Origin of the sequence: Nonomuraea zeae (genome assembly GCF_005889725.1) — a bacterium.
Taxonomy (GTDB): domain Bacteria; phylum Actinomycetota; class Actinomycetes; order Streptosporangiales; family Streptosporangiaceae; genus Nonomuraea; species Nonomuraea zeae.
This window is the reverse complement of record NZ_VCKX01000087.1, coordinates 1-42900: the sequence shown is the minus strand read 5'-3', so window position 1 is coordinate 42900 and position 42900 is coordinate 1. Positions and strand designations below refer to the sequence as shown.

Annotated in this window: 40 protein-coding genes; 20 read left to right on the top strand and 20 right to left on the bottom strand. The window is 71.9% G+C overall.

The window, feature by feature from the left end:
* Positions 1–155: 155 nt before the first annotated feature.
* Positions 156–815, top strand: coding sequence for a FadR/GntR family transcriptional regulator (locus tag ETD85_RS26675; protein ID WP_138692526.1), 660 nt, complete (start codon positions 156–158; stop codon positions 813–815).
* A 98-nt stretch (positions 816–913) separates the two neighbouring features.
* The gene (locus ETD85_RS26670) at positions 914–1198 is read left to right on the top strand and encodes a hypothetical protein (protein WP_138692525.1); all 285 of its coding nucleotides are present in this window, start codon (positions 914–916) and stop codon (positions 1196–1198) included.
* An 87-nt stretch (positions 1199–1285) separates the two neighbouring features.
* On the opposite strand, the gene ETD85_RS26665 is transcribed toward ETD85_RS26670, so the two are convergent.
* Positions 1286–2266 (bottom strand): hypothetical protein, encoded by a 981-nt coding sequence (locus tag ETD85_RS26665; RefSeq protein ID WP_138692524.1) that lies wholly within the window; start codon positions 2264–2266, stop codon positions 1286–1288.
* Positions 2267–2470: 204 nt separating this feature from the next.
* Here ETD85_RS26665 and ETD85_RS26660 point away from each other — a divergent pair, with 204 nt between their 5' ends.
* On the top strand, positions 2471–2716 hold the full coding sequence (locus ETD85_RS26660) for a hypothetical protein (protein WP_138692523.1): 246 nt from the start codon (positions 2471–2473) through the stop codon (positions 2714–2716).
* Positions 2717–2804: 88 nt separating this feature from the next.
* Here the strand turns inward: ETD85_RS26660 and ETD85_RS26655 are convergent, their stop codons facing one another.
* The 7 genes from ETD85_RS26655 to ETD85_RS26625 all read right to left on the bottom strand — a co-directional run bounded on the left by ETD85_RS26655 (position 2805) and on the right by ETD85_RS26625 (position 11964).
* Positions 2805–3449 (bottom strand): class I SAM-dependent methyltransferase, encoded by a 645-nt coding sequence (locus ETD85_RS26655; protein ID WP_138692522.1) that lies wholly within the window; start codon positions 3447–3449, stop codon positions 2805–2807.
* Between the two features lie 40 nt (positions 3450–3489).
* Complete coding sequence (locus tag ETD85_RS26650) at positions 3490–4077, bottom strand: YybH family protein (protein WP_138692521.1); 588 nt, start codon at positions 4075–4077, stop codon at positions 3490–3492.
* Between the two features lie 413 nt (positions 4078–4490).
* Complete coding sequence (gene nirD / locus ETD85_RS26645) at positions 4491–4811, bottom strand: nitrite reductase small subunit NirD (RefSeq protein ID WP_138692520.1); 321 nt, start codon at positions 4809–4811, stop codon at positions 4491–4493.
* On the bottom strand, positions 4811–7240 hold the full coding sequence (gene nirB / locus ETD85_RS26640) for a nitrite reductase large subunit NirB (protein ID WP_138692519.1): 2430 nt from the start codon (positions 7238–7240) through the stop codon (positions 4811–4813). The genes nirD and nirB overlap by 1 nt, the downstream gene beginning before the upstream one ends.
* Positions 7237–8631, bottom strand: coding sequence for an FAD-dependent oxidoreductase (locus ETD85_RS26635; RefSeq protein WP_138692518.1), 1395 nt, complete (start codon positions 8629–8631; stop codon positions 7237–7239). The genes nirB and ETD85_RS26635 overlap by 4 nt, the downstream gene beginning before the upstream one ends.
* Positions 8628–10649: a molybdopterin oxidoreductase family protein gene (locus ETD85_RS26630; protein ID WP_138692517.1), complete on the bottom strand. Its 2022-nt coding sequence runs from the start codon at positions 10647–10649 to the stop codon at positions 8628–8630. Before ETD85_RS26630 ends, ETD85_RS26635 begins: the two co-directional genes overlap by 4 nt.
* Before the next feature lie 4 nt (positions 10650–10653).
* Positions 10654–11964, bottom strand: a complete 1311-nt coding sequence (locus ETD85_RS26625) for an MFS transporter (protein WP_138692516.1) — start codon at positions 11962–11964, stop codon at positions 10654–10656.
* A 201-nt stretch (positions 11965–12165) separates the two neighbouring features.
* On the opposite strand from ETD85_RS26625, the gene ETD85_RS26620 reads away from it, so the two are divergent.
* Positions 12166–12456 (top strand): hypothetical protein, encoded by a 291-nt coding sequence (locus tag ETD85_RS26620; RefSeq protein WP_138692515.1) that lies wholly within the window; start codon positions 12166–12168, stop codon positions 12454–12456.
* Between the two features lie 52 nt (positions 12457–12508).
* On the opposite strand, the gene ETD85_RS26615 is transcribed toward ETD85_RS26620, so the two are convergent.
* Positions 12509–12985 (bottom strand): GNAT family N-acetyltransferase, encoded by a 477-nt coding sequence (locus tag ETD85_RS26615; RefSeq protein WP_138692514.1) that lies wholly within the window; start codon positions 12983–12985, stop codon positions 12509–12511.
* A gap of 260 nt (positions 12986–13245) precedes the next feature.
* Between ETD85_RS26615 and ETD85_RS26610 the strand changes: the two genes are divergently transcribed.
* The 4 genes from ETD85_RS26610 (at position 13246) to ETD85_RS26595 (ending at position 18788) form a co-directional block, all read left to right on the top strand.
* Positions 13246–15108: a hypothetical protein gene (locus ETD85_RS26610; protein ID WP_240779436.1), complete on the top strand. Its 1863-nt coding sequence runs from the start codon at positions 13246–13248 to the stop codon at positions 15106–15108.
* Between the two features lie 94 nt (positions 15109–15202).
* Positions 15203–16615, top strand: coding sequence for an aminotransferase-like domain-containing protein (locus ETD85_RS26605; RefSeq protein WP_138692512.1), 1413 nt, complete (start codon positions 15203–15205; stop codon positions 16613–16615).
* 179 nt (positions 16616–16794) lie between these two features.
* Entirely contained in the window at positions 16795–18006 is a 1212-nt protein-coding gene (locus ETD85_RS26600; RefSeq protein ID WP_138692511.1) for a CHRD domain-containing protein, read from the top strand.
* 11 nt (positions 18007–18017) lie between these two features.
* The gene (locus ETD85_RS26595) at positions 18018–18788 is read left to right on the top strand and encodes a GNAT family N-acetyltransferase (RefSeq protein WP_138692510.1); all 771 of its coding nucleotides are present in this window, start codon (positions 18018–18020) and stop codon (positions 18786–18788) included.
* 63 nt (positions 18789–18851) lie between these two features.
* Here ETD85_RS26595 and ETD85_RS26590 read toward each other — a convergent pair whose 3' ends face one another.
* Positions 18852–20546 carry a TROVE domain-containing protein gene (locus ETD85_RS26590; RefSeq protein ID WP_138692509.1) on the bottom strand — a complete coding sequence of 565 codons (1695 nt, stop codon included), beginning with the start codon at positions 20544–20546 and terminating at the stop codon, positions 18852–18854.
* A gap of 187 nt (positions 20547–20733) precedes the next feature.
* On the opposite strand from ETD85_RS26590, the gene ETD85_RS26585 reads away from it, so the two are divergent.
* From ETD85_RS26585 to ETD85_RS26560, 7 genes are all read left to right on the top strand, one after another.
* Positions 20734–21711 carry an aldo/keto reductase gene (locus ETD85_RS26585; RefSeq protein WP_138692508.1) on the top strand — a complete coding sequence of 326 codons (978 nt, stop codon included), beginning with the start codon at positions 20734–20736 and terminating at the stop codon, positions 21709–21711.
* 105 nt (positions 21712–21816) lie between these two features.
* Complete coding sequence (locus ETD85_RS26580; RefSeq protein WP_138692507.1) at positions 21817–22128, top strand: hypothetical protein; 312 nt, start codon at positions 21817–21819, stop codon at positions 22126–22128.
* Between the two features lie 171 nt (positions 22129–22299).
* Positions 22300–22668 carry a hypothetical protein gene (locus ETD85_RS26575; RefSeq protein ID WP_138692506.1) on the top strand — a complete coding sequence of 123 codons (369 nt, stop codon included), beginning with the start codon at positions 22300–22302 and terminating at the stop codon, positions 22666–22668.
* 80 nt (positions 22669–22748) lie between these two features.
* Positions 22749–23132 carry a hypothetical protein gene (locus ETD85_RS26570; RefSeq protein ID WP_138692505.1) on the top strand — a complete coding sequence of 128 codons (384 nt, stop codon included), beginning with the start codon at positions 22749–22751 and terminating at the stop codon, positions 23130–23132.
* Between the two features lie 112 nt (positions 23133–23244).
* The gene (locus ETD85_RS26565) at positions 23245–26136 is read left to right on the top strand and encodes a helix-turn-helix transcriptional regulator (protein WP_138692504.1); all 2892 of its coding nucleotides are present in this window, start codon (positions 23245–23247) and stop codon (positions 26134–26136) included.
* Between the two features lie 145 nt (positions 26137–26281).
* Positions 26282–26443 (top strand): hypothetical protein, encoded by a 162-nt coding sequence (locus tag ETD85_RS63300; protein ID WP_170246848.1) that lies wholly within the window; start codon positions 26282–26284, stop codon positions 26441–26443.
* A gap of 63 nt (positions 26444–26506) precedes the next feature.
* Positions 26507–30505, top strand: coding sequence for a S8 family peptidase (locus ETD85_RS26560; RefSeq protein ID WP_138692503.1), 3999 nt, complete (start codon positions 26507–26509; stop codon positions 30503–30505).
* Between the two features lie 60 nt (positions 30506–30565).
* Here the strand turns inward: ETD85_RS26560 and crcB are convergent, their stop codons facing one another.
* From crcB to ETD85_RS26515, 10 genes are read right to left on the bottom strand one after another with little or no spacing between them, the layout of a single operon-like run.
* Complete coding sequence (gene crcB, locus ETD85_RS26555; protein ID WP_138692502.1) at positions 30566–30925, bottom strand: fluoride efflux transporter CrcB; 360 nt, start codon at positions 30923–30925, stop codon at positions 30566–30568.
* 1 nt (position 30926) lies between these two features.
* Positions 30927–31397, bottom strand: a complete 471-nt coding sequence (locus ETD85_RS26550) for a fluoride efflux transporter FluC (RefSeq protein WP_138692501.1) — start codon at positions 31395–31397, stop codon at positions 30927–30929.
* A gap of 60 nt (positions 31398–31457) precedes the next feature.
* On the bottom strand, positions 31458–32420 hold the full coding sequence (locus ETD85_RS26545; RefSeq protein WP_138692500.1) for an urease accessory protein UreD: 963 nt from the start codon (positions 32418–32420) through the stop codon (positions 31458–31460).
* Positions 32402–33037: an urease accessory protein UreG gene (gene ureG / locus ETD85_RS26540; protein WP_138692499.1), complete on the bottom strand. Its 636-nt coding sequence runs from the start codon at positions 33035–33037 to the stop codon at positions 32402–32404. Before ureG ends, ETD85_RS26545 begins: the two co-directional genes overlap by 19 nt.
* A gap of 10 nt (positions 33038–33047) precedes the next feature.
* Complete coding sequence (locus ETD85_RS26535) at positions 33048–33752, bottom strand: urease accessory protein UreF (RefSeq protein ID WP_138692498.1); 705 nt, start codon at positions 33750–33752, stop codon at positions 33048–33050.
* Positions 33749–35473, bottom strand: a complete 1725-nt coding sequence (gene ureC, locus ETD85_RS26530; protein WP_138692497.1) for an urease subunit alpha — start codon at positions 35471–35473, stop codon at positions 33749–33751. The genes ETD85_RS26535 and ureC overlap by 4 nt, the downstream gene beginning before the upstream one ends.
* Before the next feature lie 5 nt (positions 35474–35478).
* Positions 35479–35991, bottom strand: coding sequence for an urease subunit beta (ureB, locus tag ETD85_RS67905; RefSeq protein WP_138692496.1), 513 nt, complete (start codon positions 35989–35991; stop codon positions 35479–35481).
* Positions 35981–36727 carry a sirohydrochlorin chelatase gene (locus ETD85_RS63295; protein ID WP_170246847.1) on the bottom strand — a complete coding sequence of 249 codons (747 nt, stop codon included), beginning with the start codon at positions 36725–36727 and terminating at the stop codon, positions 35981–35983. The genes ureB and ETD85_RS63295 overlap by 11 nt, the downstream gene beginning before the upstream one ends.
* Positions 36724–37032 (bottom strand): urease subunit gamma, encoded by a 309-nt coding sequence (locus ETD85_RS26520; RefSeq protein ID WP_138692495.1) that lies wholly within the window; start codon positions 37030–37032, stop codon positions 36724–36726. Before ETD85_RS26520 ends, ETD85_RS63295 begins: the two co-directional genes overlap by 4 nt.
* Before the next feature lie 29 nt (positions 37033–37061).
* A complete protein-coding gene (locus ETD85_RS26515) occupies positions 37062–38045 on the bottom strand; it encodes an urea transporter (RefSeq protein ID WP_138692494.1) in 984 nt (327 codons plus the stop codon).
* 225 nt (positions 38046–38270) lie between these two features.
* Here ETD85_RS26515 and ETD85_RS26510 point away from each other — a divergent pair, with 225 nt between their 5' ends.
* From ETD85_RS26510 to ETD85_RS26490, 5 genes are all read left to right on the top strand, one after another.
* On the top strand, positions 38271–39476 hold the full coding sequence (locus ETD85_RS26510; RefSeq protein WP_138692493.1) for an ammonium transporter: 1206 nt from the start codon (positions 38271–38273) through the stop codon (positions 39474–39476).
* Positions 39463–41355 carry an APC family permease gene (locus ETD85_RS26505; protein ID WP_138692492.1) on the top strand — a complete coding sequence of 631 codons (1893 nt, stop codon included), beginning with the start codon at positions 39463–39465 and terminating at the stop codon, positions 41353–41355. Before ETD85_RS26510 ends, ETD85_RS26505 begins: the two co-directional genes overlap by 14 nt.
* Positions 41356–41559: 204 nt before the next feature.
* Complete coding sequence (locus ETD85_RS26500) at positions 41560–42315, top strand: SDR family oxidoreductase (protein WP_138692491.1); 756 nt, start codon at positions 41560–41562, stop codon at positions 42313–42315.
* Between the two features lie 96 nt (positions 42316–42411).
* On the top strand, positions 42412–42645 hold the full coding sequence (locus ETD85_RS26495; protein ID WP_138692490.1) for a hypothetical protein: 234 nt from the start codon (positions 42412–42414) through the stop codon (positions 42643–42645).
* On the top strand, positions 42635–42900 hold a 266-nt coding region (locus tag ETD85_RS26490), incomplete at its 3' end, for a ferritin-like protein (RefSeq protein ID WP_240779435.1). The genes ETD85_RS26495 and ETD85_RS26490, both read left to right, overlap by 11 nt.

Genomic DNA, 42900 nt, shown 5'->3' with positions numbered 1-42900 from the left:
GTCCCCGCCCCGGCCGGAACCTCACACCCTCCCGCCAACTCGGGATGCAGGCCGGCGAGCGCGGGGCGGCCGGTGCGGACATGCCCGGTGAGAGCGCCGTCGGGCCGGTCGCAGCGTCTAGGCTGGAGGTTCTTCAGCCGATGAGAAGAGGGTGCATGCGAAACGTCGCTCGGACCTCGCTCGTGGACGCCGCCATCGACGAGCTCCGCAGGGAGATCGCGGGTGGGGTGTGGCCGGTCGGCACGAAGATCCCGTCCGAGAGCCAGCTCGCGCAGAGCCTGGGCATGAGCAGGCTGTCCGTACGCGAGGCGGTGCGGGTGCTGGCCCACGCCGGGCTGCTGCACACGAGGCAGGGCGACGGCACCTACGTGACCGCCACCGACGAGTCGAAGGTCGCCCTGCGCAGGAGGCTCGACACGGCGGCCGCCATGGACATCATCGACGTACGCCGCGGGCTCGACCTCGTGGCGGCCAGGCTGGCGGCGGGCAGGCGCACCGACGCGGATCTGGCCGCCATGCGCGAGACGCTGGCCCGCCGGGACTCGGCCGGGCGGGCGGGCGACCTCGACGGGTTCGCGGACGCCGACGTCGAGTTCCACCTGCGGGTGGCGGACGCGGCGCACAACGCGTTGCTCGGCGACCTCTACCGGAGCATGAGCGACGCCCTGCGCGACAGCGTCAGGGACCAGGAGCAGGCGGCACTGGCCCCGGACACCTCGCATGACGACCTGCTGCGCGCGATCGAGGACGGCGACGCGGCCGCGGCGGTCGCGGTGTCGGTCTCCATCCTGGACCAGCAGGAACGCGAGCTCTGAGAGCCCGCACGGTTGGCCGGCTTTTCTGAGCACGCGGGCAAACGGTGATTTCTGCGGCAGGGTCGTGATTTATCGCCGACCTGCTTGGGGTTCCCCTGATGAACTGGCCGACGTGTCCGGGTTGTCAGGCCGCGCTGCCTCCCGGCCTGCCGAACACCTGTCACGCATGCGGGCTGCTTCTCCACGGACCGGCGGCCGATGACTTCCTGGCGGCCTCGAACGCGCTGGCCCTGCTGGACGAACGCCGTACCGAGCTGGCGCAGCGCCGCGCCGATTCCCTCGAACGCATGCGCCGCGCCAGTGCGACGCCCTCCCCCACCGTCCTGTTCACCGGGCGACGTACGAGCACAGGCTGCGTGACCTGCGCAAGATCCGCCGGCTGATCGTCAGGATGCGATAGCCGGGGTGGCCCGCGACGAGGGCCGCTCGGGACGAACGGTGTCGCGGACCACCCCGGTGCCCGCCCCCGGTCACCTGCCCGAGATGACGATCGTCTCGGCCGCCGAGTCCACCGGCGGATCCGGCTCGTCCTCCTGGTGCCGTGATCGGCGCGCCGAACGCCAGAGCCGCGACATGACCGGCAGCCGCAGCGCCGCCACCGCGAGCAGCGCGCCGCCGACGGCGGCGATCAGCAGCGTGTACGCCGGGACGCCACCGGCACCCGCCCCCTCGCCGCCTGCCGCGTTCGCGGCCTTGGCCGGCTCGTCAGCCGAGGCCCCGGTCGCGGACTCCGCCTGCCCCTGCGCCTGCCCCAGCCCCGGCGCCCCCGTGGCCGGTGGTGAAGCCGTGGCCGCCGCCTCCGGCTGCCCCGCCTTGGCGGCCGCGGCCCCGGGCGGGAATCCCGGCGGGCGGACGGCGCCCCAGTAGCTCTGCCCGCTCGACTTGACCGCCGCGATCAGCTCGGGGTCCACCGGATTCACCTTGAGAGCGCCGGGCACGGTGAGCGTGCCCACGTCGTACGGCTGGAACATGCCCTGGATGCCCTCCACCTTCCACACGCCCTCGGGGACGACCACCGACGTGGCGTAATGCCCCTTTTCGGGCAGCGCGGTGCCGCCGAACAGCAGGCTCTTCCCGTCTTCTCCCGTCAGCCGCAGCCCGACGGGCCCGAGATCCTGCCCCTCGAACGGGTGGGTGCCGTGCTGCAGCACCCAGAACGCCATCGCGTACGGCTTCCCGCCCTCGAACCGCGACGGCGACGGATCCAGGTAGGTCACCGCCCACCCGCCCGCGGCGGCAGCAGCGGCCGGGACACCCCCGGCGACCAGCGCGACCACGGCGGCCAGCACAACGGCCAGCCCGCGAGCCAGCACAGCGGCCGACCCGCGAGCCGGCACGGCAGCCGACCTGCGAGCCGGCGCAGTGGCCGGCACGCGAGCCGGCACGGCAACCGGCCCGCGAGCCGGGACGGCGGCCGACCGGGTGATGAGCGCGGCCGGAATCGTCTTCATGGGACCACCTCCGGTGTAGATACACCGGGGGCGCGCTTCAGGTTCCCGCCCCCGGGCGGAGCGGGAGCGCGGGCCCGGCCATCGGGAAACGGGAATGTTCACCGGCATGGCGATAATGTGCCAGGAGGGTGCGACATTTTCCGGTGCGGCGCGCACAATGGAGTGGAGGCGAGAAATTCGGCGAGGAGCAAGGAGGCTTGCGCCGTGTCCGCCGCCGGACGCGAATATCTGACTGCGATGCTCGACGTGCTCGTTTACGAGAACGTATTGGTTGCGTGGCGACGAATGCCTTTGGGCGGATACCTGATCGTCTCGCACGAGGGCGAGGAGATCAGCCTGTCCACGCAGCAGGCCGACATGTGGACGCGGGGCGCGTTCGCCGTCTATCTGGCGCTGGTCGACCAGCGTCGCATCAGGCCGCGCATCCCCGGCGACAACGCCCAGAATTAGGCCCCGCGCGGCCCACCAAGGGCACACATTCCGCTAAGCCCGATATTTCTCGATTTGTCGCACCTTAACCCCTGAACTAAACGCCCAGTTACCGGGCCGGGTTTCGAGCACGCCCCAAGATATGGGGCAATGCCGGTGCCGACGGAACCGCTTTGAAGGAGAAGCGTTCCATCTCCTCCACCACCAGCCCGCTCGCCGCGAAGGCGCGCGCGGTGTCCCGGTTGAGCCGGCACCCGCCCCCGAACCGCCGCCACAACGGCGTGACGACATCCTGCGCCAGCGCCACTCCCCGATGGGCCGACCGCACGTGCTCGAAGAAGCGCAGCTCCCCGCCCGCCTTGAGCACCCTGCGCACCTCGGCCAGCGCCGCCGCCTGGTCGGGCACGGAGCACAGCACCAGGGACACCACGGCCGCGTCGAACCCGTCGTCCTCGACGGGCAACGCCCCGCCGTGACCGGCCAGCACCCGCACGGGCACCCCGGCCCGGCCCGCCTCCCGCTCGGCCAGCGCCCGCAGCCGGTCCTCCGGCTCGATCGCGACGACCTCGCTCACCTCCGGCGGGTAGTGCGCGAAGCTCAGCCCGTTTCCCGCGCCGATCTCCACCACCCGGCCGGACAGCCCGGCCAGCAGCTTGCGCCGGTGCTCGGCCGCTCCCCGCCGCTCCGACTCCACGCTGAGCCGCTCGTACATCCGCGCGAAACGGGGATTCTGGAACTGCGACAGGTCCGGCATGACCCAACACTAGGTCGCCGCGGCCCGGCCGGTGATGAGCTCAGGAAGCCTGGTTGTTCATGAACTGCGAGATCTTCCACTCGCCGTCCTTCGACAGGACGAACAGCTCGCGGTACGTCTCGTCCCCCTGCTTGCTCGTCGACGAGACGATGGCGTCCTCGCTGCCGGCCGTACGGGCCTCGTCGATGGTGTGCGTGGCCTGCGCCTGCTCGTTCGCCCCCTTGAGCTGCTGCTGGAACAGCGTGCGGATGGCCTGGGTGCCCTCCGCCGTGGCCTCCCCGTCCAGGGCGACGACCGCGTCGTCGGCGAACGCGCCCACGACCTGGTCCACGTTCCCCGACTTGAGCGCGCTGAAGTAGCTCTCCACCACCGCGCGCGCCTGTCCACCCGCGCCCCCGGCGGCGCCCGTGTCCGTCGCCGTCGGTGAGGCGGACTCCATGTCCGTCGGCGCAGCCGTGCCGGTGCCCGTCTCCTCGGGCATCATGGAGCCCGTGTCCGTGGGCGTGGCCGGGCTCGCCGCCCCCTTCATCGCCTGCGTGTCGTTGCCCGCCGAGGAGCAGCCCGCGACGAGGACGACAGGGACGATCGCGGCCAGCAGGAGTGCCCTGCGCTGAGAAATCTTGCTCATGGCGGCTTTGATGCCCCCGCCGGACCTGAGCGAATGCGCGGTTTATGCACTTCGCACCACGCCTTTACCTGGTGTCGGTATTACTCACGGTAACGGTTCACTGGAATTGGAGAGACCGTTCAGAGTTGCGATCGTTGCCGCGCCGAGACCAGCGCGGCAGGCACCGCCGATAGCGTCCGTCCAGTGCCGCGAACCCAGGCGAATTCTGAACCCCTGCCTCAACGCGAGGACGCCGAACGCTGCGACAGCGTCGTATCAGGGCGTCGCTGTGTGTTACCAGCGGCACACCGGAGCCCGCACGTCTACCCGCCGATAGACGGCAGAGCATAGCCGCACGATCCCCCGCGCGCAGCACATACGCGAGAACCGCCGCACGAAGTGGCGGTTCTCCGGCGTACGGCATCAGGCGGGCGTCAGACGCTCACCTCCACGCGGCCGTCCGACACCCGCACGGAGAAGACGGGGACCGACACCGCGTCCTCGTCCAGGCACATCCCGGACACCAGCGAGAAGACCTGCTTGTGCAGCGGCGAGGCCACGGTCGGCTCGCCCTTCCTGGTCCCCACGATGCCGCGTGAGAGCACGTACGCCCCGCTGAACGGGTCCAGGTTGCCCAGCGCGTGCACCGAGTCGTCGTGGGTGCGGAAGACGGCGACCTGCACGCCCCGCACGAGGGCGCAGACGCCGCGTTCCGGCAGCATGGTCGCGAAGTCGCAGACGGGCGTCCAGCTCATCACGCCATCACCGGCTTGATCTGGCCGCGCTCGCTGCCGAACACGATCGACGGGTCGGGGACGCCGGGCGCGTTGACGAAGCTGACGAACCGGCTCAGCTTCTCCGGGTCCTCCAGCGTCGCCTGCCACTCGTCGGCGTAGGTGGCGATGTGGTTGTCCATCTGCGCGTCCAGGTCGGCGCAGATGCCGAGCGAGTCTTCCATGATCACCTCACGGAGGTAGTCGAGACCGCCGTCGAGCGACTCGAGCCAGGCGGCGGTGCGTTGCAGCCGGTCAGCCGTGCGTATGTAGAACATGAGGAACCGGTCGATGGTCCTGATCAGCTCGTCCGTGGTCAGGTCGTTGGCGAGCAGGTCGGCGTGGCGGGGCTTGAAGCCGCCGTTGCCGCCGACGTACAGGTTCCAGCCCTGCTCGGTGGCGATGATCCCGAAGTCCTTCGACCTGGCCTCCGCGCACTCGCGGGCGCAGCCGGAGACGGCCGACTTGAGCTTGTGCGGCGAGCGCAGGCCGCGATAGCGCAGCTCCAGCGCGATGGCCATGCCCACCGAGTCCTGCACACCATAGCGGCACCAGGTGGAGCCCACGCACGACTTCACCGTGCGCAGCGCCTTGCCGTAGGCGTGTCCCGACTCGAACCCGGCGTCCACGAGCCGCTGCCAGATCGCCGGGAGCTGCTCGACCCGGGCGCCGAACAGGTCGATCCGCTGCCCACCCGTGATCTTGGTGTAGAGCCCGAAGTCGCGGGCCACCTCGCCGATCACGATCAGCTTGTCCGGCGTGATCTCGCCGCCGGGGATGCGCGGGACGACCGAGTAGGTGCCGTTCTTCTGGATGTTGGCGAGGAAGGCGTCGTTGGTGTCCTGCAGCGCGGCCCGCTCGCCTTCGAGCACGTGCCCGTTGTGCAGCGAGGCCAGGATCGAGGCCACGGCCGGCTTGCAGATGTCGCAGCCCCTGCCCTGCCCGTGCTCGGCGATGAGCTGGGAGAACGTGGTGATCTTGCGGACCCGTACGATGTCGAACAGCTCCGCCCGCGAGTACGTGAAGTGCTCGCACAGCGCCTTGCTCACCTCGACGCCCGACTTCTCCAGCAGCTGCTTGAGCATCGGCACGCAGCTGCCGCACGTGGTCCCGGCCCGGGTGCAGGACTTGATCCCCGGCACGTCGGTGACGCCCTTGTCGGCGATGGCCGTACGGATGTCACCCGCGCACACGTTGTTGCACGAGCAGACCTGCGCGTCGTCGGGCAGGTCCAGGTTCGCCGCGCCCGAGCCGCTGAACAGCAGGTCGGACGGCGCGGCCGGCAGCGGCTTGCCGACGAAGGGCCGCAGCGTCGTGTACGGCGAGGCGTCGCCCACGCAGATGCCGCCGAGCAGCGTCTGGGCGTCGTCGCTGATGAACAGCCGCTTGTAGACCCCGGCCACCGGGTCCATGTAGGTGACGTCGAGCGCCCCCGACATCGTCCCGAACTGCGCGACCTCCACGCCCAGCAGCTTCAGCTTGGTGGACATGTCCGCGCCCTCGAAGGTGGCGGAGCCGCCCGTGATCCGGTCGGCCGCCACCTCCGCCATCGAGTTGCACGGCCCGACCAGGCCGTAGATCATGCCCCCGGCCAGCGCGCACTCGCCGACCGCGTAGATGGACGGGTCGGAGGTGCGCATCGCGGAGTCGACCACGATGCCGCCGCGCTCGCCCACCTCCAGCCCGGACGACCTGGCCAGCTCGTCGCGCGGCCTGATGCCCGCGGAGAACACCACGACCTGCGCCTCCACGAGCGTCCCGTCGGGCTTGCGCAGCCCCGTGACCTGCCCGTCGGAGCCGGTGACGATCTCCTGGACCCCGGCGCCGGCGTGCACGCTCAGCCCCAGCCCCTCGATGTGGGACTTCAGCACCGAGCCGCCGCCCTCGTCCACCTGCCGCGGCATCAGCCAGGGGCTCATCTCGACGATGTGCGCCTTCAGCCCGAGCGCCCGCAGCGCGTCGGCGGCCTCCAGCCCGAGCAGGCCGCCGCCGACCACGACGCCCTCGACGGCGTCCTTGGCGGCCACCCGGATCGCGTCCAGGTCGTCGATCGTCCGGTAGACGTAGGCGTGCTCGGCCCCCGGCACCGGCGGCACGAACGGCGCGGACCCGGTGGCCAGCACCAGCACGTCGTACGGCTCGCTCGCGCCGTCGGCGGTGGTGACCACGCGGGCGTCCCTGTCGATCCCGGTGACGCGCGTGCTCAGCCGCGTCACCGTGCCCTCGGGCACCGGGTAGGTGAGGTCCTCCACGGTGGTGCCCGACAGGTAGGAGGTCAGCGCCACCCGGTCGTAGGCCGGCCGCGGCTCCTCCCCGATCACGGTGATCCGCCCGCCGAAGCCCTTGCTCGCGAGGGTCTCGACCAGCCGGTGAGCCGTCGGACCGTACCCAACGACGACGATCCTGTTCATACGGAGATCCCTTCCTGCTCGCACAGCCAGCCGACGATGCCTTCCACGGCGTCGCGGCAGGTACCGCATCCGGTCGTTGCCCTGGTCGCGGCCGCGACTCCGGCCACGTCCCGCGCCCCGGCCTCCCAGCACGCCCTGATCTGGCCCTTGGTCACGTTGTTGCACTGGCAGACCTTGGCCGCGTCGGGCATGAGCACCGGGCTGTCGGCCACCGGAGCCGACGACAGCCCGGGGAACAGCAGCCCGGCCCGGTCGCCCGGCACCTGCCCGCCGCGGTCGAAGAGCTGGGTGAGCGTGCCGACGGCGTCGCTCTCGCCCAGCAGGATCGCGCCGACCAGCCGGCCGTCGCGGATGACGAGCTTGCGGTAGGTGCCGCGGGCCCGGTGGCTGAAGCGCACCACCTCGGCGTGCTCCTCGGTGAGTTGCGTCTCGCCCATCGCGGCCAGCTCGACGCTCCTGGCCTTGAGCCTGGTGACGAGCCGGGAGCCGCGGTAGAGGGCCTTGCCCCCGGTGATGACGTCCGCGGCCACGCCGGCCTGCTCCCAGGCGGGGGCGACGAGGCCGTAGACGTTCCCGTCGTGCTCGGCGCACTCGCCGATCGCGAAGATCGACGGATCGTCGGTGCGCAGCTCGTCGTCCACGACGACGCCCCGCCGCACCTCCAGCCCCGCCTCGGCGGCCGGCCCCGTCACGGGGCGCACGCCGCAGGCGAGCACGACGAGGTCGGCCTCGACCAGCTCGCCGTCGCTCAGCCGGACGCCGTCCTCCTGCACGGAGTCGGCGCTGACGCCGGTGCGGATCTCCACGCCGAGCCCGGCCAGCGTCTCCCCCAGCACCTCGCCCGCCTCGACGTCGAGCTGCCGCTCCATGAGGTGGCCCGCCAGGTGCAGCAGGGTCACGGGCAGGCCGCGCCCGGCCAGGCCGCGGGCGGCCTCGATGCCGAGCAGCCCGCCGCCGACGACCACCGCCCGGCGGGCCCGCTCGGCGGCCCGCATGATGCGCTCGCAGTCGTCGAGGGTGCGGAACGGGATGGCCCGCTCCACGCCGGGGATCGGCGGCACGACGGCCTCGCTGCCCGTGGCCAGGACCAGCAGGTCGTACGGCTCGCGCCGCCCGTCCTCGGTCACCACGTGCCTGGTCTCCCTGTCGATGTGGGCGACCGGGCTGCCGAGGACGACGTTCACGTGGTGGGCGTCGTACCAGGAGGAGTCGAGCAGGTGCACCTGGTCGGGGCGGGAGCTGCCGGCCAGCACGTTGGACAGCAGCACCCGGTTGTAGGGCTGGCACGTCTCCGCGCCGAAGACGGTGATCTTGATGTGCGGGTCCCTGGCGCGTACCTCGCTGATGAGCCGCGATCCGGCCATCCCGTTGCCCACGACGACGAGCCTCATGAGTCCCTCTCCACCCTGACGGCGCACACCTTGAACTCCGGCATCTTCGACGTCGGGTCGAGCGCCGGGTTGGTGAGCCGGTTGGCGCCCTCCCAGTGGAAGGGCATGAAAACGGTGTCGCGCCTGATGGCGTCGCTGATCCTGGCGACGGCCTTGGCCTCGCCCCGCCTGCTGCTGACCCGGACGACGTCGCCGGCGGCGATGTCGAGCTGCTCGGCGAGGTCGGGGTGCAGCTCGACGTACGGCTCGGGCGCGGCCTGGACCAGGGCGGCGATCCTGCGGGTCTGGGCGCCGCTCTGGTAGTGGGCCAGCACCCGGCCGGTGCTCAGGTAGACGGGGTAGTCCTCGTCGGCCTCCTCGGCCGGGGGACGGTGCTGGACGGGCACGAACCTGGCGCGGCCGTCCGGGGTGGCGAAGGAGTCGAGGAACGGGCGCGGCGTGCCGGGGTGGCCGATCTCTGGGCAGGGCCAGAACACGCCCGTCTCGGCCTCGATGCGCTCGTAGGTGATGCCCGAGTAGTCGGCCGGGCCGCCCGCGCTGGCCCTGCGCAGCTCATCGAACACCTCGGCCGGCTCGGTCGCGAACGTGTGGCCGAGGCGCTTCGCGAGCCCGGCGAGCACCTCCAGGTCGCTCCTGACGCCCTCGGGCGGCGTGACCGCCTGGCGGCGGAGCAGGACGCGGCCTTCGAGGTTCGTCATGGTGCCGCTCTCCTCGGCCCACTGCGTCACGGGGAAGACCACGTCGGCCAGGGCGGCGGTCTCCGACATCACGAAGTCGCAGGTCACGAGCAGGTCGAGCGCGCCGATGCGCTCGGCGACGTGCTCGGCGGCGGGCGCGGAGATGACCGGGTTGGACCCGAACAGCAGCAGCGCCCGCGGCCCGCCCGGGGTGCCGAGTGCGTCGAGCAGCTCGTACGCCGACCGCCCCGGCCCCGGCAGGTCCTCGGGCCGGACCCCCCAGACGCCCGCCACGTGCTCGCGGGCCGCCGGGTCGTCGATCTTGCGGTAGCCGGGGAGCTGGTCGGCCTTCTGCCCGTGCTCCCGTCCGCCCTGCCCGTTGCCCTGCCCGGTGACGCAGCCGTAGCCGGAGCCGTGGCGGCCGGGCAGCCCGAGCGCGAGCGCCAGGTTGATGAACGCGCTGACCGTGTCGGTCCCCTTGGCGTGCTGCTCCGCGCCGCGCCCGGTCAGGATGTACGCGTTGCCGGCCGCGGCCAGCGCCCTGACCGCCTGCCGCATCCGGTAGACGGGCACCCCGGTGATCCGCTCGACCCGCTCGGGCCACCAGGAGGCCAGCGACGTGCGGACCTCGTCGTACCCGGTGGTCCTGGCGGCGACGTACGCCTCGTCCACGAGGTCGTCCGCGATGGCCAGGTGCAGCAGGCCGAGCGCGAGCGCCAGGTCGGTGCCGGGCGTGGGCTGCAGGTGCAGCCAGGCCAGCTTGGCCGTCTGGGTCCTGCGCGGATCGATGACGATCATGCGCGGCCCGGTCAGGTGCCGGACGAACGGGGGCATGGTCTCCGCGACGTTGCCGCCGGCCAGCAGGACGACGTCGGCGCCGGCCAGGTCGGTGATCGGGAAGGGCATCCCGCGGTCCATGCCGAACGCCTTGCCCGAGGCCGCCGCCGCCGAGGACATGCAGAAGCGGCCGTTGTAGTCGATCTGGCTGGTCCGCAGCGCGACCCTGGCGAACTTGCCCAGGTGGTAGGCCTTCTCGTTGGTCAGCCCGCCGCCGCCGAACACGGCCACGGCGTCGGGGCCGTGCTCGGCGCGGATGGCGGACAGGCGGTCCGCCACGTAGTCGAGCGCCACGTCCCACTCCACGGGCTCGCCGTGCAGGAGCGGGGTGGTCAGGCGCTCGCCGTTGGTGAGCAGCTCGCCCGCCGTCCAGCCCTTCTGGCACAGCGCGCCGGAAGCGTTGGCCGGGATGTCGGTCCTGGGCCTGATGGCCAGCTCAGGACCGATCTCCATGCCGCACTGCAGGGCGCAGTACGGGCAGTGTGTCTTCACGGGCGCGGTCATCAGATCAGACCCGGGCGTGGGCGAGGCTCGCCACGACCTTGACGCCGACCTTGCGGGTGTAGCACCACCAGGTCAGGGCCAGGCAGGCCGCGTAGAAGACGCCGAAGGCGAGGAAGGCGGGGGCCGGGGTGCCGGCCGCGGCGAACGACATCCCGAACGCGCGGTTGATGAGGAACCCGCCGAGCGCCCCGACCGCCGAGATGATGCCGATGGCGGCCGACGCCTGGCGCTTGCCGTACAGCAGGGCCTCCTCGCTCTCGCCGCGCTCGGCCACGGCCTTGGCCTGGAAGATGGCCGGGATCATCCGGTACGTCGAGCCGTTGCCGATGCCGGCGGTGAGGAACAGCAGCTGGAAGGACAGGAAGAACAGCCAGAAGCTGCCCGAGGTGCTGGCCGCCCAGACCAGCAGCACGCCGGCGCCCATCCCGGCGAAGTTCCACAGCGTGACCGGCGCGCCGCCGAGCCGGTCGGCCAGCCAGCCGCCGACGGGCCTGATCAGCGAGCCGACCAGCGGCCCGGCGAAGGCCACCGCCGCGAACGGGGCGTCGGGGAAGAGGCTCTTGCTGAGCAGCGGGAAGGCCGTGGAGTAGCCGATGAACGAGCCGAAGGTGCCGATGTAGAGGAACGACATGATCCAGGTCTGGGCCTTGCCGGCCACCGCGAGCTGCTCGCGCGGGTCGGCCTTGGCGCTGGTCAGGTTGTCCATGAAGAACCAGACGCAGACGGCGGCCACGACGATGAACGGGATCCAGAACCAGCCGGCCGCCGCCAGCCCCAGCGAGCCGATCACCAGGGGCATGACGAGCTGGACCGAGCTGACGCCGATGTTGCCGCCGGCCGCGTTCAGCCCCAGCGCGACCCCCTGCTTGTTGCGGGGGTAGAAGTAGGTGATGTTGGCCATGCTGGAGGCGAAGTTCCCGCCGCCGACCCCGGCCAGGGCCGCGATCACCAGGAACAGCCAGTACGGCGTGCCCGGGTTGTTCACCGCCACGGCGAGCAGCACGGCCGGGATCAGCAGCAGCAGCGCGCTGACCACGGTGAAGTTGCGGCCGCCGAACTTGGCGGGGCCGAAGGTGTAGGGGACCCGCAGCACCGAGCCGATCAGGTTCGGCAGCGCGACCAGCCAGAAGAGCTGGTCGGTGGTGAACTCGTAGGCCCCCATCTTGGTGGCCACGATGCTCCACAGTGTCCATACGGTGAAGCCGAGGTGCTCGGCAACGATGGAGAAGATCAGGTTGCGCCGTGCGATGCGCTTGCCTGAGCTCTCCCAGAAGGCAGGGTCATCGGGATGCCACTCGGCGATCCAGCGCGCCATGGACCTCTCCTACGTTCGTCGTCCGGGATCCCCAACGTAGGAAGCGCGCGTTACGCACTTTGACAGTCCGTGGCTGTGCACTCGTTACGAGTGATTCACCTCGGTAACAAGCCACGCACAAGTGTCACGGTGGAAACGTGCCCGTAATGATCGGTTACCTGACCTGCTCACGGGTAACAGCACTCAGAGCAAGGGGGGAACATGATCAAAAAGCTCCACGAAATGGGCGTCAAGTCGAGTCACCTGTACACCGCGGGCTTCTGCTCGATCGGACTGTCCTTCGGGACGTGGCTCATGTCGAAGAACATCGAGCACGCGGGCCTCGACCGGGCCGATCGATGGGGGATCTTCGTCGGCCAGTGGGCTCCGACGCTTTTCGCGCTGGGTGTGGCGCTCCGCCTGGAGGAGACCCACCACGACCTTGAAGAGCAGGAGATGGGGATGTTCGACAGCGCCGAGGGCAAGCGATCCAGGTCGCACGCCGGCGTCTGACCGGATATTTCGCGCAGGTCACGTCACCGTGCGTGACCTGCGCGTCCCCACGTCAGCCCTCCCGGGGGGCCAGGCGCCGGAGCGGCTCGTCGGTCAGCCGGTACGTCAGCCACTCGTCCTGGCGCAGGCCGCCGAGCTTGTCGTAGAAGCCGATGCTGGGCTCGTTCCAGTCGAGCACCGCCCATTCGAGGCGCTGGTAGCCGCGCTCGGCGCAGATCCCGGCCAGCTCCGCCATCAGGGCCCGGCCGTACCCGCCGCCGCGGTGCTGGGGGCGTACGTAGAGGTCCTCCATGTAGATGCCGTGCACGCCCCGCCAGGTGGAGAACGTCAGGAACCACAGGGTGAAGCCGGCCACCTCGCCGTCGTGCTCGGCGATGTGCGCGAACGCGGCGGGGCCGTCGCCGAAGAGCGTGGCGCGCAATCCCTCCTCGGTCACCCGCACTTCGTGCGCGGCCTTCTCGTATTCGGCGAGTTCGCGGATCATACTGACGATCTCGGGGACATCATCGGGGGTTGCGGGACGAATCATGGCATTCAGCGTAAAGGCAGGTATGGGCTGGTCACGGCCGGGCGGCCCGCGCGGCTTCGATACCGTTTCAACATTTTCCGGGCCGAACTCTTTCCGGATTGAACCCGATGTGGGGTGCCGGACGTCCTACTCCTAGAACGGTATTCGGGGAACCGTCTGAACGCTCAGCCCAGATGACCGACAGGGGAGCGGAAACTGTGGGCGTTGCACAACAGCTGGGGGTACTCATGCCCTCGAGCTCACATCTCAGACTGGCGCTCGTGCTGGGCGAGCGCGCTCTATACGTGAACGGCGACCTCCAGACCGCGCGGCGCTGGTTCGACACGGCCTACCGCCAGGCCGAGCAGTGCGGCGACCCGCCCGCGCTGGCTCGGGCCGCGCTGGGGCTCGGCGGGGTGTGGGTGCACGAGCACCGCACCTCCGCCGAGGAGGAGACCGTACGGGCCCGCCAGCGGCACGCGCTGTCGCTGATCGACCCCTGCTCGCCGCTCGCGCTGCGATTACGCGTGCGGATGCGCGGCGAGGAGGACTACCGCGCCGGCGAGCACGCCGCGATGCTGCGCCTGCTGGCCCAGGCCAGAGGCTCGGGCGACGCGATGGCGCTGGCGGAGGCGCTGAGCCTGGCGCACCACTGCCTGCTCGGCCCCGAGCACGCGTCCCTGCGCATGGAGCTGGCCAGGGAGCTGATCGGCCAGGCGGCCGTCACCGGCCGCAGGGGCGACCTGCTGATGGGCCTGCTGTGGCGGACGGTGGATCTCTACCTGGCCGCGGACCCGCACGCGGAACGCGCCGTGGAGGAGCTGCGCGCCCTGCTGGACGACCACGCCCACCTCGCGGTCGGCTACGTGCTCGACGCCATCGAGGTCATGCTGACCATCCGCGCCGGCCGCTTCGACGAGGCGGAGAAGCACGCGGGCGAGTGCTTCGAGCGCGGCGTCACGGCCGGCGACATGGACGCGACCGGCTGGTACGGCGGCCAGCTCGGCGCCATCCGCTGGTACCAGGGCCGCGCGTCCGAGCTGCTGCCCCTGCTGGCGGACCTGGTCAGCTCGCCCACGCTCAGCCCGATCGACAACTCCTACCTGGCCGCGCTGGCGCTGTGCGCGGCCACGGCGGGCGAGCGCCGGCTGGCGACCGGCCACCTGGCCAGGCTGCGCGGGCGGGACCTGGCGGACCTGCCGAGGTCGAGCACGTGGCTGACCTCCATGTACTGCATCGTGGAGACCGCCCACCTGCTGCAGGACGCGGACACGGCGGCCGCCGCCTACACGTTGCTGACCCCGTACGCGGAGCTGCCCGTGATCGCCAGCCTCGGCGTGGCCTGCTTCGGCTCCGTGCACCACTCGCTGGGGATGGCCGCGCTCACCACCGGGGATCTGGACCGGGCCGTCGAGCACCTGCGGGCCGCCGTGAGCGCGAACCTCGCGCTCGGCCACTGGCCGGCGGCCACGCTGTCGCGCTGCCGGCTCGGGCAGGCGATGGCGCTGCGCAGCGGGCCGCAGCACAAGGCGGCGCGCGTGGAGCAGGCCACCGCCGCGCAGGAGGCGAAGGACCTGGGCATGGTGCTGCCCGCGGTGGTCGGGCGGGCGGTCTCGGCCCGTGAGGCCTGCCGCATCCGCCGGCACGGCCGGCACTGGCAGGTGGAGCTGGGCGGGCGGCTGGTGCTGGTCGACCACAGCGTGGGCATGGCGCATCTGGCCACGCTGATCGCCAATCCGGGGCGGGAGATCCTGGCCGCCGACCTGGCGGCGGGGACGTGGACGCGGGAGGCGGACAACGCGTCTCCGGCCCAGCCGGTGCTCGACGATCTGGCCAGGGACACCTACCGGCAGCGGCTGGCCCAGCTGCAGGACGAGATCGACGAGCTGGAGTCGATGCACGACCTGGAGCGGGCGGCGGCGGTGCGGCTGGAGCGGGAGTGGCTGGTGTCCGAGCTGTCCGCCGCGACGGGGATCGGGGGGCGGCCGCGGCCGTTCACGGGGAGCGAGGAGCGTGCCAGGATCGCGGTCGGCAAGGCCATCAGGCGGGCGCTGTCACGCATCGCCGCCGTGGACGCGGCGATCGGTGAGGAGCTGCGGGCGACCGTACAGACCGGGCTGCGCTGCTGCTACCGGCCCAAATAGCCGGTCCGGGGTGGCGTTTCATGGCACATGGAACGGAATGTCACGCCTTCAGGTGAACGGGGCCACATAGCACTTGTCACCTGGGGGACCTTTTATGCGCAATCCGCAAAGACTCAACGTGCCGATCCATCTCGAACGGGACCAGCCGGAGCCGCTGCAGGACCAGCTCACCGCGCAGCTCCGGCGAGCCATCCTGCGCGGGCAGCTCACGGCCCGGACCCGGATGCCGTCCACCCGGACCCTGGCCGACGTGCTCGGGATCTCGCGCGGGGTCGCGCTGGCCGCCTACGAGACGCTGCTGGCCGAGGGGTACATCGCCGGCCGGCGCGGCTCGGGCACGTACGTGTCGGGCCGGGCGCCCGAGGCGGCCGGATGCCCGCCCGCTCCCACGGCCGCGCGCGTGTCCGGGGCGGACCTCGCCGACCTGCGGGCCGACCGGCCGAGCGCGCAGGCGTTCCCGCTGGCCGCGTGGCGGGCCGCGTGGCGGCGGGCCAGCCACCAGGCGCCGCCCGTCGAGGAGCCGCCCGCGGCCGGGCTGCCCGAGCTGCGCGCGGCGATCACCGCGCATCTGCGCGAGTCCCGCGGCCTGGTGCTGGACGGCCACGAGGTGGTCGTCACGGCCGGGTACGCCGACGCGCTGGAGCTGCTCCTGCGCGCGCAGGGCCGGCCCGCGCCGGTCATCGCCCTGGAGGATCCCGCTCCGCAGCAGCTCAGGATCGCCCTCGGCCGGCTCGGCACCGTGCTGCCGCTGCGCACCGACGCCTCGGGCGCGCGGCCCGACCTGATCCCCGCCGCCTGCGACGTGGTGGCCGTCCTGCCCGAACGCGGGCACCCGCTCGGCGCCCGCATGCCGATCGAGCGGCGCCAGGCCCTGGCCTCGTGGGCGCGCGAGAGCGGCGGGCTGGTGCTGGAGCCCGCCTTCGACGGCCTGTTCAACGCCGCGCTCGGCCCGCTGCCCAGCGTCCTGGCCGTGGGAGAGCCCTCCTCGACGGCGATGGTGGGCTCGTTCTGCGACATCCTGACGCCCACGCTGCGCCTGTCGTACGCGGTCGTGCCGCGCCACCTGGCGGGCGAGATCGAGGAGGGCATGTCGGCCGGCCACGGCCAGCCGTCGTTCACCTGCCAACTCGCGGTGACCGACCTGCTGTCGTCCGGCTGCGTGTCCAGGCGGGTTGAGCGGCTGTCGGGCCTGTACGAGGCCAAGCGGGCGCTCGTACGCCAGGTGCTCGGGGCGTACCCGGACACCCGGCTGCTGGGGGCGGACACCGGCTCCAGCGCCACGCTGCTGCTGCCGGTGCACGTCAAGGCGGAGTCGGTGGCCGCCGAGCTGCTCGAACGCCGGATCCGGGTGGCCGGCCTGGCCGGCTTCCACCACCCGCGCAGCGTCCCCAAGAACGGCATCGTCTTCGGCTTCGGCCACCTGGACGCGGTCACGCTGCGCAGGGTGCTGCACGCCATCAGCAGGACGCTCGACGACCACTGCCTGGCCCGGCGCACCGCCGCCTAGCCCCGCCGAGGCGGCGGCCGGGCCACTACCGGCAGAGAACGACCGTTCTCTGGCTCTGTGCCCGCCGGGCCGCCGCGGCGCAAGGTGATGGAGGTGGCCGCGCCGACGCGGCTCGCACCCCGTCTCCCCCACCACCCTGGGAGGCGGGGTGCGGTTCCCCCTTCGAAAAGGTGACCAGCATGCTGACCCGTACCCTCGCCATCGCAGCCGTGGCACTGACGGCGCTGCTCCCCGCCGCCGCCGCGGCCGCCGGCTCGGCCCCCGCCGGGGAGGACGTGTACCTCGTCGCCGGCTTACGGGGCGCGAACGAGGTGGGCGCGCCCGGCGACCCGGACGGCCTGTCCACGGTGGCGCTCAAGATCTCCGGCAACGAGGTGTCGTTCGCGATCCGGTGGGACAAGGTGGACGTGCCGAAGGCCGCGCATCTCCACCTCGGCGCCAGGGGCACGGACGGCGCGATCCAGCTCGACCTGATCGACGGCCGGCTGCCGAAGACCGCGCTGGGCGTGGCCGGGACGACCAAGGCCGACCCGGCCGTCGTCGCCGCGCTCGTGGCCGACCCGAGCGGCTTCTACGCCGACCTGCACAACGACGCGTTCGAGAACGGCGCCGTACGCGGGCAGTTCCACCGGCTCAACAGGAAGATCGACCTGCGCGGCGTGCTGCACGGCGCGGACCAGGCCACGATCTCCTCCGCGAACGACGGCTGGTGGCTGCGGCCCGCGAGCGCGGCGGCGATGGCCTACACCGCCACCTGGTCGGGCATCCTGCCGCCGGTCAGCGGCGGCATCGAGCGCGGCTCCGTGGCGGCCGAGCTGTTCGAGGACCCCGACGGCCTGCAGCCGAACCTGACCGGGATCGCCGGCGAGGCGCCCGTCGACCGGACGCTGCTGCGCGACATCCTGGCCGCGCCGCAGACCTTCGCGGGCGTCCTGCGCAGCCTCGAAGGCGGCGTCGTGAGCGAGCGGCTGTCGCCCAAGGCGCCCGTGCACCCGCGGGCGCTCACCGCGGACGTGCTGCTCGGGGCCCAGATCTACGCCTGCACCCAGCAGGGCGCGACGACGGCGTTCACCCAGTTCGACGTGTCCGCCCAGCTGCGCCGCGGCATCAGCCACAGCTTCGTCCAGCCCGTCGCGGGCCCGCCGCAGTGGGTCGCGCCCGACCACAGCGCCGTGCGCGGCACGGTCGTCACCAGGACGCCGAACGGCGCGGGCAACATCCCCGAGCTGGTGCTCGACGCCACCCAGGCGGGCGCCGGCACGGGCCTGCTCGCGCAGGCCACGCAGATCCTGCGCCTGAACACCAAGGGCGGCGTGGCTCCCGCGGGCGCCTGCACGCCGGGAGAGAAGGCGTCCGTGCGCTACGGCGCCGACTATCTCTTCCTTGGCTAGAGTGCTGGTTCGTGACTGAATCGCTGCTCGAAGCCTATGACCGGACCCGCCGGTGGATCCCAGCCCGGATCCCCGGCGGGCTCGTCTATGAGATGGACGGTCCCCTGCTGCGGATCACCGGCATGTTCCGCGGGTTCGTCGAGGGGCCGCCCGTGCTCCCGGCCGAAGAGCTCGACGACCTGATCACCGGCCAGTGCACCTACTTCGCGGGGCGCGGCGAGAGCTTCGAGTGGAAGACCCGCTCCCACGACCTGCCCGCCGACCTGCCCGAACGGCTCACCCGCTACGGGTTCGTCGCGGAGGAGCCCGAGACGGTCCTCGTCGGCCGGGCCGAGGAGCTCCTCGGCGAGTCGCCGCTTCCCCCAGGGGTGACGATCCGGCAGGTCACCGAGGAGAAGGACCTGCGCGCCATCGCCGCCATGGAGTCCGAGGTCTGGGGCGCGGACTGGAGCTGGCTGGGCGACGACCTGATCCGGCGCGTCGGCGACGACCCGGACGCCATCGCGGTCCTGGTCGCGGAGGCCGGCGGCCGGATCGTGTCGGCCGCCTGGCTCGTGCTCAAGCCCGGCACCGGCTTCGCCGGGCTGTGGGGCGGCTCGACGCTGCGGGAGTGGCGGGGGCGCGGCATCTACCGCGCCCTCGTGGCGCACCGGGCCCGGCTCGCCGTGGCGGCGGGCGTGGACTACCTCCAGGTGGACGCCTCGGAGGACAGCCGGCCGATACTCCAGCGGCTCGGCCTCCACGCGATCACCACGACCACGCCCTACATCTGGACCCCCTGACCGCCGTCAGAACGCCCGGCCCGCGTCAGGACGTCCGGCGCGCCGCGGGACGCCCGGCCCGCGTCAGGACGTCCGGCCGCCGTCGGACTCCTGGCCGCCGTCGCGGATGAACCCGTTGACGATCATCGGCAGCGACGCGTCCAGCCCGGCGACGTTGAGCACGCGCTCGTCCTTCGGATCGCCGATGGAGTACCCGGCCGCCGTCATCGCCGCGACCACCACGCCGGCCCGCGGGTTCAGCGCCTGCCGGTATCTCGCGAGCGCCTGGGCCGGATGCGACCGCCCGGCCCAGGTCTCGTTGTCGGTGAGGACCACGACGCCGTCCACCTCCATCCGCTCGCGAAGCGCCCAGGTGAACGGCAGCGACAGGTCGGTGCCACCGCCGGAGGGCTGCCAGGCGGCGATCTCACGCAGGTTCGTCCGGGGGGTCACCTTGGAGGCGTGCACGGCGGTGTCGACGTCGATGACGTGCACGCCGCCGCGCTCGATCCTGGCCAGCATGACCGCCATCGCGCACGCGAGCTCGTACACCGTGCCCAGGGGCGAGCCGCCCAGGCTGATCCCGGAGTAGCCCATGGACCCGGAGGAGTCGACGGCGACGAGCAGCCGCTTGCCGGTCGGCTCGACGTTCGCGAACGATCGCTCGTACGCCTCCTCCAGCGCGTCCCTGACCGCCGGGACCGGCTGCCACCTCTGGAGCTCGGCGCGCGGGTGCGGCTGGGCCCGGCCGGAGCCGTACACGCGCAGCGCGAGGAACACGTCCATCGGGTGGATCCGGGCCCTGGCCAGCGCGTCGCCGCTGGTCAGGCGGGCGACGGCGCGTCGCGTCGCGTCGCCGCCCGGCTTGAGCGCGCCGATGCGCGTCATCCGCGCCAGGTTGCGCAGCAGCGCCGTCATCCCGACGGTGTCGACGAGCACCTCCCAGACGGCCGGCTCGGACAGCAGCTCGTCGGGCAGGAACTCCCACGGCACGTTGCGCTCGCGCACCACCCGGACCGCCTCCGCGACGCCGGTGACGGCCTTCGCGGTCAGGAACCTGTCCACGGCGGGCAGCGCCTCGCGCGCCCGCTCGTCGGGAACGTTCCCGGCGATCCACCCGAACAGCACCTTCCGCTGCTCGCTGTCGGCGACGGGGTGCGCGATGCGCAGCACGTCGCGCAGGCTGAACGCCTCGCCCTGCGGCGTCCTGCGCTGCGCGGCCTTGCACGCCTTGAACGCCACGTCGTCCGGGCTCCCCTCCAGGAGCCACGACCCGAGCGCCGTACGCACCGACCGCCCGGTGACCGGCGAGGCACCGCCCCGGGTCGGCTTGCCGCCCAGGTTCTTGAAGTAGCCGAAGAACTGGGCGAGATGATCGGTGGTGCGCGCCACCTTCGGCAGGGCGAGCTTGGCCGCCTGGCGCGTCGCGGGGTCGCCCATGGCGTAGGCGGCGGCCAGCGCGAACAGGGCCGGGCGCGGCTTCGGCGCACGCGGCGGGCGCGCGGTGGAGACGGCCGTGAGCAGCTCGACCACGCGCGGGCCGTCCTCGGCGATCGCGTCGAACAGCACGCCGGTGTTCCGCTCGGTGAGCTGCCACTCATGCACGTAGTAGGTGCCGCCGCAGGTGCCGAGGATCAGGAAGTCCTCCAGCCTGGTCCACAGGTCCTTGGCGAAGACGAACCCGCCGCCGTCGTTGCGCACCTGCTCGGGACGTCCCGGCAGGCGAGCAGACTGCGGGGTGTTGAAGGCCGATACGGCCGCGAGCGGATCTCGGGACATGGGGACCTCCTTCGCCGAGGCTGGAGAACCGGCGGGCTTCGACCCGCGCCCTGCCAGGAACGGTACTCACAACGGCAGCGCAAGACATCTCAATATCGTCTCCGGCCACGGGCACCGGGTGCGTGGTGGCCTGCCGCCATCCGGGAGACTGGGTCCAGACATCTGCCACGGACAGGAGATCGACCCCATGGAACACCGCGTGTTGGGACGTACAGGACGCCAGGTCGGCGTCGTCGGCCTCGGCGCCTGGCAGCTCGGCGCCGACTGGGGCCAGGTGACGGTGGACGAGGCCGTCGCCACGCTGGAGGCGGCCGTGGACGCGGGCGTCACCTTCATCGACACCGCCGACGTCTACGGCGACGGGCGCAGCGAGCAGATCGTCGGCCGCTTCGCCAAGTCCCGCCCCGGGCTCACCGTGGCCACCAAGATGGGCCGCCGCCTGGAGCAGGTCCCGGCCAACTACGTCATGTCCAACTTCCGCGCCTGGAACGAGCGCTCGCGCCGCAACCTGGACGTCGACACCATCGACCTGGTCCAGCTCCACTGCCCGCCGACGCCCGTCTACTCGTCGGACGCGGTGTTCGACGCGCTGGACACGCTGGTGTCCGAGAAGAAGATCGCCGCGTACGGGGTCAGCGTGGAGACCTGCGGGGAGGCCCTGACCGCGATCGCCAGGCCCGGGGTGGCGAGCGTCCAGATCATCCTGAACGCCTTCCGCCTCAAGCCGCTGGAGCAGGTGCTGCCCGCCGCCAGGGCCGCCGGAGTGGGCATCATCGCGCGGGTCCCGCTGGCCAGCGGCCTGCTGTCGGGCCGCTACGACGAGCGCACCACGTTCGGGGCCGACGACCACCGCAACTACAACCGGCACGGGGAGGCGTTCGACGTCGGCGAGACGTTCTCGGGCGTCGACTTCGCCACCGGCCTGGAGGCGGTCCGCCGCCTGACTCCCCTGGTGCCCGCGGGGGCGACCATGGCCCAGTTCGCCCTGCGCTGGATCCTGGACCAGGAGGGGGTCTCGGTCGTCATCCCCGGCGCCCGCAACCCGGCCCAGGCGACCGCGAACGCCGCCGCCGCCGACCTGGCCCCGCTCGACGCCGGGACCCTGGAGGCGGTGCGGGCCACGTACGACGAGCTCATCCGCCCCCAGGTCCACGACCGCTGGTAGCGGCGCCAGGCCCCGGGCCCATTGACGAGGCCGCCCATCGCTTTTACCTTTAGGAAACTTTCCTAAGCATTCTCGCCCGCTCCACCTCTTCCCCAGGGAGCCTCCATGCACGCGAGAAGATGGGCGGCCGGCGCCGCGACGACCCTCCTGACCGCCACCGCTCTGGTGGCCGCCGCCCCCGGGGCGCTCGCCGCACCCACGGACTGCGGCTACCAGCTCGACACGCAGCAGCGCTGGGCCTCCAGCCTGTGCACCACCGGCACCGGCGAGCACCGGATCCGCGTCCTGCAGAAGCACTTCCTGCCAGAGGTGGGCCTGATCCCGATCGAGGGACCGTGGCAGCCGGCCGGCACCGTCTCCTTCACCAACATCACCCCGCACACCACGATCAGCGTCTGGGTGGAGACGCGCGGCTAGCTTTACAGACGCGCGACGGTCGCTCATGATGAGGCCACGCATCCCGGGCGGCATCCGGATGCGCTTCACAACGGGGTTTCCAGCACCATCCTCAACGGGGCGCTCGCCGTATCCCGGCGACCTTTCATATCAACCAGCACGGATTCCGGTTGACCATTCTTGAGGAGCAGCATGTTACGTGGCCTCGGGCGCGCTCGCGCAGCAACGTGCGCAGCCGCCACGATCCTTCTCGCGCTCACCGCCGTACCTGCGCACGCCGCGTCCCTCGCGACGGGCCGGGTCACGCTCTACTCCGACACCGCGTACTCCCGCACCACCAACTCGGCCACCTACGAGGCGTGCGACAACTTCATCGGCAGGGTCCCGGGGCAGCGGGTCGGCTCCTTCGACAACGCCCCGCTGCCGGGATGCCGGGTCGTGCTGCACTCCCTGGCCGGCGACTACTTGCTGTGCGCGGGGCGCGCCGTGGTCCCGCCCGCCTTCCGCCAGGTCATCCTCTACTCGATCGGCACCGGCAGCACCACGCCCTGCCCGGTCTGACCTCGCCGCACGTCGATCCGGCCGTGTCAGGACATGTCCCCCGGCACGGCCATCGACACAGCCATCGACACCTGGCCAGCATGATCGACTATGCGCAGTTCCCCGAGCTGACCGGCGTCTACCTTGAGGACAGTTACGTCCTCGCCATCACCGAGCGGCCGGGAGCGCTCACGTTCGCCCTGGAGGCCGTCCTCACTCCGGAGCACCCCTACCACCACCCCCCGCGCCCCGGCGAGCAGTACTGCTACGCCCGCGCCACGCTACTCACCTTCACCGACGTCACCGGCTTGGAGTGGATCAGGCGCTCCCCCCGCAGGTACGTGGACGCCGCCGGCCAGGAGGACCTGGGCAACATCGACAGCCTGACGCCCGAAAGAGGGGCGTACCACCTCGACGGCGACTGGGGCGAAGTCCGCGTCTTCACCGGCCGCCGCCCCCGCCTGGAGTACGCCTCCCCCCGCTGATCACCCGCCGGCCCGGCCGTCCCCCAGGCATGGGACGCAGGGCGCATTCAGTGACATTTGACCTTCCTTCCAGTTAAATGTCCGTTGATCAGGCAAAAGGCGGGAGCAGTGGATGAAGCACGCGGCTGGCCGGGTGGTCTCTCCCGTGCTGATCGGCCGTGCAGCCGAGCTGGAGCGGCTGGTCGCGGCGGCCGTGGCCGCGCCGTCGGTCACCGTGGTGGAGGGCGAGGCCGGAATCGGCAAGTCCCGTCTGGTCGCCGAGCTGGCGGCCCGCCCCGAGCTGGCCGGGCGGCGGTTGCTCAAGGGAGGCTGCGGCCAGGTCAGGGAGCCGTTCCCGCTGGGGCCGATCGTGGAGGCGTTACGCGGTCGCGCCGCCGATCTGAAGGACGCGACGTTGTCGCCGGTGGCGGGCTCGTTACGGGCCCTGCTGCCCGAGCTGGGCGCGGTGCTGCCCGAGCCGCTGCCACCTCTGGAGGATCGGGCAGCCGAGCGGCACCGGCTCTTCCGCGGGCTGGCCGACGTGCTCGCCGCGCTGGGACCGGCCGTCCTCGTGGTCGAGGATCTGCACTGGGGCGACGAGCAGACGGTCGAGTTCCTCGGCTACCTGGTGGGCGCGCTTCCCGACGCGCTGAGCGTGGTGCTCACCTACCGGGGTGAGGAGGCCGACGCCGCGCTCAGGGCGGTGACCGCGCGTCCGCCGGACCCGGTCGGCCGCGAGCATCTCGTGCTGCGGCCGCTGGACGTGGCGGCCACCCAGGCGCTGGCCTCGGCCATCCTCGACGCCGAGGAGGTGTCCGCCGAGTTCGCCACGCATCTGTGCGCCCGCTCCTCCGGGCTGCCGCTGGCGATCCAGGAGCTGCTGGCGTTGCTGCGCTCGCGGGGTGTGCTGATCAGGTGGGAGGGCGGCTGGGCCCGCCGCGCGCTGGACGAGCTGGACGTCCCCGCCGGAGTCCTGGCCTCGGTGCAGGAGCGGGTGGCCGGGCTGCCGGACCGGGCGCGGGCGGTGATCCAGGCGGCGGCCGTGCTCCAGCTCGCGGTGCCCGCCGCGCTGCTCGCCGAGGTCGCCGGCCTGCCCGACCTGGAAGGGCTGGACGCGGCGCTCGACTCGGGGCTGCTCACCGAGCGCGACGGGATGGTGGGCTTCCGCCACGTGCTCGCGGCGCAGGCCGTCTACGAGGGCCTGCCGCTGGGTCGCCGCCGGTCGCTGCACGCGGGCGCCGCGCAGGCGGTACGCGCGTTGCGCCCGGTGCCGCTAGGGCAGGTCGCGCACCATCTGCGGCACGCGGGCCGGCCGGCGGAGTGGGTGGCGGCCGCCGTCACGGCCGCCGAGCACGCGACCACGCTCGGCAACGACGCCGAGGCCGCGCGCCTGCTGGAGAACCTGCTCCGGCACGCCGACCTGGAGCCGGTGCGCCGGGCGGAGCTGACCATCCGCCTCGGCTGGGTGGCGCTCAACGTGCTGCGCGTCCCCGCGATCGGCGAGCTGCTCGCCGAGGCGATCCACCAGGACCTGCCCAGGCGGGTACGCGGCGAGCTACGCCTCCTGCTGGGCCTGAACATCGACGTGACCAGGGTCGACCAGCTACGGATCCGCCAGGTGTTCGTGGACGCGGTCGACGACCTGGAGGAGCTGCCCGAGTACGCGGCCTGGGCGATGGTGGGCCTGGGCGTCCCGACCATCACGGACCGCCCGCTTGACGAGCGGATGGCCTGGCTCGAACGCGCGCTGGACACCCTGCCGGCCGACGGCGACAAGGGCACCCGCCTGCTGGTGCTGGGCAAGATCGCGATGGTGTTCGCCGTGGTCGGCGACCCCCGCTGGAGCGAGCTGACCGACCGCATCGTGAAGGAGACGGGCGGCAGACCCGTCGGCCGGCAGGAAACCGTCGCCTACAAGTCCATCGGCGGCACGGCCATGCTGACCGGCCACCATCGGACCGCCCTGAGCCTGCTGGAGGCGGCACTCGACAGTGGCAGGAGCTCGCGCGCCTCACGGGCCGACGAGTTCCGGCTCAGGCTGGACGTCGCCATGGTGCGCTACCTCAGCGGCTCCTGGGACGCCCTGGCCCAGGAGATCGCCACCCTGCGCGACGAGTACGCCCGCAGACCGGCCGAGCGCATCCAGCTGAGCAGCGTCGCGGCCTGCCTGGCCGCCGCCCCCGGCCGGCTCGGCACCGCGCACGACCAGCTGCTCGACGTCATCCACGAGGCGCACGCCCGGGGGGACGGCGACATACTCCCCCTTCCCGTGACCATGCTGCTGCGGCTGGCCGCCGCCCGCGGCGCGGCCGAACCCGCGCTCGCGGAGACGGCGGGAGCGGTCACGACCTGGGAGGCCAAGGATCTCTGGCCGGTCGGCGTGCGGGCCGTCCCCGCGCTGGCCGAGGCCATGCTGGCCGCTGGACGGCCGGACGAGGCCGCCGAGCTGGCCGACCGGTACGAGGCCCGGCTGCGCGGGCTGGACGCGCCGCTGGCCGAACCGGCGCTGGCGCACGCCCGCGGGCTGATCGACCTGGCCGCCGGGCAGTGGGCGCGGGCGGCCGGCCGGTTCGCCGCCGCGGCCGCCGCCTACGGGCTGGTGCCGGCCGCGTACGAGGAGGCCCAGGCCACGGAGCACGCCGCGGCGTGCCTGTTCGAGCTCGGCGACCCCGCCGCCGAGAGCACGCTGGAACGGGCGATCACCGCGTACACGCGGCTGGACGCCCGCTGGGACCTGGACCGGGCCACCCGGCTGGGCCGCCGCTGGGGCCTGCGGCCCGTCGCCCGGGTACGTCCCGCCGAGAGCGGCGAGGAGCACCTGACGGGCCTGTCGGCCAGGCAGGTCCAGGTCGCCCGGCTGGCCGCGGCCGGGCTGACCAACCAGGAGATCGCCCGGCAGATGTTCCTGTCGCCGAAGACCGTCGACAAGCACCTCGGGATGGCCATGCGCAAGCTCGGGGCCCGCTCGCGCACCGAGCTGGCCCACCATCTGACGGATCGCCTGGCGGACCGTACGGACACCTGACCCCGCGGCTCACGACCCGCTCATGACCCGCTCATGACCGCAGGCGCAACCGGCGCCGGACCCCATGACCGCGGCCGGGAAATGGGGTGTTCACCCCAGCCCCGCCCCATACCCCGGTCACCGCTCTCGCGGCGACCCTTGATCCATGCCCGAGAACGAGCCCGTGCGCCACGATCGCGTACCCGGCGCAGCGCCGGACGAGGAGCCGGTCGAGGAGCCGGCGGAGGAGCCCGCGGACGCTCCGGCGCCGTCCGGAGATCCCGACGCGGAGGCGCCTCGCCCTCCCGAAGGCTTCGAGCCGATCTGACCCCCCACATCGAAAGGCGAAGCACCTCATGACGTTGCAAGGATTACTGCCCGGGGCGGGCGCATGAGCCGGCTGCGGCGCGGCTCGGCCGCGCTCACCTCGGCGTTCGCGCTGGTCGCCGGCACGCTGGCACAGCCCGTCGCGGCGCAGGCCCAGCAGGAGCCGCCCGCGAAGAGCGAAGCGGCGCAGCCGTTCGCGCTCGAAGGGCTGGGCAAGGGGCCGCACAGCATCACGTTGATCACCGGTGACAAGGTCAAGCTGACCGACGCGGGCGGCGGCCGCTTCGCCGTCCGGAGCGAGGGCAGCGTCCGGCCGGACGGCAGGGTGGCCTCGCTGTTCGTCCAGTCGAGCCCGAAGGGCGTCTACGCCCTGCCCGACGACGCGCTCTCCGCCGTCCAGGCCGGGCGGCTGGACCGGGAGCTGTTCAACGTCAAGTACCTGGCCGAGAACGGCTACACCGACGAGCTGACCAAGCAGTTGCCGGTCATCGTGCAGTATCCGGAGGGCGAGGCCGCGGCCAAGGTCAAGAGCGCGGCCGGCGCCATCCCCGCCAGCGCCCCCACCACGACGCTGGAGAGCATCAACGCCGCCGCCCTCGACGTCACCAAGGCCGAGGCGGGCGCCTTCTGGGCCGCGGTCCGCGCCGAGGACGCCTCGGCCAGGAGCGCGCTGCGCGGCGGGATCTCGAAGGTGTGGCTCGATCGCAAGGTCAAGGCGGACCTGGCGGAGAGCGTGCCGATGATCGGCGCCCCGCACGCCTGGGCCGCCGGCCACGACGGCGCGGGCGTGAAGGTCGCGGTGCTGGACACCGGCGTCGACGCCGGGCACCCCGACCTCGCCGGGAAGATCGCCGACTCCCGCTCGTTCATCCCCGGCGAGGAGGTCCGGGACGGTCACGGGCACGGCACCCACGTGGCCTCCACCATCGCCGGCAGCGGGGCCGCCTCCGGCGGCAGGAACAAGGGCGTGGCACCGGGCGCCCAGCTGCTGGTCGGCAAGGTGCTCAGCAACACCGGCTCGGGCGACGAGTCCGGCATCATCGAGGCGATGGAATGGGCGACCGCCGGCGGCGCCAAGGTCGTCAGCATGAGCCTCGGCGCGAACGCCACCGACGGCACCGACCCGATGAGCCAGGCGGTCAACGACCTCACCGCCTCCACCGGCGCGCTGTTCGTGATCGCCGCCGGCAACGTCGGCACCCCGGAGTCGGTCTCCACCCCCGGTACGGCCGACGCGGCGCTGACCGTCGCCGCCGTCGACAAGAGCGACGGGCGCGCGAGCTTCTCCAGCATGGGACCCCGTCTCGACGGCGCGCTCAAGCCGGACATCGCCGCGCCCGGCGTGGACATCGCGGCGGCGCGCGCGGCGGGCACCGTGATGGGGACGCCGGTCGACGACCGCTACACCAAGGCGTCCGGCACCTCGATGGCCACCCCGCACGTCGCGGGGGCCGCGGCGATCATGGCGCAGGTGCATCCCGACTGGACGGCCGGGCAGCTGAAGTCCGCGCTGATGTCGACCGCCAAGGACGTCGGCGAGCACGTCTACCAGCAGGGCGCGGGCCGGCTGGACCTGGCCCGCGCGCACGACGCGCAGGTCTTCTCCTCGACCGCCAACATCGACTTCGGCCGGCTGGACGACACCGGCAAGCCGCAGACGCGGGAGATCGGCTACACCAACCTCGGCGACCAGCCGGTCACCCTCACCCTGAAGGCCGTCCTGGCCGCCTCCGGCGGGGACGCCCTCGCGGACCGGCTGAGCACGGCCGACACGACGCTCACCGTGCCGGCGAAGGGCACCGCCGCCACGACCGTCACGCTGGTCACCGAAGGTCTGGCGCTCGGGACGTACAGCGGCGCCGTGACGGCGCAGGCGGGCGACGTCTCGCTGACCACGCCGGTGGGCGTCGTACGCGAGGCTCCGACCTTCGAGCTCACCATCCGCACCCTGGACCGGGACGGCAAGCCCCGCAGCCCGTGGGCCATGGACGTCATCGACGTCGAAGGCAACAAGGGCCTGATGCCCGGCCCGCACTGGATCACCGAGGAGGGCACCGTCGTCACCCGGGTCCCGTCGGGGACCATCAGCCTGCTGCAGGTGATGGACTGGGTGGACGGCGACAGCCGGGCGAACCGGGCCTGGCTGTTCGAGCCCGAGCTCGCCATCACCGGCGACACCGAGATCACGCTGGACGCCCGGCGGACCACGCAGGTGCGCTTCGATACCCCGCAGCCGGCCGAGCCGCTGAACAACACCTACACCGCCCAGTACCAGCGCACCGTCGCCAACGGCAAGGTCTACGCCGCCGGGCTGGAGCAGCCCGTGCCCATCGGCACGTGGGGCAAGCTGTGGGTGACGCCCACCAAGAAGGTCACCAAGGGCGCCTTCCGCTTCTCCACCTTCTGGACGCTCGGGCAGTCGGAGATCGCCATGAGCGTACGCCGCCCGGACAAGCTGAAGCTGAACCCGGCCGCCAACGTGCACTGGTTCGGCGAGGTCAACCACCACCCCGAATGGACCCCGTTCAAGGGCACGCAGGATCTGCAGGTCGTCGACGTCGGGCTGGGCACGCCCGAGGAGATCGCCGGCCGGGACCTGCGCGGCAAGCTCGTCCTGATGGCCGCGGAGCACGCCCAGGACATGCTGGGCAACCCGATCTGCGGCGCCCAGATCGAGCGCATCGGCCCGGTCAGGGACGCGGGAGCCGCCGGCATCGCGATCTTCCCGGTGGAGGGTTCCGGCTGCCCCGTCCCGCTGGGCATCGCGCAGAAGCCGTTCAGCGGCCCGGAGAAGCCCATCGGGATCGCCCTCGCGCACCTGTCGTCGAAGGAAGGGATGGCGCTGCGCAAGCAGCTCACCCGTGACCAGGTCACCATCCGCGTGACGGGGACGCCGGAGACCCCCTACATGTACGTGTTCACGCCCTACTACGAGGGGCGGATCCCGGACTCGCTGCACGTCTCGCTGCGCAAGCGGGACCTGGCCCAGGTGGACATGGACGTCCACTCCGCCGGGCCGAAGAGCCTGCACGACTTCCGCTACGTCTACAAGCAGGACGACGCGGTGCGCTGGTCCACCTCCCCCGCGGACGCGGACACCTCCATCGTCGCGCCGAAGTCACGTACGGACTGGGTCTGGCCCACCGACCGGACCATCGTCCACAACCGCGGCATCGAGGCGCTCGGACAGCCGGAGTACAGCAGGTACCGGGTCGACGTCTACGAGCGCCCCGGCCGGGTCCGGCAGCAGTGGAGGGCCACGCCCAGCACCCCGGGCGCGGCGACGGTGCCGGACGCCGTGACCGCTCTCGCCGACCCGGACGGCGGAGTCCTGGAGCAGCAGGGCCTGGGCGTCTACTGCGCGATCTGCGTGCAGGGCGACCAGCTCTGGACCGACTTCTCCGTCGTGGCCGGCGTCGGGGAGAACCGTGACGACAGCACCGCGTTCTGGTCGCTGACCGAGCCGTTCACCCCGGCGTACGAGCAGCACCTGTACCGCGACGGGACCGAGCTCCCGGTGGTCGGAGGGGACCCGTTCCCCAAGACCCCGCGTTACACGCTGCCCTCCGCCACCGGCACCTATCGGCTGACCGCGAAGAACGCCGACAACGACGTCGAGTGGACCTTCACCGCGCCGGCCGGCGACGCGCAGGGCCAGCGGGGCATCTACTGCAACTCGTGGTTCCTCCAGGGGTACGGCGAGCACTGCAAGCCGGTCCCGGCCGTGTTCGTCAGCTACGACCTCGGCAGCAGCCTGGCGATGGACAACACCGTCGCGGCCGGGCGCGGCCACACCTTCCAGGTGGAGCCGTACCACTCGCCGTCGGCGACCAGGATGCCGAAGATCGCCGGGCTGAAGCTGTGGTCCAGCACGGACGACGGCGCCACCTGGCAGCCGGTCACGCTCAAGCGCGGCGCGGACGGCGTCTACACCGCCAGCACGAGGTATCCGGCCATGAAGGACACCAAGGGCACGGTGAGTCTCAAGGCCGAGGCCTGGGACGCGTCGGGCAACCGGCTCAAGATGACCAACCTCCGGGCGTTCGCCCTCCGGGCGCGCTGACACCCGCATGACCCGCCGGCCCGGTCCTCCCGCGAGGACCGGGCCGGCGGCGTTCACCGGTCACACGAGCGCGCGCAGGATGGCGTAGCAGACGGCGAAGACGACGACGCCGAGGACCAGGCTGCCGATCGCGTTCACGGCGGCCTTGCCGTACGAGCCGTCCTGGATCAGGTGGACGGTGTCGAGCTCGAAGGTGCTGAACGTGGTCAGCGCGCCGCAGAAGCCGGTGCCGAGCAGCGCCTCCACCTCGGTGCCCGTGCCGGCCCCGTGCAGCGCGCCGAGCAGGCCCGCGCCCAGCAGGTTGACCGCGAGCGTCCCCCAGGGGAAGGCCGTGCCGGCCCGCTGCTTGACGTAGCGGTCGAGGGCGTAGCGGCACATGGCCCCGAACGCGCCGCCGATGAGCACCATCAGGATCGCCATGTCAGGCCCCTCCGTCACGGTGCGGGATGCGCCGGCCGGCCATCAGCCCGACGGCGACGGCGATCCAGCCGATCACCACGCTGGCGAGCGCGTAGCCGACGCCCAGCCCCCATCTGCCCGCGCCGCCCAGCTGGTAGATCCCGTCGATGAGATGCGAGAACGTGGTGAAGCCGCCCAGGTAACCGGTCACGGCGAACGGGCGCACGAACGGGCGCGGCCGCGCCGTCAGCAGGTACGCCGTCAGCAGGCCCATGAGCAGGCAGCCGAGCATGTTCACGGTGAACGTGCCCCAGGGAAAGCCCACCGGCGAGGCCGGGATCGCCTCGGTCAGCAGGTAACGCGCGAGCGCGCCGACGGCGCCTCCGACGGCGATGTCCAGGAACACCCCCGGCTGCCACTTCGGCGGGCCGTGCGGATGCAGCGCGGCGGCCTCGGCGCGCTCCCTTCGCCCCAGGTGGTCGGCGTTCTCCATCAAAGTCTCCTTCTCGCGGGTCGGACGCGGCGCTCAGACATCGAGCTCACACATCGCGGGTCAGACGCGGCGCTCCGGCGCGGGCACGCCGATGAGCAGCCTGCGGACGACGTCCCAGGTCAGGTGCATGGCGGCCGTGACCTCGGGCGAGCGGTCGCCGAGGATCCTGGCCCAGGCCCCCCGCTCCCCGGGCAGCACGCCGGCGCCGGCCCGCAGCCCGGTCCCCGTGAGCGCGTCGTGCATGGCGCCGGCGAGCTCCTGCGCGGGCCTGGCGCCGGTGACGACGTAGAGCGAGGCCACGACGCCGAACCCGGCCAGCACGGCCGGGCCGGTGACCGGGCGCTCGGGCGGCGCCAGGCGCATCGGGTCGCAGCAGATCAGCTGCCCGTCGGTGCCGCGTACCTCCAGGTCGCTGCAGTAGGCGTCGTAGGCGTGCAGCTCGCCGCGCGCCAGCCGGCCGCCCATCACGGTCTCCCCCAGCACGACGGTCGCCTCCGGATCCACGGTGACGCCGATCCGCTGGTAGTAGCGCGAGTTCACGTACGGGATCGTGTGCCCGGGCAGGTACTCCAGGTAGGCGCCCCGGCCCACGCTGAAGTTCACGAGCTGGGAGGCGTAGTCCTGCTCCATGCGGTAGACCCGCGTGGCGGCGGGCGTCGACAGGTGGACCGACGAGCCCGCGCCGCAGGTCACGTCGATGCGGTACCGGTCGCCCTGCACGACGCCGCCGCTGGAGGACAGGAACATGACGGACGGCATGTCCGGCCGCCCGGGATCGCCGTACAGGGTGCGCGTGATGTGCAGCGGCGCCTTCTGGTAGTGGGCGGTCAGCTCGGTCCGGCCGCCGATCCGCTCGAAGGCCAGGTCGAGGACGCCGACCTTGCCGGGGCTGCCGACCGGGAGCATGTCCACGGCGGAGGCGTACCGGGCGATCTGGCTGGGCAGCCACTCCGCGGTGTACCTGGCCGGCGACAGCGGATCAGGCGAATCGTCCACCCGCTCCCCTATCTCTGCGAGATCCATTCCGCCCCCTGATGCGCCTCGATGAAGTCGGCCACCTCGGCGACCCCGGTCCCGGTCAGGCAGTCGGTGAGGATGACGGGCCCGTCGCCGCGCACCATGTGGGCGTCGCGTTCCATGACCGCCAGGTCGGTGCGCACGTACGGGGCGATGTCGATCTTGTTGATGACCAGCAGGTCCGAGTCCGTCGTGCCGGGACCGCGCTTGCGCGGCATCTTCTCGCCCTCGGCGGTGTCCAGGACGAACACGTACAGGTCGGCCAGCACCGGGCTGAACGTCAGCGTCAGATTGTCCCCGCCGCTCTCGAAGAGCAGCAGGTCGATGTCGGGGAAGCGGTCGAGCAGCTCGGCCGCCGCCGCGAGGTTCATCGTCGGGTCGTCGCGCACCGCCGTGTGCGGGCACGCCCCGGTCTCGACGCCGACCACCTTGTCCGGATCCAGGACGCCGGCCAGCGTGCGGCGCACGTGGTCGGCGTCCTCCTGGGTGTAGATGTCGTTGGTGATGACACCCGGGCTGCGCCCGCGCCGGACGAGGATGGGGACGAGCGCTTCGATGAGTGCGGTCTTGCCGGACCCGACGGGCCCGCCGATGCCGACCTTGAACACCTTCTCCAGCTCCATGGCGATCCCTTCAGGTGGTGAACAGACGGGCCGGCGCCCGCTCGTGGCCGGCGGCGACGGTGTCCGCGACGGGCACGCAGCCGTGCACGTCGCGCGGGTCGCCGGCGTCGAGCGCCGCCCGGGCGACCCGCGCGAGGACGGGGCGGGCCGCGCGCAGGATCGCCTGCGCGCTGCGGAAGTCCGTACGGCCCAGCCGCACGGCCGCGGCCACGAAGCTCGCGGCGAACGCGTACAGGTCGCCGGCCACCGCGTTCGTCACCGGCACCCCGCCGCCCGCGTGGACCACCCCGATGACGACCGCGTGGTTGCCGGGCGTGACCTTCCGCGCGACCAGCTCGGCGAGCCGGGCGGCGCTCGCCGAGCCGAGGGCCGGTACGGCCGTGGCCAGCACCTGCCCGCCCGTCCGCACCGAGGCCGCGCGCTGCTCGCGGACGAGCTTGATCGCGTGCAGGCGGCGGTCCACCTCCACCACCCGGTCCCAGTCGCCGGCCACGACCGCGCGGTGCGCGAGCACCAGGGCCGTGGCGTCGCCCGGGCCCACCGAGCTCTCCAGCAGATCCGCCAGCAGGACGTCCAGCTCGCCGGATGCGATCCGCCGCTCCTGGACGTAGCCCTCCAGGCCGTGCGACATCGTGTACAGCCCGCTGGGAAAGCCCGAGTCAGTCAGCTGGAACTGGGCGAACAGCGACTCCAGGCCGGCTCCCGGCGGGCTCATGCGATGAAGTACAGCCGGTTGAGCGGGAGCTTGCGGGCCGGCTCGATGGTCATCAGCTCGCCGTTCAGGGTGACCTTGTAGGTCTCCGGGTCGACCCGGATGTCGCCGAGCGTCGAGTTGTAGAGCATGTGCCGCTTGTCGACCGTACGGCACTGGCGCACGGGCTTGATGATCCGTTCCAGGCCGAGCCGCTCGGGCACGCCGTGCTGGATCGCCGCGTCCGACATGAAGGTGACGCAGGTCTTCTGCAGCGCCCGGCCGAAGCCGCCGTACATGGGCCGGTAGTAGACCGGCTGCGGCGTGGGCAGGGAGGCGTTCGGATCGCCCATCTCCGCCCAGCTGATCAGCCCGCCCTTGACGACCATGAACGGCTTCGCGGCGAACGAGTGGACGGGCCACAGGACGATGTCCGCCAGCTTGCCGTCCTCCAGCGAGCCGATCGTGTCCGCCATCCCGCTGGCCCTGGCCGGGTTGATGGTGAGCTTGGACAGGAAGCGCAGCACCCGGAAGTTGTCGTTGCGGGCGGAGTCCTCCGGCAGCGGGCCCCGCTTGTCCTTGCAGTGGTGGGCGATCTGGAAGGCCCGGGTGACGGACTCGCCGACCCGGCCCATGGCCTGGGAGTCGGATCCGATGATGCTGATCACGCCCAGGTCGTGCAGCACCGTCTCCGCCGCGATGGTCTCGGCGCGGACCCGGCTCTCGGCGAAGGCGATGTCCTCGGGGACGTCGTAGCTGAGGTGGTGGCAGACCATCGTCATGTCCAGCAGCTCGTCCACCGAGTTGGCGGTGTAGGGCAGCGTCGGGTTGGTGGAGGCGGGCAGCACGTTGGGTTCGCCGGTCACCCGCAGGATGTCCGGCGCGTGGCCGCCGCCGGCGCCTTCGGAGTGGTAGGTGTGGATCGCCCGCCCGTTGATCGCGCTGATGGTGTCCTCGACGAACCCCGCCTCGTTCAGCGTGTCGGTGTGGATGGTGATCTGGATGTCGTAGTGGTCGGCCACGGACAACGCGCAGTCGATGACCGCGGGCGTCGAGCCCCAGTCCTCGTGCACCTTCAGGCCGCAGGCGCCCGCGCGGATCTGCTCCTCCAGCGGCTGCGGCAGGCTGTTGTTGCCCTTGCCGTAGACCCCGATGTTGATCGGGATGCCCTCGTACGCCTGGAGGATGCGGCCGATGTTCCACGGGCCGGGCGAGCAGGTCGTGCCCCGGGTGCCGTCGGCGGGCCCGGTGCCGCCGCCGACCAGCGTGGTGATCCCGTTGCTGAGCGCGTGCTGGGCCTGCTGCGGGGCGATGAAGTGGACGTGGGTGTCGATGGCCCCCGCCGTGGCGATGAGGTTCTCGCCGGAGATCACCTCGGTGCCGGCGCCGACGATCAGCCGCCGGTCCACGCCGTTCTGCGTGTGCGGGTTGCCGGCCTTGCCGACGCCCGCGATCCTGCCGTCCTTGATCCCGATGTCGGCCTTGACGATGCCGAGCATCGGATCGATGATCACGGCGTTGGTGATCACGGTGTCGAGGGCGACCGTGGCGTTCTGCGAGGCCGGATCGGCCGCCATGCCGTCGCGGGCGGTCTTGCCGCCGCCGTACTGGACCTCGTCGCCGTAGTGCCCCTCGGTGTAGTCCTTCTCCACCTCGACGACGAGATTGGTGTCGCCCAGCCGGATCCGGTCGCCCACGGTGGGGCCGTACATGCTCGCGTACCGCTTGCGGTCGATGCTGGTCATCGAGGTCAGCCCTTCTTGCCCGTACGAGGTGCGCGCTTCGGCTTGGCGGCGGCCTTCTCCGGCGTCTCCGACTTATCTGGCTTTTCCTGTTTTTTCGGCTTTTCTGGCTTTTCCGGCTGCTTCTCTGGCTGCTTTCCCGGGGCGGCGGGCTCGTCGCGGTAACCGCGGGCGCGCATCTTCGCGAGAGCCTCCCGCCGCGCCTCCCGCGCGCGGACGCTGCCGTCGAGCAACCCGCCGAACCCGACGATTCTCAGACCGCCGCCGTATTCCACCAGTTGCACGTCCTTGGTGTCGCCGGGCTCGAATCGCACGGCCGTTCCCGCCGGAATGTCGAGACGCATCCCGAAAGCCTGCTCCCGGTCGAATCCCAGCGCTCGGTTGGTCTCGAAGAAATGGAAATGCGAGCCCACCTGAATTGCCCGGTCACCGGTGTTGCGCACGGTCAGCGTCACTCTTCGCTGCCCCGCGTTGAGCTCAAGCTGTCCTTCTCCATAGATGTAGACATCGTCATCCGACATGGAACGCCGCCCTTTCCAGGGAATCGTGGTCGTGGTGATGGTGGTGGTGCGCGGCCGCGTGACCGGTGAGACCGTCGTCGGCGTCGAGGCGCCACCGGCGTTCCGCCGTCGCCACCCGGTCCCTGATCAGCGCTCTGAGCGCGGCCGGGCCGAGCAGCGGCCCCGCGGTCCGCGCGCCGTCGAGCACCGGCGCGGCCTCGAACGAGGCGGGCACGAGCAGCACGTCCGTGGCGCCGAGCCGGTGGCAGCGGTCGAGCCCGTCGGGCGCGTCCGGCCGGCCGCCGGTCAGCGCCACCTCCACCCAGCGGACCGGCAGGTTCTGCCACACCAGGCGGGCGACCTTGAACAGCTCCGCGTCCTCCTCCGGCCCGGCGGCCGGGGCCACCAGCAGCACGGCCTGCGGCGGCGGCCCCGAGCGCAGGACCCGGGCGATCGCCGCCTTGATCCAGCCCACCAGGTGCCGCACCGAGCCCAGCGGTTCCGCGAGCAGCAGGTCTCCGGGCGTCCGGTCGCGTGCCGCCCAGGTCAGGGTCTGCGCGGCCGAGACGATCAGGCCGGGGTCGCGGCCCAGCGTCATCGGCACGACCACGGCGCGGTCGCGGCCGCGGACGGCCGCGGGCAGGTCGCGGCCGGCGACGTAAGCCCCGGTTCCCGGCCCGAGCAGGTCGCGCGAGACCGGCCCGCCGCGGCTCTCGTGCCCGGTGGCCAGCAGGACGTCGCGGGGCCGCATCGTCACTTACCGCCGATGGGATCGTGGCAGGAGACCAGCTTGGTGCCGTCGTCGAAGGACGCCTCCACCTGCATCAGCTTGAGCATCCCGCGCACGCCGGGCAGCACGTCGTCCGGGCCGAGGATCTGCTTGCCCAGCTCCATGCACTCGGCCACGGTCTTGCCGTCGCGAGCCGCCTCCACGATGGCGGAGCTGATCAGGGCCACGGACTCGCCGTAGTTGAGCTTCAGCCCGCGCTTCCTGCGCTTGTCCGCCAGCTCCGCGACGACGAAGATGAGCAGCTTGTCGATCTCTCGCGGTGTGAGATTCATTCAGGTCCCCTCTTTCCCTTTCCGGCGCCTCAGGTGGCGGTCCGGTGGATCTTGGCGAGCATCGGCACGGCGGCCAGGAAGACCCAGGTGACCAGCACGAACGGCCAGGTGAGCGTGTGGCCGCCGACCACGGCGAACAGGTTGCCGATCCCGGCGGTCAGCGCGGCGGCCGAGGCCGCGCCGATCGCCGCGTAGACGGCTCCGGCCGGGGTCAGCACCACGAACGTGCCGGCCAGCGCGATCCCGGTGAGCACCGAGTTGTAGCCGTACAGGCCGGCTCCGAGGTCGGCCGCCTGCGCGCCGAACGACCAGCCCACCAGCAGGCCGAGCAGGCTGGCCAGGAACGCGGCCAGCCCGATCCGCCAGCCGGCGATCAGCAGCCCCACCAGGAAGATCACGCCGACGTACCACTTGTCCTGGAAGAACACCTGGCCGATGCCGTTGAAGGTGCCCTGCCAGAAGTCGGTCCAGCTCATCGCGATGCCCGGACGGGCGGCGGAAGGCGCGCTGGTGTTGACGTGCCCGGCCCAGACCCGCTCGAACGACGGCCCGCCGATCACCATGACCGTGGTGATCACGCAGAACGGCGCGGTGAACGTCGGCAGGTTGTAGGGCGTGAGCACCGTGTTCATGGCCGAGGTGAGCACGCTCCCGGCGATCGCGCCCCCGATGACCAGGAAGACGGTCATCCAGCCGACGCCGAGATAGAGCACGAGGCTGACGCCGATCAGCGTCCCGCAGAAGCCTTCGAGGCCCATGGAGACCCGTTCCCACGTGACGCCCAGCAAGTAGGCGGTCGCGGTGGCGACCACCGTGCCCAGCAGCCCGAAGACGCCGAACTGCCACCCCCCGGCGAACAGCGCGACGAGGAACACCAGGCCGACCCAGTAGCTGGGCTGGAAATCGACCTGCGCGACGCCGCGCGGAACGGTCAGCAGGGCGTCGAGCGGCCGGTAGCGCGCCGAGCCGGCCTTGCCTGGTGCGCCGTCCGGCTGCGGCGACGAGCTGGCCATGAGGCACCAGGCCTCCGTTCTCTCCGGGAAAAGCATGACTTGCGGGCGTCGGACCGTTATTTCCCCACCACGACATCCCGGGAAAAATGGCGACACGCCAACGATGGGCAAAGAAGCGAAACTCCGCGTTTGCGTCCCCGGCCGCACGGCGAGGACAGCGGGCAGGGCTTCGTGAAATGCCCGGGGACGAAAACCCGCGGCGCGGCTCTTATCGAGGGGAAGACAATGCCGAGCGGTCTGAACACCGGCGATTCGGCCTGGATGTTGGTCAGCACCGCGATGGTGCTTCTCATGACTCCCGGGCTCGCCTTTTTCTACGGCGGCATGGTCCGCTCCAAGAATATGCTGACGATGCTCTACATGAGCTATATCTGCATCAGCCTGGTGACGGTCGTGTGGTTCGCCTACGGCTACGGGCTCACCTTCGGCAAGGACGTCGGCGGCGCGGGGCTCATCGGCTGGGCCAATTTCCCCGGCATGGCGCCCACCGAGGTGATCGGGCGGATCCCCACCTACGTCTACGCCGCCTTCCAGGCGACCTTCGCCATCATCACGGTCGCGCTCATCAGCGGCTCGATCGCCGGACGCGCCCGCTTCGGCCCCTGGATGGCCTTCGCCGTCGTCTGGATCACCCTGGTCTACGCGCCGATCGCCCACTGGGTCTTCGCGCCGTCCGGGTGGCTCAGCCGGTGGGGCGTGATGGACTTCGCCGGCGGCCTGGTCGTCGAGCTGAACTCAGGCGTCGCCGGGCTGGCCATGGCGCTCGTGCTGGGCCGCGGCATCGGCTTCCGCCGCCAGTCGGGACCGAAACCGGGCAACGTCTCCTACGTCCTGCTCGGCCTCGGCCTGCTGTGGTTCGGCTGGTTCGGGTTCAACGCCGGCTCGGCGCTGACGGATGGCGCGCTGGCCGCCAGGGCCTTCGTCAGCACCATGATCGCCGGCTGCTCCGCGATGCTGGCCTGGCGGCTGCTGGAATGGATCCGCTTCCGGCACCTGACCAGGATGGGCTCGGCCAGCGGCGCCCTCAGCGGGCTGGTGGCCATCACCCCCGCCTGCGCCTTCGTGGACTCCATCGGCGCCTTCTTCATCGGGATCCTCGCCGCCATCGCGTGCACGTACGCGGTGGAGATGAAGTTCGTCATCGGCTACGACGACACCCTGGACGTCACCGGCATCCACGGCGTGGGCGGGATCGTCGGGCTCCTGTCGCTCGGCTTCTTCGCCACGGGCCAGCTGCGCGGCGCTCCCGGGCTGTTCCACGGCGGCTCGATCGCGGTGCTCGGCAAGCAGGCGGCCGCCATCGTGATCGTCGGGCTCTTCACCTTCATCCTCACGTACCTCATCGGGTTCGTCATCGACAGGCTCTTCCGCATGCGCATGACGGCCGAGGAGCAGGAGCGGGGATCGGACCAGGCCTTTGCGGACGGCTGATCCGGGCCCCCGCCGGGACCGGGCCGGCCTACGGGCGGACCGGGCGGTCGCCGGCGGCACCCTGTCCGGCGAGCGCGCGCCGAGGATCCAGCTCCGCCACGGCGAGGGCGACAAGCACCACCTGACCAGCCTGCAAGGACTGGTGGCGCTGTCCCTCGACGCGCTCAGCTCCGTCGCCTACGGGCCCGAGGCGATCGCGCTCGTCCTGGTCGCAGCCGGGAGCGCCGCGGTCGGCCACACCCTCCCGATCACGCTCGCCATCGCCGGGCTGCTCATCCTGCTGGTGGCCTCCTACTGCCAGGTGATCGCCGCCTATCCGGACGGCGGCGGCTCCTACGCCGTGGCCAAGCAGAACCTCGGCGCCAAGGTCAGCCTCCTCGCCGCCGCCGCGCTCATCGTCGACTACGTGCTCACCGTGGCGGTCAGCCTCGCGGCGGGCGCCGCGAGCCTGGCCTCCGCCTTTCCCGTCCTCGGCCCGCACCTCCTGGAGACCTGCCTGGTCGGGCTGGCCGTGCTCACCGCGCTCAACCTGTACGGCATCGCCGACAGCGCGCGGGTGCTGGCGTTGCCGACCCTGCTGTTCATCCTGAGCATCCTCGGCATCATCGTCGCCGGGCTGGCCCGCGCCCACCCGGCGGCGGTGGTCGGCACGCCCGCGCCCCTGCCCGGCTACGAGGCGCTCAGCGTGCTGCTGATACTCAAGGCGTTCTCCTCCGGCTGCTCGGCGCTGACCGGGGTGGAGGCCATCGCCAATGGCGTGCCGATGTTCCGCGAGCCGAGAGTCCGCCGGGCCCAGCGGACGGAGCTGATGCTGGGCATCCTGCTGGGGACGATGCTGGTGGGGATGGCCCTGCTCATCCGGCGCGACCAGGTGGTCCCGCGGGCGGACGTCACCATCCTCGCCCAGCTCACCGCCGGCGCCTACGGCACGGGCTGGCTCTACTACGCGGCCAACATCATCGTCACCCTCGCGCTCGGGCTGGCCGCGAACACCAGCTTCGGCGGCCTGCCGGTCCTGATGAGCCTGCTGGCCAAGGACCACCGGCTGCCCCACCTGTTCGCGCTGCGCTCCGAGCGGCCCGTCCACCGCTACGGCGTCGTCGCCGTGGCCGTCCTGGCCGCCGTGCTCCTGATCGCGGTCGACGCGCAGACCCATCGGCTGATCCCCCTGTTCGCCATCGGGGTGTTCACCGGCTTCACCATCAGCCAGACCGGGCTCGTCCGTCATTGGGCCGGGCTGCGCCCGCCGAAGTGGGCGGGAAAGGCGCTGCTGAACGGCGTCGGCGCCGTGGCCACCGTCGTGGCCACGATCGTGCTGCTCACCACGAAGTTCACCGAGGGCGCCTGGGTGGTGCTCGTGGCCGTTCCCCTGCTGGTCCTGCTGTTCACCTGGGTGGAGCGCTACTACACCAAGGTCGGCGTCGCGCTGGAGCTCGGGCGGCCCCAGCCCACGCCGCACGGCCCGGATCCGGCCACGCGGCTGGTCATCGTCCCGCTCAGCCCGACCTCCGCGATCAGCGCCATCTCCGAACGGGCGATCAGCACGGCGCTGGCCTTCGGCGGCGAGGTCGTCGCGATCGTCGTGTCCGATGCCCCCGAGACGCTCGACGACCTGTGCGCCAAGTGGGACCGGTGGAATCCCGGGGCCCGGCTGAAGGTGCTGAACAGCCCCCACCACACCGTGGTCCGCCCGGTCGTCGAGTACGTCCAGCGCCAGGAGAGTAACGGCAGATGGATCGCGGTGGTCATCCCCGGCATCCAGCCGCCCAATCCCCGTTACCGGCTCCTGCACACCCAGCGGGACCTGCTCCTGGCCGCCGCCCTCCAGGATCACACGGAGGCGGTGGTGTGCTTCCTGCCGTTCCGGATCCCGGGCTGACGGGCGGCACCAGCCGGACACTTGGGTAGGGGGCGTGCGGGCGCCGAGCGTCCCCGTGCCCACCATCGTCGCCATGCCCAACGGGGGAGGCCGCGGACCAGGCCGAGCGAAATTTCGCGGTGGTTGTCACAAGCCCGGAGGCTGTCCGGTCTTAGCTGGCGACCGGGTGGCGACAAGGTGGCCCGGCGTACGAGAGGGACAGCAATGAAGATCGTGGTAATCGGCGGGACGGGCCTGATCGGGTCGAAGCTGGTGACGAAGCTGGGCGAGCACGGTCACGAGGCGGTGGCAGCGGCGCCGAACACCGGCGTCAACACGCTGACCGGCGAGGGGCTGGCCGAGGTGCTGGCGGGTGCGCAGGTGGTGGTGGACGTGTCGAACTCGCCGTCGTTCGAGCGGGCCGCGGTGCTGAAGTTCTTCCAGACCTCCACCGGCAACCTGCTCGCGGCGGAGGCGGCGGCGGGCGTGGGTCACCACGTCGCGGTGTCGATCGTCGGCACGGAGCGGATGCCGGACAACGGCTACTTCGCGGCGAAGATCGCTCAGGAGCAGCTGATCGAGAAGTCCGGGATCCCGTTCTCGCTCGTGCACTCGACCCAGTTCTTCGAGTTCGCCCGCGGCATCGCCGACGAGGCCACGGTGGACGGCAAGGTGCACATCGCGCCCGTGCTCTTCCAGCCGATCGCGGGTGACGACGTGGCCGCGGCGGTCGGCCGGACCGCGGTCGGGTCGCCGCTGAACGGCAGGATCGAGATCGCCGGGCCGGATCGGTTCGGGATGGACGAGTTCTTCCGCCAGGCGCTGACCGCCTGGGGCGACCCGCGCGAAGTGGTCACCGACCCGCACGCGCGCTACTTCGGCAGCGAGCTGAGCGAGCGGTCGCTCGTCCCGGATGAGGGCGCCACCCTCGGCACGATCCGCTACCAGGACTGGCTCGGCCAGAACGCGACCGGAAAGTAGCCCGGGCTTCCACACCTGGCATCACCGGGGCAGCGCGGCGGCCGGACGGCCGCCGCGCCCCCTGTTCGGACTGCCACTTACACCACGTATGGAGGAATGATGAGCACCCCGAGCGGTGAGAACGAATCCCTGCGCGAGCTCGAGATCGAGATCGAGGCGGAAGTGACCCTGGTCGAGTCCAGCCATGCGGAGGAGGCCGTCAACCTGTCGGTCACCGAGTGGCTGTTCGACCCGACGGAGGTCGAGCGCGAGGAGATCGGCCTGCGAGGTCTGCTCGACGCGGTCGAGGTGCTGGAGGACGGCTCAGGGCCGGGCGATCATGCCGCGTGAGCCGCGGATCGACACGCTCGACAGCCTGCGTGAGCACCTTCAGTGGGCGATCGAGCTGGAACACGCGACCCTGCCGCCGTACCTGTGCGCCCTCTACTCCCTGGACCCCGAGCGCAACCCCGAAGCGACGGAAGTGATCGGCAGCGTCTTCGCCGAAGAGATGCTGCACCTGGCACTGGCCGCCAACCTGCTCAACGCCGTCGGCGGCCGACCCCGCCTCGACATTCCGGAAATGCTCCCACCCCACCCCCGGAG

Coding starts and splice junctions, on each gene's coding strand:
- ETD85_RS26675 (WP_138692526.1), top strand. CDS start 156: ATGCGAAACGTCGCTCGGACCTCGCTCGTGGACGCCGCCATCGACGAG.
- ETD85_RS26670 (WP_138692525.1), top strand. CDS start 914: ATGAACTGGCCGACGTGTCCGGGTTGTCAGGCCGCGCTGCCTCCCGGC.
- ETD85_RS26665 (WP_138692524.1), bottom strand. CDS start 2,266: ATGAAGACGATTCCGGCCGCGCTCATCACCCGGTCGGCCGCCGTCCCG.
- ETD85_RS26655 (WP_138692522.1), bottom strand. CDS start 3,449: ATGCCGGACCTGTCGCAGTTCCAGAATCCCCGTTTCGCGCGGATGTAC.
- ETD85_RS26650 (WP_138692521.1), bottom strand. CDS start 4,077: ATGAGCAAGATTTCTCAGCGCAGGGCACTCCTGCTGGCCGCGATCGTC.
- nirD (WP_138692520.1), bottom strand. CDS start 4,811: ATGAGCTGGACGCCCGTCTGCGACTTCGCGACCATGCTGCCGGAACGC.
- nirB (WP_138692519.1), bottom strand. CDS start 7,240: ATGAACAGGATCGTCGTCGTTGGGTACGGTCCGACGGCTCACCGGCTG.
- ETD85_RS26635 (WP_138692518.1), bottom strand. CDS start 8,631: ATGAGGCTCGTCGTCGTGGGCAACGGGATGGCCGGATCGCGGCTCATC.
- ETD85_RS26630 (WP_138692517.1), bottom strand. CDS start 10,649: ATGACCGCGCCCGTGAAGACACACTGCCCGTACTGCGCCCTGCAGTGC.
- ETD85_RS26625 (WP_138692516.1), bottom strand. CDS start 11,964: ATGGCGCGCTGGATCGCCGAGTGGCATCCCGATGACCCTGCCTTCTGG.
- ETD85_RS26620 (WP_138692515.1), top strand. CDS start 12,166: ATGATCAAAAAGCTCCACGAAATGGGCGTCAAGTCGAGTCACCTGTAC.
- ETD85_RS26615 (WP_138692514.1), bottom strand. CDS start 12,985: ATGATTCGTCCCGCAACCCCCGATGATGTCCCCGAGATCGTCAGTATG.
- ETD85_RS26605 (WP_138692512.1), top strand. CDS start 15,203: ATGCGCAATCCGCAAAGACTCAACGTGCCGATCCATCTCGAACGGGAC.
- ETD85_RS26600 (WP_138692511.1), top strand. CDS start 16,795: ATGCTGACCCGTACCCTCGCCATCGCAGCCGTGGCACTGACGGCGCTG.
- ETD85_RS26590 (WP_138692509.1), bottom strand. CDS start 20,546: ATGTCCCGAGATCCGCTCGCGGCCGTATCGGCCTTCAACACCCCGCAG.
- ETD85_RS26585 (WP_138692508.1), top strand. CDS start 20,734: ATGGAACACCGCGTGTTGGGACGTACAGGACGCCAGGTCGGCGTCGTC.
- ETD85_RS26580 (WP_138692507.1), top strand. CDS start 21,817: ATGCACGCGAGAAGATGGGCGGCCGGCGCCGCGACGACCCTCCTGACC.
- ETD85_RS26575 (WP_138692506.1), top strand. CDS start 22,300: ATGTTACGTGGCCTCGGGCGCGCTCGCGCAGCAACGTGCGCAGCCGCC.
- ETD85_RS26570 (WP_138692505.1), top strand. CDS start 22,749: ATGATCGACTATGCGCAGTTCCCCGAGCTGACCGGCGTCTACCTTGAG.
- ETD85_RS26565 (WP_138692504.1), top strand. CDS start 23,245: ATGAAGCACGCGGCTGGCCGGGTGGTCTCTCCCGTGCTGATCGGCCGT.
- ETD85_RS63300 (WP_170246848.1), top strand. CDS start 26,282: ATGCCCGAGAACGAGCCCGTGCGCCACGATCGCGTACCCGGCGCAGCG.
- ETD85_RS26560 (WP_138692503.1), top strand. CDS start 26,507: ATGAGCCGGCTGCGGCGCGGCTCGGCCGCGCTCACCTCGGCGTTCGCG.
- crcB (WP_138692502.1), bottom strand. CDS start 30,925: ATGGCGATCCTGATGGTGCTCATCGGCGGCGCGTTCGGGGCCATGTGC.
- ETD85_RS26550 (WP_138692501.1), bottom strand. CDS start 31,397: ATGGAGAACGCCGACCACCTGGGGCGAAGGGAGCGCGCCGAGGCCGCC.
- ETD85_RS26545 (WP_138692500.1), bottom strand. CDS start 32,420: ATGGATCTCGCAGAGATAGGGGAGCGGGTGGACGATTCGCCTGATCCG.
- ureG (WP_138692499.1), bottom strand. CDS start 33,037: ATGGAGCTGGAGAAGGTGTTCAAGGTCGGCATCGGCGGGCCCGTCGGG.
- ETD85_RS26535 (WP_138692498.1), bottom strand. CDS start 33,752: ATGAGCCCGCCGGGAGCCGGCCTGGAGTCGCTGTTCGCCCAGTTCCAG.
- ureC (WP_138692497.1), bottom strand. CDS start 35,473: ATGACCAGCATCGACCGCAAGCGGTACGCGAGCATGTACGGCCCCACC.
- ureB (WP_138692496.1), bottom strand. CDS start 35,991: ATGTCGGATGACGATGTCTACATCTATGGAGAAGGACAGCTTGAGCTC.
- ETD85_RS26520 (WP_138692495.1), bottom strand. CDS start 37,032: ATGAATCTCACACCGCGAGAGATCGACAAGCTGCTCATCTTCGTCGTC.
- ETD85_RS26515 (WP_138692494.1), bottom strand. CDS start 38,045: ATGGCCAGCTCGTCGCCGCAGCCGGACGGCGCACCAGGCAAGGCCGGC.
- ETD85_RS26510 (WP_138692493.1), top strand. CDS start 38,271: ATGCCGAGCGGTCTGAACACCGGCGATTCGGCCTGGATGTTGGTCAGC.
- ETD85_RS26500 (WP_138692491.1), top strand. CDS start 41,560: ATGAAGATCGTGGTAATCGGCGGGACGGGCCTGATCGGGTCGAAGCTG.
- ETD85_RS26495 (WP_138692490.1), top strand. CDS start 42,412: ATGATGAGCACCCCGAGCGGTGAGAACGAATCCCTGCGCGAGCTCGAG.